This is a genomic window from Ruegeria sp. ABV4_181, assembly GCF_056158465.1.
In genome coordinates, this window is the sequence record NZ_JBSWTI010000002.1 from 3,614,460 (window position 1) to 3,669,579 (window position 55,120).

The 55,120-nt window shown below is 60.5% G+C and carries 60 protein-coding genes and 1 tRNA gene (1 of these 61 running past the window's edge); 34 read left to right on the plus strand and 27 right to left on the minus strand.

Annotation, left to right across the window (positions count from 1 at the left end):
- The first annotated feature begins 74 nt into the window (after positions 1-74).
- Complete coding sequence (locus ACXAC3_RS18065; RefSeq protein WP_475163121.1) at positions 75-302, plus strand: hypothetical protein; 228 nt, start codon at positions 75-77, stop codon at positions 300-302.
- 44 nt (positions 303-346) lie between these two features.
- Here ACXAC3_RS18065 and ACXAC3_RS18070 read toward each other — a convergent pair whose 3' ends face one another.
- Positions 347-1,942: an MFS transporter gene (locus ACXAC3_RS18070; protein ID WP_475163126.1), complete on the minus strand. Its 1,596-nt coding sequence runs from the start codon at positions 1,940-1,942 to the stop codon at positions 347-349.
- Positions 1,943-2,022: 80 nt separating this feature from the next.
- Positions 2,023-2,910, minus strand: coding sequence for an AEC family transporter (locus tag ACXAC3_RS18075; protein WP_475163129.1), 888 nt, complete (start codon positions 2,908-2,910; stop codon positions 2,023-2,025).
- 217 nt (positions 2,911-3,127) lie between these two features.
- Between ACXAC3_RS18075 and ACXAC3_RS18080 the strand changes: the two genes are divergently transcribed.
- Positions 3,128-3,937 carry a division plane positioning ATPase MipZ gene (locus ACXAC3_RS18080; RefSeq protein WP_475163130.1) on the plus strand — a complete coding sequence of 270 codons (810 nt, stop codon included), beginning with the start codon at positions 3,128-3,130 and terminating at the stop codon, positions 3,935-3,937.
- On the opposite strand, the gene ACXAC3_RS18085 is transcribed toward ACXAC3_RS18080, so the two are convergent.
- Positions 3,934-5,169: an adenylate/guanylate cyclase domain-containing protein gene (locus ACXAC3_RS18085; RefSeq protein WP_475163134.1), complete on the minus strand. Its 1,236-nt coding sequence runs from the start codon at positions 5,167-5,169 to the stop codon at positions 3,934-3,936. The genes ACXAC3_RS18080 and ACXAC3_RS18085 overlap by 4 nt on opposite strands.
- A 60-nt stretch (positions 5,170-5,229) precedes the next feature.
- The gene (locus ACXAC3_RS18090) at positions 5,230-5,682 is read right to left on the minus strand and encodes a MarR family winged helix-turn-helix transcriptional regulator (protein WP_475163138.1); all 453 of its coding nucleotides are present in this window, start codon (positions 5,680-5,682) and stop codon (positions 5,230-5,232) included.
- A gap of 57 nt (positions 5,683-5,739) precedes the next feature.
- Here ACXAC3_RS18090 and hmgA point away from each other — a divergent pair, with 57 nt between their 5' ends.
- The 9 genes from hmgA (at position 5,740) to ACXAC3_RS18135 (ending at position 13,113) form a co-directional block, all read left to right on the plus strand.
- Positions 5,740-7,095 (plus strand): homogentisate 1,2-dioxygenase, encoded by a 1,356-nt coding sequence (gene hmgA / locus ACXAC3_RS18095; protein WP_475163141.1) that lies wholly within the window; start codon positions 5,740-5,742, stop codon positions 7,093-7,095.
- Positions 7,095-7,262: a hypothetical protein gene (locus ACXAC3_RS18100; protein WP_475163144.1), complete on the plus strand. Its 168-nt coding sequence runs from the start codon at positions 7,095-7,097 to the stop codon at positions 7,260-7,262. The genes hmgA and ACXAC3_RS18100 overlap by 1 nt, the downstream gene beginning before the upstream one ends.
- A gap of 79 nt (positions 7,263-7,341) precedes the next feature.
- Positions 7,342-8,598: a fumarylacetoacetase gene (gene fahA, locus ACXAC3_RS18105; protein ID WP_475163147.1), complete on the plus strand. Its 1,257-nt coding sequence runs from the start codon at positions 7,342-7,344 to the stop codon at positions 8,596-8,598.
- 3 nt (positions 8,599-8,601) lie between these two features.
- The gene (locus ACXAC3_RS18110; RefSeq protein WP_475163151.1) at positions 8,602-9,138 is read left to right on the plus strand and encodes a dihydrofolate reductase family protein; all 537 of its coding nucleotides are present in this window, start codon (positions 8,602-8,604) and stop codon (positions 9,136-9,138) included.
- A gap of 4 nt (positions 9,139-9,142) precedes the next feature.
- Complete coding sequence (locus ACXAC3_RS18115; protein ID WP_475163153.1) at positions 9,143-10,093, plus strand: MBL fold metallo-hydrolase; 951 nt, start codon at positions 9,143-9,145, stop codon at positions 10,091-10,093.
- Positions 10,094-10,227: 134 nt separating this feature from the next.
- The gene (locus ACXAC3_RS18120; protein ID WP_475163157.1) at positions 10,228-11,838 is read left to right on the plus strand and encodes an FAD-dependent oxidoreductase; all 1,611 of its coding nucleotides are present in this window, start codon (positions 10,228-10,230) and stop codon (positions 11,836-11,838) included.
- A 5-nt stretch (positions 11,839-11,843) separates the two neighbouring features.
- On the plus strand, positions 11,844-12,041 hold the full coding sequence (locus ACXAC3_RS18125) for a DUF2783 domain-containing protein (protein WP_475163161.1): 198 nt from the start codon (positions 11,844-11,846) through the stop codon (positions 12,039-12,041).
- A gap of 4 nt (positions 12,042-12,045) precedes the next feature.
- Positions 12,046-12,684: a maleylacetoacetate isomerase gene (gene maiA / locus ACXAC3_RS18130; RefSeq protein WP_475163163.1), complete on the plus strand. Its 639-nt coding sequence runs from the start codon at positions 12,046-12,048 to the stop codon at positions 12,682-12,684.
- 87 nt (positions 12,685-12,771) lie between these two features.
- A complete protein-coding gene (locus ACXAC3_RS18135) occupies positions 12,772-13,113 on the plus strand; it encodes a DOPA 4,5-dioxygenase family protein (protein ID WP_475163166.1) in 342 nt (113 codons plus the stop codon).
- Here the strand turns inward: ACXAC3_RS18135 and ACXAC3_RS18140 are convergent.
- Positions 13,110-14,738, minus strand: a complete 1,629-nt coding sequence (locus ACXAC3_RS18140) for an acyl-CoA synthetase (RefSeq protein WP_475163169.1) — start codon at positions 14,736-14,738, stop codon at positions 13,110-13,112. The two genes, ACXAC3_RS18135 and ACXAC3_RS18140, sit on opposite strands and share 4 nt — an antisense overlap.
- 222 nt (positions 14,739-14,960) lie before the next feature.
- Between ACXAC3_RS18140 and ACXAC3_RS18145 the strand changes: the two genes are divergently transcribed.
- The gene (locus ACXAC3_RS18145; RefSeq protein ID WP_475163170.1) at positions 14,961-16,352 is read left to right on the plus strand and encodes an aminotransferase family protein; all 1,392 of its coding nucleotides are present in this window, start codon (positions 14,961-14,963) and stop codon (positions 16,350-16,352) included.
- A gap of 202 nt (positions 16,353-16,554) precedes the next feature.
- Positions 16,555-18,114: a hypothetical protein gene (locus tag ACXAC3_RS18150; RefSeq protein ID WP_475163172.1), complete on the plus strand. Its 1,560-nt coding sequence runs from the start codon at positions 16,555-16,557 to the stop codon at positions 18,112-18,114.
- Positions 18,115-18,228: 114 nt separating this feature from the next.
- Here the strand turns inward: ACXAC3_RS18150 and rplT are convergent, their stop codons facing one another.
- The 5 genes from rplT to pyk all read right to left on the minus strand — a co-directional run bounded on the left by rplT (position 18,229) and on the right by pyk (position 22,671).
- Positions 18,229-18,594, minus strand: coding sequence for a 50S ribosomal protein L20 (rplT, locus tag ACXAC3_RS18155; protein ID WP_152457001.1), 366 nt, complete (start codon positions 18,592-18,594; stop codon positions 18,229-18,231).
- A gap of 14 nt (positions 18,595-18,608) precedes the next feature.
- Positions 18,609-18,809, minus strand: coding sequence for a 50S ribosomal protein L35 (rpmI, locus tag ACXAC3_RS18160; RefSeq protein ID WP_010443552.1), 201 nt, complete (start codon positions 18,807-18,809; stop codon positions 18,609-18,611).
- 182 nt (positions 18,810-18,991) lie between these two features.
- On the minus strand, positions 18,992-20,542 hold the full coding sequence (locus ACXAC3_RS18165) for an alanine/glycine:cation symporter family protein (protein ID WP_475163178.1): 1,551 nt from the start codon (positions 20,540-20,542) through the stop codon (positions 18,992-18,994).
- A 12-nt stretch (positions 20,543-20,554) separates the two neighbouring features.
- Entirely contained in the window at positions 20,555-20,992 is a 438-nt protein-coding gene (locus ACXAC3_RS18170; protein ID WP_475163180.1) for a universal stress protein, read from the minus strand.
- 233 nt (positions 20,993-21,225) lie between these two features.
- A complete protein-coding gene (gene pyk / locus ACXAC3_RS18175; RefSeq protein ID WP_475163182.1) occupies positions 21,226-22,671 on the minus strand; it encodes a pyruvate kinase in 1,446 nt (481 codons plus the stop codon).
- A gap of 117 nt (positions 22,672-22,788) precedes the next feature.
- Here pyk and ACXAC3_RS18180 point away from each other — a divergent pair, with 117 nt between their 5' ends.
- The 3 genes from ACXAC3_RS18180 (at position 22,789) to ACXAC3_RS18190 (ending at position 24,268) form a co-directional block, all read left to right on the plus strand.
- Positions 22,789-23,526, plus strand: a complete 738-nt coding sequence (locus ACXAC3_RS18180) for an N-formylglutamate amidohydrolase (protein ID WP_475163185.1) — start codon at positions 22,789-22,791, stop codon at positions 23,524-23,526.
- Between the two features lie 86 nt (positions 23,527-23,612).
- Positions 23,613-23,852 (plus strand): DUF6868 family protein, encoded by a 240-nt coding sequence (locus ACXAC3_RS18185; protein ID WP_475163188.1) that lies wholly within the window; start codon positions 23,613-23,615, stop codon positions 23,850-23,852.
- 101 nt (positions 23,853-23,953) lie between these two features.
- The gene (locus ACXAC3_RS18190) at positions 23,954-24,268 is read left to right on the plus strand and encodes a DUF1244 domain-containing protein (RefSeq protein ID WP_475163192.1); all 315 of its coding nucleotides are present in this window, start codon (positions 23,954-23,956) and stop codon (positions 24,266-24,268) included.
- Between the two features lie 44 nt (positions 24,269-24,312).
- On the opposite strand, the gene ACXAC3_RS18195 is transcribed toward ACXAC3_RS18190, so the two are convergent.
- The 3 genes from ACXAC3_RS18195 to dgcN form a co-directional block, all read right to left on the minus strand.
- The gene (locus ACXAC3_RS18195) at positions 24,313-25,173 is read right to left on the minus strand and encodes a D-amino-acid transaminase (protein WP_475163195.1); all 861 of its coding nucleotides are present in this window, start codon (positions 25,171-25,173) and stop codon (positions 24,313-24,315) included.
- A gap of 11 nt (positions 25,174-25,184) precedes the next feature.
- Entirely contained in the window at positions 25,185-26,150 is a 966-nt protein-coding gene (dgcA, locus tag ACXAC3_RS18200) for an N-acetyl-D-Glu racemase DgcA (protein WP_475163197.1), read from the minus strand.
- A 64-nt stretch (positions 26,151-26,214) separates the two neighbouring features.
- The gene (dgcN, locus tag ACXAC3_RS18205; protein WP_475163200.1) at positions 26,215-27,216 is read right to left on the minus strand and encodes an N-acetyltransferase DgcN; all 1,002 of its coding nucleotides are present in this window, start codon (positions 27,214-27,216) and stop codon (positions 26,215-26,217) included.
- Positions 27,217-27,511: 295 nt separating this feature from the next.
- Here dgcN and ACXAC3_RS18210 point away from each other — a divergent pair, with 295 nt between their 5' ends.
- Positions 27,512-28,474 carry an L-malyl-CoA/beta-methylmalyl-CoA lyase gene (locus tag ACXAC3_RS18210; protein ID WP_475163201.1) on the plus strand — a complete coding sequence of 321 codons (963 nt, stop codon included), beginning with the start codon at positions 27,512-27,514 and terminating at the stop codon, positions 28,472-28,474.
- Between the two features lie 44 nt (positions 28,475-28,518).
- Here ACXAC3_RS18210 and ACXAC3_RS18215 read toward each other — a convergent pair whose 3' ends face one another.
- Both ACXAC3_RS18215 and ACXAC3_RS18220 read right to left on the minus strand, forming a co-directional pair.
- Positions 28,519-29,100, minus strand: coding sequence for a PA14 domain-containing protein (locus ACXAC3_RS18215; RefSeq protein ID WP_475163205.1), 582 nt, complete (start codon positions 29,098-29,100; stop codon positions 28,519-28,521).
- Between the two features lie 117 nt (positions 29,101-29,217).
- Positions 29,218-29,670, minus strand: coding sequence for an Lrp/AsnC family transcriptional regulator (locus tag ACXAC3_RS18220; RefSeq protein ID WP_475163206.1), 453 nt, complete (start codon positions 29,668-29,670; stop codon positions 29,218-29,220).
- Positions 29,671-29,743: 73 nt separating this feature from the next.
- Here ACXAC3_RS18220 and ACXAC3_RS18225 point away from each other — a divergent pair, with 73 nt between their 5' ends.
- Positions 29,744-30,340, plus strand: a complete 597-nt coding sequence (locus ACXAC3_RS18225; protein ID WP_475163208.1) for a LysE family translocator — start codon at positions 29,744-29,746, stop codon at positions 30,338-30,340.
- 1 nt (position 30,341) lies between these two features.
- Here the strand turns inward: ACXAC3_RS18225 and ACXAC3_RS18230 are convergent, their stop codons facing one another.
- Positions 30,342-31,175, minus strand: a complete 834-nt coding sequence (locus tag ACXAC3_RS18230) for an AraC family transcriptional regulator (protein ID WP_475163209.1) — start codon at positions 31,173-31,175, stop codon at positions 30,342-30,344.
- A 121-nt stretch (positions 31,176-31,296) separates the two neighbouring features.
- On the opposite strand from ACXAC3_RS18230, the gene ACXAC3_RS18235 reads away from it, so the two are divergent.
- Complete coding sequence (locus ACXAC3_RS18235) at positions 31,297-32,259, plus strand: acetyl-CoA carboxylase carboxyltransferase subunit alpha (RefSeq protein WP_475163213.1); 963 nt, start codon at positions 31,297-31,299, stop codon at positions 32,257-32,259.
- 4 nt (positions 32,260-32,263) lie between these two features.
- Here the strand turns inward: ACXAC3_RS18235 and ACXAC3_RS18240 are convergent, their stop codons facing one another.
- From ACXAC3_RS18240 to ACXAC3_RS18250, 3 genes are all read right to left on the minus strand, one after another.
- Positions 32,264-33,391 (minus strand): lytic murein transglycosylase, encoded by a 1,128-nt coding sequence (locus tag ACXAC3_RS18240; RefSeq protein WP_475163215.1) that lies wholly within the window; start codon positions 33,389-33,391, stop codon positions 32,264-32,266.
- A gap of 111 nt (positions 33,392-33,502) precedes the next feature.
- Positions 33,503-34,150, minus strand: coding sequence for a GntR family transcriptional regulator (locus ACXAC3_RS18245; protein ID WP_475163216.1), 648 nt, complete (start codon positions 34,148-34,150; stop codon positions 33,503-33,505).
- Positions 34,151-34,180: 30 nt separating this feature from the next.
- On the minus strand, positions 34,181-34,876 hold the full coding sequence (locus ACXAC3_RS18250) for a M48 family metallopeptidase (RefSeq protein WP_475163219.1): 696 nt from the start codon (positions 34,874-34,876) through the stop codon (positions 34,181-34,183).
- A 100-nt stretch (positions 34,877-34,976) separates the two neighbouring features.
- Between ACXAC3_RS18250 and ACXAC3_RS18255 the strand changes: the two genes are divergently transcribed.
- The 4 genes from ACXAC3_RS18255 to ACXAC3_RS18270 all read left to right on the plus strand — a co-directional run bounded on the left by ACXAC3_RS18255 (position 34,977) and on the right by ACXAC3_RS18270 (position 37,078).
- Entirely contained in the window at positions 34,977-35,303 is a 327-nt protein-coding gene (locus ACXAC3_RS18255) for a TIGR02300 family protein (protein ID WP_475163220.1), read from the plus strand.
- Positions 35,304-35,445: 142 nt separating this feature from the next.
- Positions 35,446-35,521, plus strand: a tRNA-Ala gene (locus ACXAC3_RS18260).
- A gap of 166 nt (positions 35,522-35,687) precedes the next feature.
- Positions 35,688-36,245 carry a TetR/AcrR family transcriptional regulator gene (locus tag ACXAC3_RS18265; protein ID WP_475163222.1) on the plus strand — a complete coding sequence of 186 codons (558 nt, stop codon included), beginning with the start codon at positions 35,688-35,690 and terminating at the stop codon, positions 36,243-36,245.
- Positions 36,242-37,078, plus strand: coding sequence for a sterol desaturase family protein (locus ACXAC3_RS18270; protein WP_475163224.1), 837 nt, complete (start codon positions 36,242-36,244; stop codon positions 37,076-37,078). Before ACXAC3_RS18265 ends, ACXAC3_RS18270 begins: the two co-directional genes overlap by 4 nt.
- A 25-nt stretch (positions 37,079-37,103) precedes the next feature.
- Here ACXAC3_RS18270 and ACXAC3_RS18275 read toward each other — a convergent pair whose 3' ends face one another.
- Entirely contained in the window at positions 37,104-37,796 is a 693-nt protein-coding gene (locus tag ACXAC3_RS18275; RefSeq protein ID WP_475163225.1) for a Crp/Fnr family transcriptional regulator, read from the minus strand.
- 176 nt (positions 37,797-37,972) lie between these two features.
- Here ACXAC3_RS18275 and hemA point away from each other — a divergent pair, with 176 nt between their 5' ends.
- Complete coding sequence (gene hemA, locus ACXAC3_RS18280) at positions 37,973-39,196, plus strand: 5-aminolevulinate synthase (protein WP_475163226.1); 1,224 nt, start codon at positions 37,973-37,975, stop codon at positions 39,194-39,196.
- Between the two features lie 55 nt (positions 39,197-39,251).
- Here the strand turns inward: hemA and ACXAC3_RS18285 are convergent, their stop codons facing one another.
- The 7 genes from ACXAC3_RS18285 to ACXAC3_RS18315 form a co-directional block, all read right to left on the minus strand.
- Positions 39,252-39,500 carry a cytochrome C oxidase subunit IV family protein gene (locus tag ACXAC3_RS18285; protein WP_475163228.1) on the minus strand — a complete coding sequence of 83 codons (249 nt, stop codon included), beginning with the start codon at positions 39,498-39,500 and terminating at the stop codon, positions 39,252-39,254.
- 5 nt (positions 39,501-39,505) lie between these two features.
- Positions 39,506-40,054, minus strand: coding sequence for a cytochrome c oxidase subunit 3 (locus ACXAC3_RS18290; protein WP_475163230.1), 549 nt, complete (start codon positions 40,052-40,054; stop codon positions 39,506-39,508).
- A complete protein-coding gene (locus tag ACXAC3_RS18295) occupies positions 40,051-41,973 on the minus strand; it encodes a nitric oxide reductase activation protein NorD (protein WP_475163233.1) in 1,923 nt (640 codons plus the stop codon). Before ACXAC3_RS18295 ends, ACXAC3_RS18290 begins: the two co-directional genes overlap by 4 nt.
- 9 nt (positions 41,974-41,982) lie before the next feature.
- Complete coding sequence (locus ACXAC3_RS18300; RefSeq protein WP_475163236.1) at positions 41,983-42,792, minus strand: AAA family ATPase; 810 nt, start codon at positions 42,790-42,792, stop codon at positions 41,983-41,985.
- Positions 42,793-42,797: 5 nt separating this feature from the next.
- Entirely contained in the window at positions 42,798-44,165 is a 1,368-nt protein-coding gene (locus ACXAC3_RS18305; protein ID WP_475163238.1) for a cbb3-type cytochrome c oxidase subunit I, read from the minus strand.
- A gap of 15 nt (positions 44,166-44,180) precedes the next feature.
- Positions 44,181-44,630 carry a c-type cytochrome gene (locus ACXAC3_RS18310; protein WP_475163240.1) on the minus strand — a complete coding sequence of 150 codons (450 nt, stop codon included), beginning with the start codon at positions 44,628-44,630 and terminating at the stop codon, positions 44,181-44,183.
- Between the two features lie 98 nt (positions 44,631-44,728).
- On the minus strand, positions 44,729-45,910 hold the full coding sequence (locus ACXAC3_RS18315; RefSeq protein WP_475163242.1) for an NnrS family protein: 1,182 nt from the start codon (positions 45,908-45,910) through the stop codon (positions 44,729-44,731).
- Positions 45,911-46,144: 234 nt separating this feature from the next.
- On the opposite strand from ACXAC3_RS18315, the gene ACXAC3_RS18320 reads away from it, so the two are divergent.
- The 10 genes from ACXAC3_RS18320 to nirJ form a co-directional block, all read left to right on the plus strand.
- A complete protein-coding gene (locus ACXAC3_RS18320) occupies positions 46,145-47,821 on the plus strand; it encodes a cytochrome D1 domain-containing protein (protein WP_475163247.1) in 1,677 nt (558 codons plus the stop codon).
- Between the two features lie 123 nt (positions 47,822-47,944).
- The gene (locus ACXAC3_RS18325; RefSeq protein WP_475163249.1) at positions 47,945-49,732 is read left to right on the plus strand and encodes a NapC/NirT family cytochrome c; all 1,788 of its coding nucleotides are present in this window, start codon (positions 47,945-47,947) and stop codon (positions 49,730-49,732) included.
- 54 nt (positions 49,733-49,786) lie between these two features.
- Positions 49,787-50,188, plus strand: a complete 402-nt coding sequence (locus ACXAC3_RS18330; RefSeq protein WP_475163250.1) for a cupredoxin domain-containing protein — start codon at positions 49,787-49,789, stop codon at positions 50,186-50,188.
- 201 nt (positions 50,189-50,389) lie between these two features.
- Complete coding sequence (cobA, locus tag ACXAC3_RS18335) at positions 50,390-51,151, plus strand: uroporphyrinogen-III C-methyltransferase (protein ID WP_475163252.1); 762 nt, start codon at positions 50,390-50,392, stop codon at positions 51,149-51,151.
- A complete protein-coding gene (locus ACXAC3_RS18340; RefSeq protein ID WP_475163254.1) occupies positions 51,144-51,494 on the plus strand; it encodes a c-type cytochrome in 351 nt (116 codons plus the stop codon). The genes cobA and ACXAC3_RS18340 overlap by 8 nt, the downstream gene beginning before the upstream one ends.
- Positions 51,491-52,636: a cytochrome D1 domain-containing protein gene (locus tag ACXAC3_RS18345; RefSeq protein WP_475163255.1), complete on the plus strand. Its 1,146-nt coding sequence runs from the start codon at positions 51,491-51,493 to the stop codon at positions 52,634-52,636. The genes ACXAC3_RS18340 and ACXAC3_RS18345 overlap by 4 nt, the downstream gene beginning before the upstream one ends.
- 3 nt (positions 52,637-52,639) lie before the next feature.
- A complete protein-coding gene (gene ahbB, locus ACXAC3_RS18350; RefSeq protein ID WP_475163259.1) occupies positions 52,640-53,629 on the plus strand; it encodes a siroheme decarboxylase subunit beta in 990 nt (329 codons plus the stop codon).
- The gene (locus ACXAC3_RS18355) at positions 53,626-54,075 is read left to right on the plus strand and encodes an Lrp/AsnC family transcriptional regulator (RefSeq protein ID WP_475163262.1); all 450 of its coding nucleotides are present in this window, start codon (positions 53,626-53,628) and stop codon (positions 54,073-54,075) included. Before ahbB (ACXAC3_RS18350) ends, ACXAC3_RS18355 begins: the two co-directional genes overlap by 4 nt.
- Entirely contained in the window at positions 54,072-54,554 is a 483-nt protein-coding gene (gene ahbB / locus ACXAC3_RS18360; RefSeq protein ID WP_475163264.1) for a siroheme decarboxylase subunit beta, read from the plus strand. The genes ACXAC3_RS18355 and ahbB (ACXAC3_RS18360) overlap by 4 nt, the downstream gene beginning before the upstream one ends.
- 4 nt (positions 54,555-54,558) lie before the next feature.
- Positions 54,559-55,120, plus strand: partial view of a heme d1 biosynthesis radical SAM protein NirJ gene (gene nirJ / locus ACXAC3_RS18365; RefSeq protein WP_475163266.1) — the beginning only. The gene runs 653 nt beyond the window's last position; 562 of the gene's 1,215 nt are visible here — the first part of the coding sequence; the start codon lies at positions 54,559-54,561; the stop codon falls past the right edge of the window.

Below are 55,120 nucleotides of genomic sequence, written 5' to 3' on the forward strand. Positions count from 1 at the left end.
GGCGATTTCGTCCAGGATCGGTAAGTGGTACACTTAGCCGCAACATACTCTCAGATTCTGCGGAGACCTCGTAAATGCCCCAGTACAACGATATGTTCGAGCTTTCGGTCGAGGATTTGGATCTGATCGAAACGGCATTGCGCGGCTCGGCTGCTTCATTGTCGCAGGCCACATTGGATGAGACGGTGGACAGCAAGGCGGACCGTGAGGATACCTTGCGCCGGGTACACGATCTTCTCGGCAAGTTGCACGATCAGAAGGTTTTTTATCGCCCCAAAGACGGCGTGTATCTGGGCGGGTAGGTCCATCCAGGCCGACCCTGACGGCACCCAAAGATCCGGCACATTCACCGGGGCGCGCGCGTCAGTTCCGCCGCGCTGTGCAAGGGTGGCACCGGTCCCCTCAGCAACAGCAGCGCCAGCGCCATTCCCAACAATGCAGCGATCGCAGCGATGACCATGGTGCTGTCAAAGGCGTTGTCCTGCACGTCCCGCAGCGCTTTGGCCAGTGCGGTCCCTGCGTCGGGCTTCATTCCAGCGATCAGCTGCTGGATCTGGCTGGGCGTGCCGTGGGTCAGCGCATGGGCCAAATCCGCGCGCTGGGTCGATCCGGCGGGTAGCGCAGCGATCACCTCGGACAGACCCCGGCGGGTTGTGACCGCCTCGGCCAGACCGCCAACGACCGCGCCAAGGGTGGCACCGAAATACAGGCAGGCGTTGATCACACCGGACCCCTGCCCCACATGCTCCTCGGGCAGCAGGCGCAGGCCGAGACGTGGCAACAGGGAAAAACAGATGCCCAATCCGATCCCGACGATCAGAAGCTTCCACCAGATTTCGGCATATTGCGTGGTATTCGTTGTCGTCATCAACAACAGGAACCCGCACGCCATCGCACCCAGCCCAATCGCAATCGGCCATTGAAAGCTGTAGGGCGCCAGAAACCGAGGCGCCGTGACCGAAATGACGAACATGCTGAGGCTGAGCGGCATGATCGCCAGCCCCGCGCCGATGGGGGTATAGCCAAAGGCGTCCGGCGACTGGACGAAGGTGTTGAAATACACAAAAAAGCAAAACAGCGTAAAGCCGGTAAAGAACATGCCAGCCGCGGCCATGAAGTACCGGGGATGGCGGAAATAGCGCAGCTCGATCAGCGGGTCGGGGCTGCGGCGGGACACAATCACCAGAACCAGCGTCGCTACGGCCGCCACACCCAGCGGCACAAGTGTCAAAGTCGTACCCCACCCGCCGCTTTCACCATTGCTGAGCGCAAAGGACAGCGGCCCCAGAAACAGCAACACCGCAAATGCGCCGGGGTAATCGAACCGTGCTCCGGCAAGGCGGGTATCGGGCACGTAGTTCCGTTTGCTGACGCGCAGCCCGATGACAAAGGCGATGGCCAGCAGCAGCAGATCGGTTGCGAACACTCCGCGCCAACTCAGGTAATGCGCAAAGGCGCCGCCCACAATCGGTCCGACGCCGATAGCAAGCCCCACTATGGCCCCCCAGGCCCCGGTGACACTGGCACGCTGCTCCTCGGGCGTGGCTGCGGTCAGCAGGGACAATGAGGTGCCGAACAGCGCCGCCGCCCCGGCCCCTTGCGCGCCGCGGCCAAACAACAGCATCGGCGCGTCCTGCGCAAAAAGAACCGATGCGGACCCGAGGGCAAAAACGATCATGCCAAAGAAAAACACGCCCATCTTGCCGGTGATATCGCCCATGCGGCTGACGATTGTGACAAGCGTGGCACTGGCAACCGTGTAGGTCGCCATCACCCATTGCAGCCCCGACGGGGTCAGGTCGAACTCGGCCTTCAGGTTGGGCAACACGGTCGCAACGGCGGTCGTGTTAAAGCCAACGACCATCATGCAGATGGCCGTCATCGCCAGTACAACGCGGGCGCTCGCCTTTGGGGATGGGTCCGGGGAGGTCTCGCCGCTCATCAACTTGTCCTGAAACTGTGGCTCTTTAATGCAATTTATCAGCAGTTTAGCGATTTTTATCGCTGCGCATAGGGTGCGCGTCAGATCCAGTAGGACAGCGCAACCGGCAGCACGACAATCGTGGTCAGTGTTGAGACCAGAATGAACCCCGCCACATCCGGCCCGTATTCCGGCACATGCTGGTCGATGAAAAGATAGGTCGCTACTGAAGAGGGCATCAGGCAACACAGGATCACAGCGCCGCGCTCGGCCCCGGTAAAGCCAAATGCCCAGACCAGCGCCAAGGCGATCACCACGGCCATCACCAGATGCAACAGGGTCAGGATCACCGCCCGACCCAGGCTTTTGATCCGCAGGGTCGCCAGCGTGTGGCCCAGCGTCAGCAGCATCAGCGGGATCGACAGACCGCCGAGGATATCGAAGGATTTGGCCACCGGCTGCGGCAGGCTGTACCCAGTGGCCATCAGGATCAGCGAGACGACCACAGCGTAGATGATCGGGGAAGTGGCGATTTTCCTGGGTGAGAATTCTCCGGCCGGAATCCACATGCCGACCGTGAATATGCTGATCAGCACGACAACCACAAATCCCATCGTATAGGCCATCCCGGCGTCGCCCAGCGCCAGCAAGGTGATCGGCAGGCCAATATTGCCGACATTGCCATGCATCAGCGGCGTCAGAAAGGCGCGTATCGGCAGGCGCATCGCCCTGAGCGCAACGGCACCCAACACACCGAAGCCCGCTATTGCCAATGCTGCGGCGACCATCACGTCCAGAAATGTGCCAACGGCGATCTTGGTTGCAGAGAGATGCGAAATGATCAGTGTCGGGTAGCCCACACGCGACACGATCCCCCCAATAATCTTATTGTCGAACGGCGCCTTGATCAGCGCCAGACAATACCCGATCCCGGCGCAGATCAGTACCGGCAGAACCACGTTCAGAACGTTCAGAAACAGATGGTCCAACCAGTGCCCCTGTTGCAAATGACTGTCCGGGACTGTGAAACAGGGTGGCTGCTTTGGCAAGCGCGCGCCCTAACCTGCCCCGCTGCCTTGGTTTTCCAAATTAGAGCCTGTTATCGCCCTGCAACAACGCTTGGGGTTCTTCCCTTCCAAGCTTCCACAACATATAGTGGCTGACAACAACGTGTGGGTAAGCACGGCGGGACATGGGAATACAGGCATGGCACATATCATCGTAGTGGGGAACGAGAAGGGCGGCGCGGGTAAATCGACCGTGTCGATGCATGTGGCCACGGCGCTGGCGCGACTGGGGCACAAAGTCAGTTCGCTGGATCTGGACCTTCGGCAGCGCAGTCTGGGGCGCTACTTTGAAAACCGCGGAAAGTTTTTGAACGGGTCCGAGACGACCCTGCCCACCCCACGGCATCACGACCTGCCCGAGATTGACGCCTCTTCGTTGAAACCCGGTGAGAACATCTATGACCATCGCCTGTCTGCCGCCGTGGCCGAACTGGAAAGCGACAGTGATTTCATCCTGATCGACTGCCCCGGCTCGCATACGCGGCTCAGCCAGGTGGCGCATTCGCTGGCGGACACGCTGATTACACCGCTCAATGACAGTTTCATCGATTTTGACCTGTTGGCCCGGATTGACTCGAAGGGTGAGAAAATCCTCGGGCCGTCGGTCTATTCCGAGATGGTTTGGAACGCGCGGCAATTGCGGGCGCAGGCCGGGTTGAAACCCATCGACTGGGTCGTCGTGCGCAACCGCGTCGGGACCCAGCGCATGGTCAACAAGGAAAAGATGCAGCGCGCGATCGAAATGCTGTCGCAGCGCATCGGCTTCCGGGTCGCATCAGGCTTTTCCGAACGCGTTATCTTCCGTGAACTGTTTCCGCGTGGTCTGACGCTGCTGGACCTCAAGGATATCGGGGTCAAGCAGCTGAACATCTCGAACATTGCCGCGCGGCAGGAATTGCGTGACATGATGAAAGAGCTGAACCTGCCCGGCGTTGAAATCGACTTTTAGGCCAACGGCGCGTAAACGGTGAACAGCTCTTTGGGTTCGGTCACGCCGCGCAGCATATACCGCCCGACCGAGATCAGGTCCTGCGCGCAGGGCTGCGCCGCGCGGGCAACGTCATCCGAGATCAGAATACGCTGACCCAGCGAACGGTGCATTCCGGCGATCCGGGCAGCCTGATTGACGGCCGGGCCGATCACGGTGAAGTCCAGCCGGGTTTCCGACCCGATGTTGCCATACAGGATTTCGCCCGAATGCAGCGCCAGCGTAAACTTGGCAACAGGCAAGCCTGCGGCTTGCCGACTGGCGTTCAGCTCATCCATCCGTTCCTGCAACAGGGGCACGGCTTTCAGCGCCGCGCGCGCGTCTTCGTCTATTTCGCCCACATCGAACATCGCCATCAGGCCGTCACCCATGAATTTCAGGATATTCCCGCCGCTGTCATGGACGACGCTGACCGCGACGGCCAGATAATCGTTCAGCATGTCGATGATCTCATTGCCCGGCAGTTCCTCGGACATGCCGGTGAACCCTTCCAGATCAAAATTCCAGATCACGGCATCGATCTGCTGAAGCGAGCCGCGCCGGATTTCGCCCGACAAGACGCGGCGGCCTGCATCACGTCCCAGATAGACACGCATCAGATCCTTGGACACCCGCGCGCTAGCCGCGGATTTCAGTGCCAGCCCCAGATGCGGCATCACCGTGTTGATCAGCGAAAGGTCGTCGTCGTGAAACCCGTCCGGTGCGTTGGACGTCCAGGACATCAGAACGCCATCAACAGCCTTCTTGGCGTCTTTCGGACCGTTATGCGTTGGCACGTCAAAGGTGACGCCCGTTGCGTAGTAATCGGTGGCGCCAACTTCGCGCAGGTCGTTGAGCAGGGGGAAGCGGCTGGCCTCGTTCTGATCGACAAGCCGTTCATGGATCACGTCCACTTCGTCGTTCAGAATGGCAAAGAGCGGGCTTTGCATCCACTGTTCGCTGGGTTCCTCGGTATATTCGTAGGTTTCGGATTCGCCACCCTGTCCCTGGTACCAGCTGAACCCCGTACCCCCGTAAACCGGATGCAGCGCGGATTGCGCGGCATGAAAACGCATCAGCGGAACACCCAGGTCGACCAGCCTGTTGCAATAGCCGTCCAGCAGTTCTTCTTTCTCGGCGCCTTCCAGTCCTCGTGAGACGAGCCAGTTGATCAGATCGGTTGATTTTGCCGCGTTGGGGTCCGGGGCTGTCATTTCACATTCCTGTTATCATTTGCGCTTGATCTGGTGTCGCCGGCCCCTGATTTCCAGTCCTCAGCCCATATGAGCCAGCCGTCGCAGCATTTTGCGCAAAAGCGCGGCCTCATCGGCCGTGAACATGCCCGCCAGCGTGGCATCATATTGCGCGGCAACGGTGCTGAGTTCGCGATATACAGACAGCCCCATGGGCGTCAGGGTCAACTGTTCGACCCGCCGGTCGGTTTCGCTGCGCTCACGTTTCAGATATCTGCGCCCTTCCAGCCGATGCACTGCGCGACTGATCTTGGTCTTATGAATCTTGGCGCGCGCGCCGATCTGCTTGGCTGTCATCTGGCCATAGTTGCCCAGATGAAACAGCACCCGCCATTCGGTACGCAGCATGCCATAGCGGTCCTTGTAAACCTTCTGGAATTCCAGGGCGCTTTCCTCGGCCGCGCGATTCAGCAGGTAGGGCAGAAAATCCTGCAGATCAAACTCATCATTTTTGGCTGATTTTTCCTGACTCATGCTTGTTAGTTACAAAATCAACTATTATCGGACAAGAAGCAAATGGAGGAACACAGGATGAACCATCCGACTGATCCGCACAAAATGACCCAGGCCAGCACGCCGGTTGGCACCCATGCGGGGTACATGCCCGGCTTTGGCAATGACTTCGAAACAGAGGCCCTGCCCGGCGCGTTGCCGCAGGGCATGAACAGCCCGCAGCGCTGCAATTACGGACTTTACGGCGAACAGCTTAGCGGTACGGCATTTACGGCGAACCCGCCCGAACGGACGTGGTGCTATCGCATCCGCCCGTCGGTAAAGCATTCGTATCGCTACGAAAAAATCGACCTTCCCCATTGGAAATCCGCACCCTTTGTTGATCCGGACGTGATCAGCCTGGGCCAGTACCGGTGGGACGCCATACCCCATTCGGATGAAGGGCTGACCTGGCTGACCGGCATGCGGACGATGACCACCGCCGGGGACGTCAACACTCAGGTCGGAATGGCCAGCCACATCTATCTGGTCACCGAATCCATGGTGGACGACTATTTTTTCTCGGCCGATTCCGAATTGCTGGTGGTGCCGCAGGAAGGCCGTCTGCGCTTTGCCACCGAATTGGGGATCATCGACCTTGAACCCAAAGAGATCGCCATCATCCCGCGCGGTCTGCTGTACCGGGTCGAAGTTCTGGAAGGCCCGGCGCGCGGCTTTGTCTGCGAAAACTATGGTCAGAAGTTCGAACTGCCGGGTCGCGGCCCGATCGGTGCGAACTGCATGGCCAATCCGCGCGACTTCAAGGCCCCGGTTGCGGCGTTTGAAGACCGCGAGGTGCCTTCGACCGTGACCGTCAAATGGTGCGGCCAGTTCCACACCACCAGGATCGGGCAAAGCCCGCTGGACGTCGTGGCGTGGCATGGAAATTACGCGCCCTATAAGTACGACCTGCGCACCTATTGCCCGGTCGGCGCGATCCTGTTCGATCACCCCGACCCATCGATTTTCACCGTCCTGACCGCGCCTTCGGGTCAGCCGGGCACGGCCAATATCGACTTTGTCCTGTTCCGCGAACGCTGGATGGTGGCCGAAGACACGTTCCGCCCGCCCTGGTATCACAAGAACATCATGTCTGAACTGATGGGCAACATCTACGGCCAGTACGATGCCAAACCGCAGGGCTTTGTTCCCGGCGGCATGAGCCTGCACAACATGATGCTGCCCCACGGGCCGGACAAGGAAGCGTTTGAAAAAGCGTCGAATTCCAATCTGGGCCCGGACAAGCTGGACAATACGATGTCCTTCATGTTCGAAACCCGCTTCCCTCAGCATCTGACGCCGTTTGCCGCCAACGAGGCGCCTTTGCAGGACGACTATATTGACTGCTGGACGTCGCTTGAGAAAAAGTTCGACGGAAGCCCGGGCAAGAAGTGATGGATGCTGGCTACTTGGTCATTGCCGTGTTCCTGGGCTTTATTGGGATGTCGATATGGGCACTGCGAGGACGCTGGAACGGCAAGCGCGACCACTATAAGCACAATCCAATGCCCGGCCATCGCCAGGAAGGCTCTTCCGGCGGGGCCGAACCCGGCGGCGATTGAAAGATGAAAACAGAATAATGCGGCACGCCCGTTCCCGGTGCCACTTTCGAAACGACGACAAAGACGACAAGGATCACAGATGCCTTTGATGAAATCCTGGGTGGCGTCGGCCAATGATGCAGACCACCCTTTCCCGCTGAACAACCTGCCATATGGCGTGTTTTCGACCGATGGGTCCGACCTTCGCTGCGGTGTGGCAATCGGGGATATGATCCTCGATGTCACCGCCGCCGAAGAGCAGGGGCTGATCGCACTGGCGGACGAGCCGCTGTTCGATTTGCCGTTCTGGAACCCGTTGATGGAACAGGGGCCTGCCGTTTGGGCGGCGCTGCGCAACCGGCTGACCGAGATGCTGGCCGAAGAGACAGAGGAACGTGAGCAGGTCGAACCCCTGCTCGTGGCGCAAGGCGACGCCGAGCTGCACATGCCCTTCGCGGTCAGCGAATATACCGATTTCTACGCTGGCCGGCACCACGCCCAGAATGTGGGGACGATGTTCCGCGGCGCTGAAAACGCGCTGCCGCCGAACTGGCTGCACATCCCCATCGGGTATAACGGGCGCGCGTCGTCGGTTGTTGTCTCGGGCACCGATATCCGCCGCCCCTGGGGTCAGTTGAAATCACCGGATCAAGAGAAACCCGCCTTCCTGCCCAGCCGCCGGTTTGACATCGAGCTTGAGATGGGCGCAATCGTCGGTACGCCGTCGGACGGCCCGATTTCCGTGCAGGAGGCCGACGACAACATATTCGGCTATGTCCTGCTGAACGACTGGTCAGCGCGCGATATTCAGGCTTGGGAGTATCAGCCGCTCGGGCCTTTTCAGGCCAAGGCCACCGCCACATCGATCAGCCCGTGGATCGTGACCAAAGCCGCGCTGGAGCCATTCCGGTGCGATACGCCGCCGCGCGAGTTCGAGTTGCTGGACCATCTGAAGGACTGCGGCCCGATGTTGTATGATATCGAGCTTGAGGTGACGATGGCTCCCGCTGGCAAAGACGCGACAACCATCGCGGCGACGAACTATAAAGAGATGTACTATTCCGCCGCGCAGCAACTGGCCCATCACAGCACGTCGGGCTGCCCGATGAATACCGGAGACCTGCTGGGGTCCGGCACGATCTCGGGGCCGACCAAGCCCGAGCGCGGCTCGCTTCTGGAACTCAGCTGGGGCGGGAAAGAGCCGCTGACGCTGAACGGTGGCGAGACGCGCAGCTTCATCGAAGACGGCGACACACTTAAGCTGAAGGGTGCGGCAAAGGGTGACGGATACAGCATTGGCTTCGGCGATTGCACCGGCACAGTGCTGCCCGCGCTATCCGATCCCTACGGCCGCTGATCCATGACCGCAAACACCAGATATGTCGGCTATATCGCGATGAGCCTGGACGGTTTCATCGCGGATGAAAACGGCAGCGTGGATTGGCTGAACCCTTTCAACGAAGCCTTGTCCACCGATGGGGGCGACGGCGGCTATGGTGTGTTCATTGAACAGATCGACGCGCTGATCATGGGACGCCCGACCTATGAGCAGGTGCTTGGCTGGGGCTGGCCCTATGGCGAGCGCCCCGGTTACGTGCTGACGCATCAGGCAGATTTTCAGGGCGAGCATGTGGCGGTGTCGGGCAGCATTCAGGTGTTGCGTGACGCGATTGCCCGGGCCGGGCACTCGAAAGTCTGGATCATGGGCGGAGGCAAAACCCAGCGCGCCGCAATGGATGCAGGCATGTTCGATACGCTTCGGGTTTTCATCATGCCCACACTTCTTGGCCGGGGGCTGCCCTGTTTTGCAGCGGGAAAACAGATTGGCCTGACATTGGCCTCCGTCTCGGAACAGCCGGGCGGGATTTTACAGATCGACTATGACATCAAGGACTGATCCAATGGCCAAAGCCTTCGCCTCGCAGGCAGACATGACGGAAAAGAAGATCTCGTTCACCGAGATCGGCGAAGGGCTCTATGCCTTTACCGCCGAAGGCGACCCGAACTCGGGCGTGATCATTGGCGATGACAGCGTGATGATTGTCGAGGCGCAGGCCACGCCGCGCCTGGCCAACAAGGTGATCGAGTGCGTTCGCTCGGTCACTGACAAACCGATCACCCACGTTGCGCTGACCCATTACCACGCTGTTCGTGTACTGGGCGCCAGCGCGTTTGGCACGCAGCAGGTCATCATGTCTGATATGGCGCGCGCGATGGTCGTGGAACGGGGGCAGGAAGACTGGGACAGCGAATTCCAACGCTTCCCCCGCCTGTTCGAAGGGCATGAAAGCATTCCCGGCCTGACCTGGCCCACGACCACCTTCAGCGATACAATGACCGTCTATCTGGGCAACCGCCGGATCGACCTGATGCATCTGGGCCGCGCCCATACCGCAGGCGATATCGTCATCCATGTGCCGGATCAAAACGTGATGTTTACGGGCGACATCGTCGAATATCACTCGGCCTGCTATTGCGGTGACGGTCATTTCGCGGACTGGGGTGATACACTGGATGCAATCAGATGGTTCGATGTCGATGCCATCGCCCCCGGACGGGGTGACGCCCTGATCGGCAAGGAAATGGTGAACGCGGCCATCAAAAGCACCCGCGATTTCGTCGACAGCACCTATCGGCCGGTGGCGAAGGTCGCGGCGCGCGGCGGTTCCCTGAAAGAAGCCTGGGACGCGGTACGCGCCGAATGCGACCCGAAATTTGCCGATTACGCGATCTACGAACACTGCCTGCCGTTCAATGTCGCCCGCGCCTATGACGAGGCCCGCGGCATCGACACGCCGCGCATCTGGACAGCCCAGCGCGACCTTGAGATGTGGGAGGCTCTGCAGGGCTGAGGACATAGCGTCGCATTTGATCCAGATCGTTTTGCCCCGGAACCATCGGTGAGAGCATCAGGCAAGACCCCGGTGCGGTCGCACCGGGGAACAGGACCTTGGCGCCCAGGCGCATCAGCATCGGGGGAGAGCCCATGAACAAGATCTTCGAAGTCCCGCTTTATGCCTACATCCGCAGCCCGGATCAGGACGCGACAAGGCCGGTACGCCACAAGGTCATCGTGATCGGCGCCGGGCCTGTGGGTCTGGCCACAGCCATCGACCTGGCCCAGCAAGGGATCAGCGTTGTCGTTCTGGACGACAATGACAAGGTCAGCTTTGGCAGCCGGGCGATCTGCTTTTCTCAGCGCACGCTGGACATTGCCGACCGTCTGGGCGCCGGACGCCGGATGGTGGACAAGGGCGTGCTGTGGAATGTCGGCAAGGTCTACTTCGACAACCGCCAGGTCTATGATTTCAACCTGCAACCGGACGAAGGATATGCGAACCCGGCCTTCATCAACCTGCAGCAATATTACTTTGAAAACGCCCTGGTTGACCGCGTGCGGGAATTGCAGGCCGACGGCGCGCCGATCGAAATCCGTGGGCGCAACAAGGTCGAAGCCATCGGCACCCATGACGATCATGTCAAACTCGAAGTCGAAACGCCGGAAGGCCCCTATAACGTCGAGGCCGACTGGCTGATCGCCTGCGACGGGGCCAATTCGCCGACCCGCCGGATGCTGGGGCTGGATTTCGAAGGGCGCGTGTTCGAGGACAACTTCCTGATCGCTGACGTGGTGATGCAGGCCGATTTCCCGACGGAACGGTGGTTCTGGTTCGATCCGCCGTTCAATCGCGGGCAATCCGCGCTGCTGCACAAGCAGCCGGACAATGTCTGGCGCATCGACCTGCAACTGGGTTGGGATATCGACAAGGAACGCGAAAAGCGGCCCGAAAACGTCATCCCGCGCCTGAAGGCGATGCTGGGTGACGATGTCGAGTTCGAGCTGGAATGGGTGTCGATCTACACCTTCCAGTGCCGCAGGATGGAACGGTTCCGCCATGGCCGCGTGCTGTTTGCAGGCGACAGCGCGCATCAGGTCAGCCCGTTTGGCGCGCGCGGAGCCAACTCGGGCATGCAGGACGCGGATAACCTGTGCTGGAAGCTGAAGCTGGTTATCGACGGAACCGCACCCGACCTTCTGCTGGACAGCTACAGCCGCGAACGGGTCCAGGCCGCCGATGAGAACATCCGCATGTCCACCAGCTCGACCGAGTTCATCACGCCGAAATCCGAACAGTCGCATCTGTTCCGGGACGCGGTTCTGGACCTGAGCGAACATTACGAATTCGCAAGACCACTGGTCAATTCCGGCCGGCTGAGCACACCCTGCACCTATGAGCGAAGTTCGCTGAGCTCAGCGGATGCACTGAACGGCCCCGATCTGACACGTCCGGGGTCGGCCTGCCCGGATGCGCCGCTCGGGGACGATTTTCTGTTGCCAAAACTGGCCGGCAAATTCACTTTGTTGACCATAGATGCCGATGCGCCGGACCGGATCGAGGAAGGTGGGGTCGAAGTCACCCGGCTGGCCCTGTCGGTCAAGGACGACCTGACGCTGGAACTCAAGCGCCGGTATCTGGGCGATGCCACCAGCGCGGTCTACCTGATCCGGCCGGACCAGCACGTGGCCGCGCGCCGCGACAATTACGAAGAAAACGCGTTCCGGCAGGCGATCCGCCGGGCGACCGGTAAGGAGTAAGCGACATGACCGATCTGATCCTCACCCCGAATATCGACGATGCCGATGCCTTTTACGCCGGTCTTCTGGCCACGCATGAGGGTCTGGACAAAGCCGAAAGCGACGCCCTGAACGCGCGGCTGGTGCTGGTGCTGGCTAACCATATCGGAAAATCCGATGTGCTGGCCCAGGCCCTGGATGCCGCCGCGTTCAAAGGTCACTGACCGCATGAGCGAGGTGGTGCTGTATGACTACTGGCGGTCTTCGGCCAGTTATCGGGTTCGGATTGCGCTGAACCTTGCCGGGGTCGCCTATCACGCCGTTTCAGTGGATCTGAGGGCCGGGGAACAGACCACGGACAGCCATCTGGAACGCAATCCACAAGGGCTGGTTCCGGTGCTGGAGATTGACGGGCTGCGGCTGACGCAATCGCTGGCCATCATCGACTATCTGGATCAGACGCGGGGGCTGGGTCTTTTGCCGGCGGACCCCGCGCACCGAGCGGCGGTGATTGCGCTTGCGCATTCGCTCGCTGTGGATGTGCATCCGGTGTGCAACCTGTCGGTTGCGCAATACGCAACGCGCCTCAGCGGACAGTCCGAAGGGATGCCCGGCGACTGGATGCAACACTTTGTCCGCCCCGGCCTGCTGGCATTTGAGACGCTGCTGAGCGGTTTCGAACAGGCCCCTTATTGTAGCGGCAACCGGCCCGGACTGGCGGACCTGTGCCTGGTCCCGCAATTGTACAATGCGCGCCGCTGGCAGGTCGACCTTTCGGGCTTGCCGCGCACTCTGGGTGTCGAGGCCGCCTGTGGGGAACATCCCGCATTCGTGGCCGCCCACCCGGACGCTCACGCCCCCACCTGAGACGATGCACAGGGTCTGTGTTCTGGCGCGGATAGGAATTGCCGAGCGGCAATCCTACCCTCGGTGAGACCTATGAAGGAGCCCGCGATGCCTGAAATCACCGGCTATCACGCCCATGTCTATTTTGATGCCGATACGCAGGACATCGCACAACAGGTTTGTGAAGAGGCAGCGCGTTTGCTGCCCGTTCGGATGGGTCGGATGCTGACCCGCAACGTCGGCCCGCACCCGCGCTGGAGCTGTCAGCTGGGTTTTGACGCCGCAGATTTTGACCGGGTGTTTCCCTGGCTGATCCTGAACCGCCGCGGGCTGACCATCCTGACCCACCCCGAAACCGGTGACCACCTGGCCGATCACCGGGACCGCAGTGTCTGGATGGGTGAAATGCTCGACCTGGACCTGTCGATCTTTGACAGGACGGGCGCCTAAGCCAGCGCCCGCGCCTGGTCCCGCAGCTTGAATTTCTGGATCTTGCCCGTCGAGGTTTTCGGCAACGGCCCGAACACCACCGTTTTGGGGGCCTTGAAATGGGCCATGTTGTCCCGGCAGAAAGTGATGATGTCTGCCTCGGTCGCCTGCGCCCCGGGCTTGAGTTCGACGAATGCGCAGGGGGTTTCGCCCCATTTGTCATCCGGGCGCGCAACCACTGCGGCCTCCATCACCGCCGGGTGTTTATAAAGAATATCCTCCACTTCGACCGACGAGATATTCTCGCCACCCGAGATGATGATGTCCTTGGACCGGTCCTTCAGCGCGATATACCCGTCCGGATGCATCACCCCCAGATCGCCTGACGCAAACCAGCCGCCCCGGAACGCCTTGTCCGTTGCCTCGGCATTTTTCAGATACCCTTTCATGACGACGTTGCCCTGCATGAATATCTCACCCAAGGTTTCGCCATCGGCGGGCACCGGGTTCAGCGTGTCCGGATCAGCCACCATCAGCCCGGACAGGGCGGTATAGCGGACCCCCTGCCGCACCTTGAGCGCGGCGCGTTCCTCGGGTTCTTTGCTGTTCCATTCGTCCTTCCAGGCGCAGACGACCGAGGGGCCATAGGTCTCGGTCAGGCCATAGACATGGGTTACCTCGACACCCATGTTCTCCATGTTTGCGATGACGGCAGCCGGTGGTGGTGCTCCGGCGGTCATCACCTTGATCTGATGATCGAAATCCTTGAGGTGATCGGGCGCGTTGGCCAGCATGTTCAGAACGATCGGGGCGCCGCAGAAATGGGTGACCTTCTCGTCCCGGAAAGCCGCGTAGATCGGTTCGTCCCGGACCGCGCGCAGACAGACCGAAACACCGGCATTGGCCGCCATCGCCCAGGGAAAACACCAGCCGTTACAGTGGAACATCGGCAGGGTCCAAAGATAGACCGAATGTTTCGGCATATCCCAGTCCAGCAGGTCCGACTGCGCATTCAGGGCCGCGCCCCGGTGGTGATAGACCACGCCTTTGGGATTGCCCGTCGTACCAGAGGTATAGTTCAGCGTGATCGCATCCCATTCGTCATCCGGCAATGACCAGGCGAACTCGGGATCACCCTCGGCCAGCAGCGCGTCATAGGTCTGGCTTCCCAGCTTTTCACCGCCGTCATAACTTGGGTCTTCGATATCAATGACCAGAATATCGTGATCGACCTGATCCAGCGCCTGTTTCACCACACCCGAAAACTCGGGATCGACCAGCAGCACCCTGGATTCGGCGTGATTCAGGATGAAGGCAATGATCGGCGCGTCCAGCCGGGTGTTGATCGCGTTCAGCACGGCGCCCGTCATCGGAACGGCGAAATGGGCCTCATACATCTCGGGGATGTTGGCCGCAATGATCGACACGGTGTCGCCCTTGCCGATTCCACGTGCGGCCAGCGCACCTGCCAGACAACGGCAGCGCGCATAGGTCTCACCCCATGAATAGCGGCGGTCCTGATAGACCACCGAAGGGTAATCCGGGTAGATCAGCGCCGTCCGTTCGATAAAGCTGAGCGGGGACAGGGGCGTGTAATTCGCCCGGCACTTGTCCAGATGACGCTCGTATATGTTGGCCTCTGTCATTGGCTGACCCTCCCACGTCAAAACCTGCGCGACTTGAACACAAACTTGGACGTCTGACAAACCCGTAGAAATACGCCGAAGGCATGGACTGGCGCTACGGGATGATGCAATCTGGCCCTATCTACCGATGGCCATTCGCGGTGATCTGAGCCATCGAAAACACAAGCCGGGGCGGCATCGTTCCCGCACCCAGAGCACCCAATTTTTCTGAAAGGACATGTCATGGACGGCACGTTCAACGAAAACGATCTTTCCCGCGTGGTCGAGGCTGACCGCGCCCATATCTGGCACCACCTGATCCAGCATAAGCCCTTTGAAACCAACGATCCGCGCATCATTGTCGAAGGCAAGGGCATGCGCGTCTGGGACCAGAACGGCAAAGAGCATCTGGATGCCGTCTCAGGCGGCGTCTGGACGGTGAATGTCGGCTATGGCCGCGAATCGATCTGCAAGGCGGTTTATGACCAGTTGATGAAACTGTGCTATTTCGCCAATTCGGCAGGTTCGATCCCGGGATCGATCTTTGCCGAAAAGCTGATCAGCAAAATGCCGGGCATGAGCCGCGTCTATTACACCAACTCGGGGTCCGAGGCGAACGAGAAGGCGTTCAAGATGGTGCGCCAGATCGCGCATAAGCGCTATGGCGGCAAAAAGACCAAAATCCTGTACCGCGACCGCGACTATCACGGCTCGACCCTCGCGGCGATGTCAGCGGGTGGTCAGGACGAGCGCAACGCGCAGTATGGCCCCTTTGCCCCTGACTTTGTTCGCGTGCCCCACTGCATGGAATACCGCAAGCATGAACTGAACGGCGCACCCGAGGAGAACTTTGGCGAATGGGCGGCGGATCAGATCGAAGAAGTGATCCTGCGCGAAGGCCCTGAAACCGTCGGCGCGCTGTGCCTTGAGCCGGTCACAGCCGGCGGCGGCGTCATCGAAGCCCCCGAGGGTTACTGGCAGCGCGTTCAGGAGATCTGCAAGAAGTACGACATCCTGCTGCATATCGACGAGGTCGTCTGCGGCGTCGGTCGGACCGGCACCTGGTTCGGTTACCAGCAATATGGCATCAAGCCCGATTTCGTGACCATGGCCAAGGGCGTTGCCTCGGGCTATGCGGCGATTGCCTGCCTTGTGACCACCGAAGACGTCTTTGACATGTTCAAGGATGACGCGGCGGACCCGATGAACTATTTCCGCGACATCTCGACCTTTGGCGGCTGCACCGCCGGTCCGGCTGCGGCGATCGAAAACATGCGGATCATCGAAGATGAGAACCTGCTGGGCAATTGCTCGGATATGGGCAACCGCATGATGGGCAACCTGCAGGCGCTGATGGAAAAGCACAAGGTCGTGGGCGACGTGCGCGGCAAGGGCCTGTTCCTGGGCGCCGAACTGGTGGCTGACCGGTCGACCCGCGAACCGGTGGACGAAAAGCTGGCGCAGGCTGTCGTGGCCGACTGTATGGCGCAAGGTGTGATCATCGGCGTCACCAACCGCTCGGTCCCCGGCAGGAACAACACGCTGTGCTTCTCGCCCGCGCTGATCGCCACGGCGGATGACATCGACCAGATCACTGACGCGGTCGATGGCGCGCTTGGGCGGGTATTTGGCTAACGCCTGACACGGCACGCCGCTTGCCGTAAAGGCGGGGCGGTACAAAAACAGAAGCCGGCGCATCCCAGCGCCGGTTTTTCTTTGGGGACAGACAGGTCCACCGCGCACTTTCAGTGTCCCGGGACGGAATGGCATGTCCCAGCCGCGATCCACCTGAACGAACTGCTGGCGTCTGGCCAAGCCTTTGCCTAAGGTCCGGAACATGTTGACCGGTCAGAGAATTTGCCAGGAACGAGGCTTTGCCTTCCCGTCGGTTTTTCTTCATCAATTTGTCCTGTCGCAGGCGCCCGTTCCGGACCTGACCGATTGGGAAACCCCTGATCCGGCGCAGGGTTGGTTTCTGAGCCACTGCCCCAAACTGGATCGTCAGAACATTCTGGATGCATCCGGGCAGTCTGTCGGATGGCTATTGGGGGTTGCGGTATCGGGCGCGGGCGAGGTTCAAAGCAAAAGTCCGCTAATGCTGGATGCGGCGGCTTCTGACACCGATTTCTGGACCAATGTTGAAGACAACATATGCCGGATGGCCGGTAAATTTGTGGCCATCATTCTGTGCCAGGCTGGCCAGCGGGCCTATTTCGACCCGGTTGTGGATATGCCGGCTGTGTACAATGCAAAGGACGGTCTTGTTGCCACCTCGCCGCTGTTGGCCTCACGTGGCGAACTAAAGGTGAACCCGCACATTGACTATAATCTGATCCTGTCGCGTGGCGGAAATTTCGGGATGCAGCAAACCTGTCACCCGGATGTTCTGCGCGCCATGGCCAATCACTATCTGGATTTGAGCTCGTTCAGGCTGATCCGACACTGGCCTACTGAAACAACAAATCTGGCCGAGATTGATGACATCGACTCTGCCGCGCAAACCATGACGTCGCGTTTGCAACAGACGATTTCCGCCATTATCGGCAGCTATTCCTGTGCCTTGCCCCTGTCGGGCGGCAATGACAGCCGAATTCTGGCCTATCTGGCGCGGGATCAGATTGACGACGTGAAATTCTGTTTCACCCACAGGATCAACTGGATAAGCAAGGTCGACTGCTTCGTCGGTGCGCAGATCGCAGCGGATCTGGGCCGGACGCTGACCCTGATCGACGGACGCCGGGCCATTCAGGAAGGGCATGTGTCACGGGTACAGATCCGGCAGTTGAAGCGGATGTTCAGGATGCGCACCGGCTTTCACAAAGAGGGGTCCGAGGACGTGCTTGTCGCCGCCGCCCTTGTGCCCGATTGCGAGCTGGTCCTACGCGGGAACGTTCTGGACATTGCCGGGGCAAATCAATGGCCGCGCAGGAATTTCGCGTTTTCCGTTGATCATGCGATTGCAAAACTGGTCCTTGGCGGTCGTCCGGCCGAGGAAAACACCTCGTATTGGGGCGACCGCTATAGTGCCTGGATGGCGACGTTGCCGGAATGCGCCCGGCATCGCACATACGATCTGGCGTTTACGGAGCTTTTGCTGCCCAACACTCTGGGCGCGAACCTGATCGGGCTGGGCAACCCGAACTACGTCAACCCGTTCAATGACCGGGACCTGATTGCGTTGTGCACGCGAATCTCGCCCGTCGCGCGCGCGCAGGGCAGGCTCTATTCCCTGTTGCACCACCACGCCGGCGCGTCTTCGATCCCGGCCACTTCGGATGTCAGGCAGAGCGACGACAGCAAACAGGCTATGAACAGGTTCTTCGACGATCTGGCTGAGGGGCCAGTTGTGGCTGAAATTGATGGTCGCAAGCACCCTGACCTTGTCCGATCGCCCTGACCGCCTGTTTTCAGTTCAAAGCACTGGGTTCTGTTGTCCTAATCTGTCGCGAAAACAAAAAAGGGCCGCTCCGGTTCGGAACGACCCTTTCATTCACTGTCTCTCGAAAGAGGATCAGGCGGTCAGAGCGGCCTGAGCTTTGGCGACGATCGCGCCGAACGCTTCCGGTTCGTGCACGGCCAGGTCGGCCAGAACTTTGCGGTCCACTTCGATACCGGCCAGGTTCAGGCCGTTGATGAAGCGGGAATAGGTCAGAGCCTCGTCATGCGAACGCACAGCAGCGTTGATACGCTGGATCCACAGCGCGCGGAAGTTGCGCTTGCGGTTCTTACGGTCGCGGGTTGCATACTGGTTGGCCTTGTCGACGGCCTGACGGGCAACCTTGAAGGTGCTCTTGCGGCGGCCATAGTAACCTTTGGCGGCCTTGATGACCTTCTTGTGACGGGCGTGAGTTACGGTTCCACCTTTAACGCGGGACATCTCTTAATCTCCTCTTAGCGGTCGTAGGGCATGTAGCCCTTGACGATCTTGGCGTCGGGGGCGGACAGGGTGGTGTTGCCACGGGCGTCGCGGATGAATTTCTTGGTCCGCTTGATCATGCCGTGCCGTTTGCCGGCCTGGCCAGCAAGGACCTTACCGGTCGCAGTCACCTTAAAGCGCTTTTTGGCACTCGACTTTGTCTTCATCTTAGGCATTTCCGTCTCCTTTCGGGGTTCGGTTTCAAACGCGACTCGGCATGCCATCTCGGCCGGTCACGCGATCAGAAGCGCCGTTTACGCAAGTTCGCTCATACTGGCAAGGGGGTTTGGACCAGAATCTGCGCTTTTTGCGATCCCGGGGGACACCGGGGCGACGTATGCCGCCCCGGTGTCAGGTTTTAGTGGCCGAACTTGCGGATTTCTCCGGTTCTCAGCCGTTCGGCGTATGACGCCAGTTCCTGACGCACCACTTTCATCAGGAAGTAGAGCGCAAAGACGTTCACAACCGCCATCGCAAAGATCGCCGCGTCCGAGAAGTCGATGACCGGGCCAAGATTGGCTGCGGCACCGATGACGACGAAGATGCAGAAGATGATCTTGAACACCAGTTCTTTGGTGTGACCTTCACCGAACAGATAGGTCCAGGCCTTAAGGCCATAATAGGACCAGCTGATCATAGTCGAGAAGGCAAACAGAACCACCGCGATGGCCAGCACATAGGGGAACCAGCCAAAGGCGCTGGCAAAGGCCGCCGAGGTCAGGCTGACGCCCGAGTTACCGTCTACCGTCGCAATCGCGCTGCCGTCTTCGGTCAGCATGTAAAGGCCGGTTTGCGGATCGACGATCAGTTGCTGGGTGATGATGATCACCAGCGCGGTCATGGTACAGATCACAACGGTATCGATGAACGGCTCAAGAAGGGATACAAAACCTTCGGTTATCGGCTCCTTGGTCCGCACGGCCGAGTGCGCAATCGCCGCGGAACCCACGCCCGCCTCGTTCGAAAACGCCGCGCGACGGAAGCCCTGGATCAATGCGCCGACCATGCCGCCTGCCACACCGAGACCGGTGAAGGCGCCTGCAAAGATCTGACCGAATGCCCAGCCGATCTGATCGGCATGCATGATGATGATGACCAGTGCGGCGGCCACATACATGACGCCCATGAACGGCACCACTTTTTCGGTCACGCGCGCGATGGATTTGAGGCCACCCACGATCACAAGGAAAACGATAGCCGCGAAAACCAGACCGGTGATCCACCCGGGGTAATCCCCTACGATGCCCGCGATCTGCTGATGCGCCTGGTTGGCCTGGAACATGTTGCCCCCGCCCAGCGCACCAAGGATACAGAAGATCGAGAACAGGATGGCCAAAATCTTGCCGCCGGGCAGACCCAGTTCGGCAAAACCCTTGGACATATAGTACATCGGACCACCCGAAACGGTGCCGTCATCGTATTCATTGCGGTATTTCACACCCAGCGTACATTCGGTGAATTTCGACGCCATGCCCAACAGGCCGGCCATGATCATCCAGAACGTCGCCCCGGGCCCGCCGATTCCGACAGCAACCGCCACACCGGCGATGTTTCCAAGACCGACCGTACCGGACAGAGCCGTGGCCAGAGCCTGAAAGTGGCTGACCTCACCCGCGTCGTTGGGATCGGAATAGTCGCCTTTCACAAGGCTGATCGCGTGGCTAAAGAACCGAAGCTGCACAAATGCGAAATACAGCGTGAAAACCGTCGCCGCGACTACCAGCCACCCCACGATCCACGGGAAGCCCGTTCCCGGAAACGGTGCGAAGATAAAGCTGACAAACGGCCCGGTAAAATCGGCAAAGGCCTGATTGATCTTGTCGTCCAGACCTACTGCCTCTTGCGCCGCTGCGGGGCTGGCAATCAGGGTGGTGATCGCGGCAAGACCCAAATGTTTCAAATTAGTCATCTCGTCCCTCCCTCAATTCACAACGGTGACCGGAACATCGGCATGCATGACCAGATTCTGGGTCGAGCTGCCGAACAGGCGTTTCTTGAACCCGTCCGCCGAGGCGCGGCCGACGATGATCTGCGAGCCGCCATTTTCAACTGTGATCGTGTTCAGCGTCTCGGCCACGTCGCCATGGCGCACAATGCCGTGCGCGGAAAAGCCCGCGCCGTTCAACGCGTCGACCGCCGGTGTGACGATGCGTGTCGTTGCCAGATCCACCTCTTCCTCGCGCCGTTTGTGACGCAGGGCGTTTTCCTCTGGTGTCTGAAAGGTAAATGGGGACCATTCGATGACATAGACCACAAGCAATTCGCATGTCCCGATCCGCTCGGCCAGGTCTTTGGCAAAGGCGATCGCGCGCTCTCCGGTTTCTGTCCCGTCCAGTCCTATGACAATTTTCGTTGTCATGACGTTCCTCCGTTATCGTTGATTGAACCGGGGCCCGTGCCCCCGGCGGAGCAGCCGGAACCTGGAACTTATGAATAGACTGCCCCTGAGAACGAGTATCCGGGAAAATCACCGAAAAATAGAGAGGATTTTGCCGGGCTCAACCAAGAACCCGGCAAACGTATGTAATTATTATACTTTTTTCGCCTAAAAAACAGGCATTTCCGCGCCATGAGCGAAAATGCCAGCTCGGATCAACCCGGATCGGTGTTGTAGATCAGGCGTTCATCACAAGGCGCGATGCGCAAAATATTGGTTGTTCCGGGCACGTTAAAGGGAACGCCGGCAGTGACCACGATCTGATCGGACTCGGACGCGAACCCACCTGCGCGGGCGGCGCGGGCTGCGTTGACGACCGCGCTCTTGAACCGCTCCAACTCGGGCGTCATCACGCAATGACAGCCCCAGCTCAGGCACAGGCGGCGCGCGGTGCCGGTGGTTGGTGTCATCGCGATGATTGGAACCTCGGGGCGTTCCCGGGCGGTCAGCAGGGCCGTTGTACCGCTTTGAGTAAAGCAGCAGATGGCCTTGATATCGGTCTTTTCCGCGATTTCGCGCGCGGCGGCCACGATACCGTCGGCAATCGTTGTACCCTGCGCCGTACGCGATGCCGCGATGATCTGCATATAGGTCGGGTCGGCCTCAACCTCGATCGCGACCTTGTTCATGGTCTGTACGGCCTCAACCGGATAGGACCCGGCCGCGGATTCCGCGCTGAGCATGATGGCGTCCGTGCCTTCGTAGATGGCCGTCGCCACATCCGAAACCTCAGCCCGCGTTGGCATCGGGCTTTCGATCATGCTTTCCAGCATCTGGGTTGCAACGATCACCGGCTTGGCTGCGCCGCGGCACTTGCGCACCAGGCGCTTTTGAATCGGCGGCACTGCGGAGACCGGCAGCTCCACCCCAAGATCGCCCCGCGCGACCATGATCCCGTCCGATGCATCGAGGATATCGTCAAACGCCTCGACAGCGGCGGGCTTTTCGATCTTGGACAGGATCGAGGCTCGGCCATCGGCCAGCGCCCGCGCTTCGAACACATCCTTGGCGCGCTGCACAAAACTCAGCGCCAGCCAGTCGACCCCCAGCTGGCAGACAAATTCCAGATCATCGCGATCCTTGGCCGACAGCGCGGCCAGTGGCAGCAGGACATCCGGAACATTCACACCCTTGCGGTTCGATATGGTTCCGCCGACTTCGACCGTACAATTTGCGTAGTCCTGGCCGCAATCCTGCACGATCAGACGAATCTTGCCGTCATTGACCAGCAGGCGCGCGCCGGTTTCCAGCGCAGCAAAAATTTCGGGGTGCGGCAGGCAGACGCGACCGGCATCACCGGGCGCAGGATCCAGGTCCAGCCGGAACGTGGCGCCCTCCTCCAGCTCTTCGGCATCATTGGCAAACACGCCGACGCGCAGCTTTGGCCCCTGGAGGTCCGCCAGAATCGCAATCGGGCTGTCCAGGTCCTTTTCCACCTGCCGGATGATGCGGTGGCGTTCGCGGATCTCGTCATGGCTGCCATGGCTCATGTTCAGGCGGAACACATCGGCCCCGGCCTCGTGCAGGGCGCGGATGGTGTCATAGTTGTTGGACGCCGGCCCCAGCGTCGCCACGATCTTTACACTTCTCAGGCGTCGCATTGGTCTTGCTCTCCTCACGTCGTCGATGTTACCGCAAACATTGCTTGAGCCGCTTATTGCGCAATTCCCTTTCCGAAGCAACTGCCCTACACCTGCGGCAAACTAGATGACAGGCTTATGACGTATTCTCCGTTTTTTATCCATGGCGCGGATCGCCCGGCGCGCTGGCTAATCACCTGCGACCACGCAACCAATACCGTGCCACCGGAAATCAACGGCGGTGACCTTGGCCTTCCGCGCGAGGACATGGAACGTCATATCGCCTATGACGTCGGCGCTTATGAGGTGTCGAAGCATCTGGGAGAGATCCTGAATGCGCCGGTGATTGCGGCAAATTTCTCGCGTCTGGTGATCGACCCGAACCGGGGCGAGGACGACCCGACCCTGCTGATGAAGCTTTACGACGGCTCGATCATCCCCGGAAATCGCCATGCGGATGCGGCCGAGCGCGAACGGCGCCTGGACATGTGCTATCGCCCTTACCATCAGGCGCTGGGACAACTGTCGGCGCTGCCGCACGCGATCATCGTGTCGATGCATTCCTTCACCCGGCAACTGCGGGGACGCGCACCGCGCCCGTGGCATGTGGGTGTGCTGCACACTCCGGACGAACGGTTCGCGCGCCCGCTGATCGACCGCCTGAACGCAGAGGATGACCTTTGTGTAGGCGTAAACGAGCCGTATACCGGCGTCCTGCCCGGTGACGCCATTGACCGGCACTGTACAGCCCATGGCCGCCCGAACGCCCTGATCGAGCTGCGAAACGACCTGATCGCCGATCACGCCGGACAGCGCGCCTGGGCGGAACGTCTTGCCGCCGTTCTGGAAGATGCACTGTCCAATAGTGACCTTTGAAACAGACACTTACGACAATTTGTCCTGTCCTGCATTCTTGCGAGAACCGGCCCTGACCCCCATATTCCAAGGGAAAGGAGGTCCTGATGACCCAGGAGTTTCTGACGGCCGTTTTCGGCTGGATGACCGTACTGAATTTCGCGGTTTTGCTGTTCACCACGCTGATGATCGTGCTGATGCAGGACCGGATTTCTGGCATTCACGCCAGGATGTTTCAGATGGAGCGCCCGGAAGTGAAGCGCGCGTATTTCCGGTATCTTGCGAACTATAAGATCCTGACGCTTATCTTTTGCCTGATGCCGTGGCTGGCACTGAAACTGGCTTAATGCGCGGTCGCATGTATTTGCCAGCCTGCCGTTTGTTGTAACACCGCGGCCAGGTTGTTAGGTCAGAGCCAGCATTTATGAAACCCACCCGGAGCCAGACTATGGACAAGCAGACCGAAATCGAACTTCAGGCCGCCGCGTTCCGCCGGTTGCAGAAACATCTTATGGAAGACCGCACCGACGTTCAGAATATCGATATGATGAATCTGGCCGGGTTCTGCCGCAACTGCCTGTCGCGCTGGTATCAGGAAGCCGCCAATGAAAAGGGCATCGAGATGGGCAAGGATGAAGCCCGCCAGATTTTCTACGGCATGACGATGGATGAATGGAAAGCCAATTATCAGACCGAGGCCAGCCCAGAGAAACAGGCGGCTTTCGAGGTCGCGTTCGAGGAAAACGTCGGCAAAAAGAGCTGACGCGCTGATAAAAGAAAGGCCCGCCGTTCCGGCGGGCCATTTTGTCAGATCGCGGCCTTGCGGCTTTCGTCCAGATAAATCTCGCGCAGACGCTTGGCGATCGGGCCGGGCGTCCCGTCGCCCAGTGCCACGCCATCAATCTCGACCACCGGCATCACAAACGCGCTGGCCGAGGTTGTGAAGGCCTCATCCGCCTCTTTCGCCTCATCAATGGTGAAGAGGCGTTCTTCGACTTCCATCTGCGCCTCGGCCGCCATACGCAGCACCGCCTTGCGGGTGATCCCGTGCAGGATGTCGTTGGACAGCGGACGGGTGACAATCTTGCCGTTTTTGACGAAATAGGCGTTGTTGCTTGTGCCTTCGGTCACATAGCCGTCTTCAACCAGCCACGCATCGTCGCAACCTGCTTTCTTGGCCATCATCTTGCCCATCGACGGATACAGCAACTGCACGGTCTTGATGTCGCGACGACCCCAGCGAATATCCTCGATCGAGATGACCTTGGCCCCTTTCCGGGCTGCCGGGCTGTCGGCCAGCCCCGGCTTGTTCTGGGTAAACAGCACGATGCTGGGCTTGGTATCCGCCGAAGGGAATACGAAATCCCGGTCGCCATCCGATCCACGGCTGACCTGCAGATAAATGAGACCCTCTTCGATGCCGTTCAGTTCGACCAGCTTGCGGTGAATTTCCAGCAGGTCCGCTTTGCTGCAGGGCGCGGCCATGTCCAGTTCGTCCAATGACCGTTTGAGACGCAGGGCATGGCCTTCGAAATCAATCAGCTTGCTGTCCAGAACGCTGGTGACTTCGTACACCGCGTCAGCGAACAGAAACCCTCGGTCAAAGATGGATATCTTGGCGTCGGTCTCGGGCAGGTAATTGCCATTCACGTAAACGGTGCGGGTCATGTCTTGTCTCCTCAGCCCCAGAGCGCCGCCGCAGGCGGGTGCACTCCGGCGTCATCAAAATTCAGCGGGTTGTCGCGGTCTTCGGCCAACAGAAGCGGCCCGTCAAGGTCCGTTACCATCGCACCCTGCGCCAGCAGTGTCGCAGGTGCCATAGCCAGTGAACTGCCAACCATGCAGCCGACCATGATCTTGTAGCCTTCGGCCAGCGCCTGTTCGCGCAGCGCCAGTGCCTCGGTGAGACCTCCGGTCTTGTCGAGCTTTATGTTGACCACATCATATTTGCCTTTCAGCGCTGGCAGGCTGGATCGGTCATGGCAGGATTCATCAGCGCAAACCGGCACCGGTCGCTCCATCCCGATCAGCGCGTCGTCGCTACCCGCCGGCAATGGTTGTTCCACCAACGCCACACCCAGCCGCACCAGATGCGGCGCGAGGTCGGCATAAACTTCGGCTGACCAGCCTTCATTGGCGTCAACGATGATCGTTGAATTGGGCGCGCCCGCGCGAACGGCCTCCAGCCGGGGCATGTCATCCGGCGTGCCCAGCTTGATCTTCAGCAAGGGGCGGTGCGCGTTGGCCGCTGCCTGGGCCTTCATTTTCTCAGGCGTGTCCAGGGACAAAGTATATGCGGTAATCTCAGGCCTCGGCACGGGCAGCCCGGCCAGTTCCCAGACGCGTTTGCCCGCACGCTTGGCCTCAAGATCCCACAGCGCGCAATCCACGGCATTGCGGGCCGCGCCGGCAGGCAGCAGGTCCATCAATTGAGTGCGATCAAACGCATCCGGCAAACCGGCTATCTCGGCCGTGACCGAGTCCAGCGTCTCGTCATATCGGGCATAGGGCACGCATTCGCCCAACCCCTGATGGCCTGCATCGGAGACACGAACCGTCAGCACCTTTGCCTCGGTCCGCGACCCGCGCGAGATCGTGAAAACCTGCGCCAATCGGAAGACATCACGAGAGACCTCAATCTGCACGCGCCCGCTCCTTTATCTATTCGAAAATTTCCCGCCGAAAGTATCCTCCGGCGGGGTCTTTTGATCACATTGCGGCCAGCGCGTCGACCAGCTTGCCCGACCCGAAGCGGAACGGGTCGGTTGCAGGCAGACCCATGTCCGCCTCCAGCTTGGCCAGATAGGCGGTCGCGTCGGACTCGCTCATGTGCTGGGTGTTGACCGAGATGCCCACGACCTGACATTCCGGGTTTGCGACCTTGGTCAGCGCAAGTGCGGTATCGCGCAGGGTTTCCAGCGACGGCAAGGTATAGGTCGGCAGGCCGCGCATATGTTCGCGGGTCGGCTCATGGCACAGGATCAGCGCATCCGGTTGGCCGCCATGGATCAGAGCCATGGTCACGCCCGAAAACGACACGTGGAACAAAGACCCCTGCCCTTCGATCAGATCCCAATGGTCGTCATCATTGTCCGGCGTCAGCCATTCGACAGACCCCGCCATAAAATCCGCGATCACGGCATCCAGTGGAACGCCGTCACCGGTGATCAGGATCCCGGTCTGGCCGGTGGCGCGAAAGGTCGATTTCATGCCCCGCTCGCGCATCTCGGCATCCATCGCCATCGCCGTGTACATCTTACCGACTGAACAATCGGTCCCCACGGCCAGACAACGTTTGCCCTTGCGCTTGATCCCGTTGGCGATCGGGTATTCGACCTCGGGCACGCGCACATCGTGCAGTTTGCGGCCGGTGGCTTCGGCGACGGCGACCAGATCCGGCTCGTCCCGCAGCAGATTATGCAGGCCGGACGCCAGATCGAACCCTTCCTCCAGCGCCGTCACCAGAACCTTTTTCCAGTCCTGGCTGATCACGCCGCCACGGTTGGCAACGCCGATCACCAAGGTCTTGGCGCCGGCCTCTTTGGCTTCGGTCAGGGACATATCGGTCAGCCCCAGATCCGCCTTGCAACCGTCCATCCTGTATTGGCCGACGGCATTTTCCGGGCGCCAGTCGCGGATTCCGATTGCGACCTTGGCCGCCAATTGGTCGGGCGCGTCGCCCAAAAACAGCAGATACGGTGTCTCGATCATTGCCGTGCACTCCTTTGATTCCGACGCAGGCTATGGGACGGGCCAGACGAGTGTTTCGCGTTTTCGACCGCCAACGCCCCGCCGTGCGGGAAAATTTTGCGTCAGTTTTTAAATCCGCGCACGAATCTTTCAGGTTTTCAAAGCGATTAAACTTTAATCACCTCATATTTCCCGCAATCCGGCAAATGCTGCGGATGCATTGCCGCGACTGCACAAAGACGCTTGCGCATGCTTGCGCAATTTAATACCCCATGAGGCAAGAAAATCGCAATTTCCTTTCTCGCACGAGGTCCAGATGAGCTTTCGCATTCAACCCGCCGCACCCGCGCGCCCCAATCGCTGCCAGTTGTTCGGGCCGGGATCGAACACCAAGCTGTTCCCGAAAATGGCCGCGTCGGCCGCGGATGTTATCAACCTCGACCTCGAAGATTCGGTGGCTCCGTCGGACAAGGATGCTGCCCGGGCCAACGTCATCGACGCGCTGAACACAATCGACTGGGGCGGCAAATACATGTCGGTCCGTATCAACGGTCTGGACACGCCTTATTGGTACCGCGATGTGGTTGACCTGCTGGAACAGGCGGGCGACCGGCTGGACCAGATCATGATCCCCAAGGTGGGCTGCGCGGCAGACGTCTATGCCGTCGACGCGCTGGTCACTGCCATCGAACGCGCCAGGGGTCGGACAAAACCGGTCAGTTTCGAGGTTATTATCGAGTCCGCCGCTGGTATCGCGCATGTCGAGGAAATCGCCGCCGCATCCCCCCGCATGCAGGCGATGAGCCTGGGTGCTGCGGATTTTGCCGCCTCGATGGGCATGCAGACCACAGGGATCGGCGGCACGCAGGAAAACTATTACATGCTGCGTGAGGGTGAAAAACACTGGTCAGACCCGTGGCACTGGGCTCAGGCCGCCATCGTTGCCGCCTGCCGGACCCACGGCGTTCTGCCGGTCGACGGACCGTTCGGCGATTTCTCGGATGATGAGGGGTACATCGCACAGGCCAAACGCTCGGCCACGCTGGGCATGGTGGGCAAATGGGCCATTCACCCCAAGCAGATCGCGCTGGCCAACCAGGTCTTCACCCCGTCGGACGAGGCCGTCTCGGAGGCGCGCGAGATTCTGTCAGCGATGGAACAGGCCAAAGCCAATGGCGAAGGTGCGACCGTCTATAAGGGGCGTCTGGTCGATATCGCTTCGATCAAACAGGCCGAGGTGATCGTGGCGCAGGCCGAACTGATTGCGGCAGGCAGCTAAGTCACAAGAAAGGGGCGCTCAATCGAGCGCCCTATATTATTGTTTCAACGACCAAAAACCTCATTGGGCGTCCATGTGAAGCGTTCACCCTTTTTTCCTGACTTCATCATCAGGCATGAAGTTCCCAGTTTTTGAAAATATTCAATCTTCAGTGAATACCAGCCCGCTTTGGGTACTTCTACTTCCGTGCGTTGATTGGCTTCACAGCCTTGGCTGACGGATGGGGAGAGACCAATTTGTTGGCCACCAACCCAAGCCTCGATTCCGTCATTCGACCACGTTTCCAACTCGTAAACCCCCGGCGAGTCGAACCGCATATAACCCGTCACCTCGGCAGCAACATTGTAAGCCTGGTCGAACGTCATGACATCCTCACCCTTATTGGTGTCTCTGTAATCCAATCCCCGCAACGGTTTTCCGGGCTTCGCTTGAGACAACAGGCTTTTTGCCTGGCTCAGATCTCGGATCTTCTTGTGCTGATTGCCTGTACCAAAGTATTTCACATTCAACCCGGCCTTCGGGCTGGGTTGCGGGTTGGCAGGTTGCAGCTTCAACGGTGCGGATAAAGCCGCCCCAGCGATCAACGCCAAGGCTGCGGCAAACGCTCCGGTCCGGACGAAAGTCATGGTCATCTCCCTGAGTTTGGCCCCGTTGAGGTTTATCCCCTTTTGTATGGCCATTTCGATGACATTACGACCTGAGGATTTGCCCTGCAAGACGGTTCAAGATCACTTTACCGGCGTTCAAGCACGCATGTCCTTGGGCGATCCCATCACCACGTATGAGGTGATGGACGTCACATGCGGCAGGGTGCCCAGCACCTCGGTATGGAAGGTTTTGTAGGACGGAAGATCGGCACACTCGACTCGCAGCAGGTATTCGATGGTGCCTGTGATGTTGTGGCATTCCACCACTTCCGGCGCGCGCTGCAACGCACGTTCGAACCCTTCCTGTGCGGCCTTAGTGTGCTCGCCCAGCCCGACGCCGATATAGGCGACAAAGCCGACGCCCATCGCCACGGGGTTCAACACCGCACGATAGCCCGTGATCACACCAGCCCGTTCCAGATCCTGCACCCGGCGCAGGCAGGCCGAGGGCGACAACCCGACGCGATCGGCCAGTTCCAGATTGCTGATGCGGCCATCGCGCGACAATTCACGCAATATCTTTCGGTTTATCTGATCAATCTTCGCCATTAATTGCAAAATTAACGCACATGCGCATCATAACGCAATTTCATTTGGCAGATTTGCCGCAAATATCCGCGCCATGACCTATGACATCCTGCTGGCGCTGATCACCTTTGCTTTCGTCTCGTCCATAACGCCGGGGCCAAACAATCTGATGTTGATGGCATCCGGGGCCAATTTCGGGTTCCGTCGAACGGTTCCGCACATGCTGGGGATCGGGTTGGGTTTTACCTTCATGGTGCTGTTGGTTGGGGCCGGTCTGGTTCAGCTGTTCGACCGTTACCCTGTCAGCTACACGGTGCTGAAGCTCGGCTCGGTGGCCTATCTGCTGTATCTGGCCTGGAAAATCGCACACGCCGCCCCTGCTGGCACAGGCGCCACATCGGGTTCGCCGATGACATTTCTGCAAGCGGCCGCGTTTCAATGGGTCAACCCCAAGGCGTGGGCCATGGCGCTGACGGCCACGACCGCCTATGCGCCGGATCATACACTGACCGCCATCGTGATCGTGGCGCTGATCTTTGGCGCCGTGAACCTGCCTTCGGTCAGCACTTGGACGGTTCTGGGACAGCAGATGGCGCGTATCCTGACGAATCCGCGCCGTTTGGTTGTGTTCAACTGGACCATGGCCGCCCTGCTGGTGGCATCACTCTACCCGGTCCTGTGGCCGACCTGAGCTACTTCAGCGGCAGGCAGATTTCGGTCAACAGCTCCTCCGGGGCCGTATCGCGCGGATTGTTCAGGTAGATCTCATAGCAAGGCCGATCCGCCGGTTCCTCGCCCGATTCCGGCAGCCAGTTGCCGAACAGGGTGTGATAGGCGGCGGCCAGGCCCGAATACGGGCCTTTGAAGGTCAGAACCGCGGTCTTGCCGCCGGGGATCTCCATGCCTTCCATGCCTTCGGGCGTCGCATCGCCGCGGAATTCAGCCCCGGCAAAGCTGCGCAGCTGATCCTCGGGCACGTCATCGGGACTGTCGAGGTACAGCCCGATGGCCGGTCCAAGCTGGGGCCAAAGCTGACGGGATTCGCACAGGGCGCCGAAGGCTTCAAAGCTCTTGCCGATCTCGGCATAGGCGCCTTTGTGCGGCAGGGCGATGACCCGGCGCGCGGGTTCGGTTCGGGTGGTCACGGGATGCATGGGATATCCTCCGGTTCTGAAATGTGGATGGGCGGGCAGAAACTGCCCGGCCCGGCGAAAGGCAGCGGGGCTGCTGCCATAGGCCTCGGAAAAGGCGCGCGCAAAAGAATTCAGGTTGGGATAACCGATATCGGTCGCGACCTGCGCCATCGGCCAGTCCGACTGTACCAGCCAGCAGGCGGCGCGGTGCAGCCTGATCCGGCGAACGGCCTGCGCGCAGGTTTCACCGGTGATGGCCCGAAACACACGATGCCAGTGAAACCGCGACATGGCGGCGACATCTGCCAGCGCGTCCAGCGACAAGTCGCCGGCGGGCTGGTCGTGGATATAGGCCAAAACGCGCAGAACGCGATCCTCGTAGCTGGTTGCCATCGGCATCCTTCCTTCTCTTTGCATTTCCCAAGTCGCATATTCCGTATCCACAAATCTTGCTGAGTTGCATCCGGGGCGACGTCAGGTCATATAGCAGGGAACTTCCGCGTTGAGAGGCGTCATGACCCAGTATCTGGATTTCGAAAAACCCCTGGCCGAAATTGAAGGCAAGGCCGAGGAATTGCGCGCCCTGGCCCGCGCCAACGAAGAGATGGACGTGGCTGAAGAGGCCGCCGCTCTGGACGCCAAGGCCGCCAAGCTGCTGGACGAGTTGTATGGTGATCTGACCCCGTGGCGGAAATGTCAGGTGGCCCGCCACCCCGAACGCCCCCATTGCAAGGATTATGTCGAGGCGCTGTTCACCGAATTCACGCCGCTGGCGGGCGACCGGAACTTTGCCGACGATCTGGCCGTGATTGGCGGTTTGGCGCGGTTCAATGACCAGCCCGTGATGGTGATCGGCCACGAAAAGGGATCGGACACCAAATCGCGGATCGAGCGGAATTTCGGCATGGCCCGCCCCGAGGGCTATCGCAAGGCCGTGCGTCTTATGGAAATGGCGGGCCGGTTCGGTTTGCCGGTGATTACCCTGATCGACACGGCGGGTGCCTATCCCGGCAAAGGGGCCGAAGAGCGCGGGCAATCCGAGGCTATCGCGCGTTCGACCGAGATGTGCCTGAAAATTGGCGTGCCGCTGGTATCGGTGATCATCGGCGAAGGCGGCTCGGGCGGGGCCGTGGCTTTTGCGACGGCGAACCGTGTCGCGATGCTGGAACATTCGGTTTATTCGGTAATCTCGCCGGAAGGATGCGCTTCGATTCTGTGGAAGGATTCGGAAAAGATGCGCGAAGCCGCCGAGGCGCTGCGGCTGACGGCACAGGACCTTCATAAACTGGGCGTTTGCGACCACATCATTTCGGAGCCCAAGGGTGGAGCCCATCGGGATCGTCCTGCCACCGTGGAAGCCGTGCGTGCCGCGATTGCTGCCATGCTGAATGAGCTGGACGGCAAGGACGCGGCGGCTCTGATCAAGGACCGCCGCCAGAAATTCCTGGATATCGGATCGAAAGGGCTGGCCGCGTAACCCGTCAGCCGCCCAGCCTACGCAGCAACGCAAGTGACGGCTCACCGGTCGCCGACAGACCATTGGCGCGTTGATAGGCACTGATGGCGGATTTGGTGTTGTTGCCGATCACCCCGTCAGCGCCCTGCGTGTCATAACCCGCAGATGTCAGGCGGCGCTGCAAGTCCTTCCTGTCCTCCAGCGTCAGACCGGTTGCATCCGGCCCAAACGACGCCTGAAACGGCGCGCCGCCCGCAATCCGGTCGGACAGATGCCCGACGCCGATCGCATAGCTGTCGGAGTTGTTGTAGCGCTTGATGACCTGAAAATTGCGGAACACCGCGATGCGCGGCCCCGGCTTCTGCGGCTGCAACACGGCGACCGGAGTGCCCGACACCGTACCGACCTCACCACCCCATGGCTGCCCGCGAACCCATCCGGCGCGGGCCAGATAGGCCGCAGTTGAGGCCAGCGAATCCGTTGGATCGTCAGACCAGATGTCCCGCCGTCCGTCGCCGGTGAAGTCCACCGCATAGGCCAGATAAGAGGTTGGGATGAACTGCGTGTGGCCCATCGCACCCGCCCAGCTTCCGGTCATGTTGGCCGGCGACGTGTCGCCCTCCTGAATAATTTTCAGGGCGGCAACCAGCTGCTTTTCGAAAAACGCGCCGCGTCGCCCGTCATAGGCCAGCGTCGACACTGCCGAAACCACCGGCACATCCCCGCGCCGGGCGCCATAGCGGCTTTCCAGCCCCCAGACGGCGACGACGATTTCCTTATCGACCCCATATTGCGCCTCGATCTGCGACAGAGTGCCGGCGTGCCGCACCATCATCTGCTGGCCGGTGCTGATCCGCTCGTCCGAGGCCGCGATGGCGAGGTAATCCTCAAGCGACCGTTTGAATTCGACCTGATTGCGGTCCCGTTCGATCACCCCCGGCAGATACCCCGCACCCTGAAACGCCCGGTCGAGCGTGGACTGCGAAATTCCCTGCGACGCGGCGCGCCCTTTGAAGCCCGCAACCCAGGCGTTCCATCCCGCATTGGGAACCGCCCGCATCCGCGACGCGGGCGCGCTGGTGGGGGACCCGGTGGAACAGGCGGTCAGCAAGGCCGACCCAAGCCCAATTGAAAACATCCGTCGATTGATCATGGCTGAAATCTGCTCTTGTTGTGATTTGGGTCAGGATATCGCAGACCCGGCGCGCAAGCCAGAACGACCATGCCGGACCTGCGTCTCCCGGCGGCCTCGGCGACATGCCGCCTAGCTGACCAGCATCCGCAGACCCTGGGTCACATCTGAACGAACCGCCAGACGCAAACCGGGCTCGTCCCCCGCCTTCAGCGCGGCGATTATCAGCTTGTGGTAATGCGGCGGTTCGGTCCGCCGCAGCCGCCCGTAAAGCGCCCGCATGGTCGGCCCCAGTTGCAGCCAGACCGTTTCCGCAATCGCCAGCATCGCCGGGGCCTGCGCCCGCAGGTACAGCGTGCGGTGAAATTCCAGATTGGTGCGGATATACCCGACCGCATCGCGTTTCGTCACCATCTCGGCAACCGTCATGTTGATGCTCTGAAGCCGGTCGATCAGCGCGATATGCGCCCGCGGCAACGCGCGGCTGGCCAGTTCCACCTCAAGCAGCGCGCGCAGCGCCGCCAGTTCTTCGATCCGGTCATTGGTCAGCTCCGGCGTCGAGACCCGGCCCGAAGTTGACAGAAACAACGCCCCTTCGGCTGCCAGACGGCGCACTGCTTCGCGCGCGGGCGTCATAGACACGTCGAACTCCTTGCCGATTCCGCGCAGCGTCAACGCCTGACCCGGCGCGATTTCACCATGCATGATCCGCGATCGCAGGGCGCGATAGACCCGATCATGCGTTGCGGTCTGAGAGTTTGAGGAACGTGCGGTCAACATGGCCCCATGTGATCACATCCTGCCCCGGGGTCAACTCGGGTTGGTGTCGAATTTGTACTGGTGCAACTGCGCCCCGTTGTCGCGCAGCCAGCGCCTCTGATTCCGGTAGTCGCCGAAAATCCGTTCGACCTGAGCCCAGAACGCAGGCGAATGGTTCATTTCGACCAGATGCGCCACCTCATGCGCGGCCACATAATGCAGGATCTCGCTGGGCGCGAGGATCAGCCGCCAGGAAAACATCAGCCCACCCGCCGAACTGCATGACCCCCAGCGCGAGCGTGTATCGCGGATGGTCATGCTGGTATAGGAGCACCCCAGCATCGCCGCGTAATCGTCGCAGGCCCCGGTCAGACGATCGCGCGCCAGCTCTTTCAGGAAACGGGCCAGACGTCGCGCCTCGGCGCCCCGGGGCACCGCAATTTCGCCCCCCCGCAACTGAACCCGGCGACCGCTTGCCGGGACGATTCGCCGCTCAATCCCCTCAACGGGGATGGTCTGCCCGAACTGAATGGTCGCGGGGTCGGGACGGTCCAATAAATGCTGGCGTATCCACTCTTCCTTCGTGCGCGCGAAATTCAGCGCTTCGGCCTCGGGGACGCCCTGCGGATAGGTCAGTGTAACCCGCCCGTCCAGCTGAGAAATTCGCAGGCTGATGCGCCGCGCGCGTGCCGATCTGCGCAGCTTCAGTGGCACCGGAGGCTTGCCGGGCAGTGCGTGATCTCCCATATGCCTGTTTCTCCTGCTCAAAGGCTTTGACAGTGCCCGCCGCATGTGGCACGTGACCTGAATCGTTATTACGACTCACCTGATATCAAGGGGATTTGACATGCCCAAGGAAGAATGGGGCGTTAAGCGCGTTTGCCCGACAACCGGCAAGCGGTTTTACGACCTGAACAAGGACCCGATCATCAGCCCCTACACTGGCGAGATCGTGGAGCTTGAAACCGGCAAAAGCCGGATGATCGCCGCAGATGCGGAGGACGCCGCCTCGGCCAAAGCGCGTAAAGACGCTTCGGATGAGGATCTGGTTCTGGACGATGACGACAACGTCGATGTCGATCTGGATGATGATCTGTTGGACGATGACGCCGACGACAATGACAATGTCTCGCTGGACGACATCACCGATATGTCGTCGGAAGACGAGAGCTGATACCGGTCAGAGGCGGCCCTGCGCCGCCTCGAACCACCTTCGGACCGGGGCGGGAAAGTTTTTGGCGATTTCCATTTTTTGGACTTGCACTTGCCGCCGCCGTCTCATAAACGTCCGTCCACTGCTTCGGCAGTCCCTGGATGGGGCCTTAGCTCAGTTGGGAGAGCGCTTGCATGGCATGCAAGAGGTCAGGGGTTCGACTCCCCTAGGCTCCACCAAATCCCTAATCGTCGACTTTGCTTAAGTTTATGTCTGTGTTTGCAAAATACGGCTATTGACCAGTCGTAAGCAGGCGTCGGAACGGTCATTTGCTGTCATCTGCTGGCCGAAAGAAATTCTACACGACTACTTGAATAGATGTCTCAAACGAGACATCTATGTCTCATGTCAAGAATTCGACCAGATACCCGTGACGCCATCGTGGAAGCCGCGTTCGAGGTTTTCTCGGAACGTCCGACCGCCTCGCTGAGCGATGTCGCAGACCGCGCGGGCGTGGGGCGGGCGACGTTGCACAGGTATTTTCCGGGCCGTCCTGAGTTGATGCGCGCGCTGGCTTCAATAGCGCTTGCCGAGCTGGAGGAGGCGGTCCGCATCGCAACGTCGGGGGCACAAAGCTATGCCGAAGGATTTCGGCTGTCCCTGTTCGCCATTGTCCCGCTGGCAAACCGTCAGTGGTTTCTTGCCAACGAAGGGCAAGAGGCGGATCCGGACATCGCGGCGGCCTATGCAGAAAGCCGCGCCCAGCTATTGCAGGACATAGAACAGGCCAAGGCCGAAGGCGCTTTCGACGCGCATGTCCCGACCCTCTGGATCGCCGAGGCTTATGAAAACCTCATCTATGCGGCCTGGTCCATGGTGCGATCAGGCGATGCCACCCCGAAACAAGCAGCAGAACTTGCCTGGCGGACGTTGTCGTCCGGTCTGAACGGAGGCCCCTCATGAATCTTGAAGGTCTGACATCACAAATAGACGACGCCTTTTTTCTGATCGGCGCTGCGATCCTGCTGGTTGAAATAGCCGAAATGGCGTTCAAGCGCGAATTCCGGGCGCGCACCTTTGGCGAGATGCTGGTCAGCGCATCCACGCAGATACCCTATGTATTAATCGAAACCTTTATCTTGACCGGCGCATATGGCCTGTACTGGATCGTTGCGCAAATCCTGCCATGGTCCATCCCGGTCACGTGGTGGAGCCTGGCGCTGGTCGTGCTGCTGGCTGACATTACCTATTACTGGGAACACCGCATTGCCCATGAGGTCAGGATTTTGTGGACGCAACACGCGGTTCACCATTCATCACGGGATATGAACATCGTCACCGGAATCCGGTTTGGCCCGCTGGAAGGGGTCTGGTCCCTGATCGCCCATTTGCCGCTTGCCTTTCTGGGTTTTGCACCCGAGGCGATCATTTTCGGCGTCGTTGCCGTGTTGGCGTACCAAACCTGGCTGCACACCGAACTGATCGGCAAACTTGGACCGCTGGAATGGGTGCTGAACACACCGTCGCATCACCGGGTCCATCACGGCAGCGACGACAAATATCTCGACCGGAATTACGGCGGCATCCTGATCGTCTGGGACCGGCTGTGGCACACATTCCAGGCCGAGGAAGAAACGCCGCGCTACGGGCTGACGCGGGACTTCGACAGCCGCAACCCAGTCAAGGTCTGGTTTTCGGAATGGCCGCAGCTTTTCCGCGATATCAAATCGGCGAAATCACCCGGCGAGGCCTTGGGCTATCTCTTCAAACCGCCCGGATGGGAGCCGAAACGCTGACAGCCACAAGGTGCACGCAACGGTATCACTTTTCCGACGGGTCGCTTTCGGCGTAATCGCGCAGCCCCTCGACATCCGAGATCTCGGCGTGGTTTCGGTCGATCCTCACGCCGACCGACTTCAGCCGGGAAAAGGCCCGGCTCAGGCTTTCCGGTTTCATGCCCAGACGTCCGGCGATCAGCATCTTGTCATAGGGCAGTTCCACCTCGCAGCCATCGGTTTCCGTGTCGCACAGGTTCAGCAGGAACTCAGCGACCCGCTGCGCCCCGGTCTGGGCCTTGAGCTGTTCGAGCTGGGCAACCAGAGAGTGCAGATGCGTGAAGGTCGCCGCAAGGATGGACACGCCGATCTCCGGGTCGCGCCGCATCAGCGACAGCAAAACCGGGCTGGGAATATGCATCAGGTCACAGGCTGAAACGGCCTCGGCCGACACCGGATAAGGGACGTTGCGCAACGCCACCGCTTCGCCAAAGCTTTCGCCGCGGGTAAAGACGCTGACCACGGCTTCGGCTCCGGTCGGCGACATGCGGAACAGCTTGACCCACCCGGACAGAACCACGTGGACGGCCTTGGCTTCTTCCTCTTGCAGGAAAATCGTTTCCCCGCGGTCGTATTGCCGCCAGATGGCATGGCTCAGCAATTCTTCGACATGCTGTTCGGGCAAGCTCTTGAGCAACAGCGACTGTCGGGCAATCGCTTTTTGTGCCTCATGCGCCATTCAGGTCCCCTCTTCCCCGGTCCATGTTCTGACCGGTACATCCTTCGGGCCCAGCCTATGCCAAAGCTGCCTTCGCTGCACCAGCCTTTTCCTGCCCCAACTTGACAATAGTCATGTCCCCGGCCCGCCCACGCGCCTAATCTCTGCCAAAGCCAGTAATCCGGGGAGCCAGAAAGATGGACTACGAGCGATTTTTCACCCAGAGCCTGGACGCATTGAAGGACGAGGGAAATTACCGCGTTTTCATCGACCTGCAACGGCGCTGCGGATCATTCCCGAACGCATGTCAGACCGACGGGCCGGTGCAGCGCGATGTCCGGATCTGGTGTTCCAACGACTATCTGGGCATGGGGCAGCACCCCGCCGTAATCTCTGCCATGCATGACGCGCTGGATCGTTGCGGCGCCGGCGCGGGCGGTACCCGCAACATCTCGGGCACCACCCATGACCATGTTCTGCTTGAGGGTGAACTGGCGGATCTGCACGGCAAAGAGGCCGCGTTGCTGTTCACCTCCGGCTATGTTTCGAACTGGGCGGCGCTGGGAACGCTGGCCGCGAAAATCCCCGGCCTGATCGTGTTTTCGGACGCGCTGAACCATGCGTCGATGATCGAAGGCATCCGGCATTCGCGGGCGCAAAAGGTGATCTGGAAGCATAATGATCTGGCGGATCTGGAGGCGAAACTGGCCGCGGCCGACCCCGATGCCCCTAAGATGATCGCCTTTGAATCGGTCTATTCGATGGATGGCGATATCGCCCCGATCAAGGAAATCTGCGATCTGGCGGACAAATATGGCGCCATGACCTATCTGGATGAGGTCCACGCCGTTGGCCTTTATGGCCCGCGTGGCGGCGGGATTGCCGAACGCGAAGGGCTGATGGACCGGCTGACCGTCATCGAAGGCACGCTGGGTAAGGCCTTTGGCGTCGTCGGCGGATATATCGCAGCGTCCGCCGCGCTGTGCGATTTCGTGCGCAGCTTTGCCAGCGGCTTCATCTTTACCACGGCGCTGCCGCCCTCGATCGCGGCAGGGGCCGCCGCCTCGATCCGGCATCTGAAACAGTCGAAAACCGAGCGTGATCTGCAAAAGACCCGTGTGGCACAGGTACGTGCCCGACTGGACGCCGAAGGCATCCCGCATCTGCCCAACCCCAGCCACATCATCCCGGTGATGGTGGGCGACCCGGTGAAATGCAAATTCATCTCGGACACGCTGCTTGAGGAATTCGGCATCTACATCCAGCCGATCAACTACCCCACGGTTCCGAAAGGGACCGAGCGTCTGCGCATCACGCCCTCACCGGTCCACACAGCCGAAGACATCGACCATCTGGTCGGCGCGCTGTCGACGCTATGGCAACGGTGTCAGATCGCCCGGATGCCGATGGCTGCGCAATAAGGCGAAGGTCCCAGGTAGGAAAAATACGGCCGCCCTTCGGGGCGGTTTTTCTTTGTCAGATCAGGTAGAGCCCATAAATCACCGCTGCAAAGGCGGTCAGAACCATGGTGAACCCCCGCAGCCACGACGGGCTGCGGCTCAGGTCCAGATAATGTGCCAGGATCAACCGGGTCTTGAACAGCGCCAGCAACAGGATACCTGCGCCCAACACCGCGTGGGGCAGATGCAGAAGCGTCAGCGCCGCCGATCCGAGGCTGAGGCCCAGAAGGGCAAGCCAGGCCCGGGTCAATATGCCAGCATGCATTACCTTCACCCCAGCAGGTAGATCACGGGAAACAGCATGATCCAGACCAGATCGACCATGTGCCAGAACTGCGCGCCGGCCTCGATATTTCGGGGGTCGTCGCGCCACGCGACCAGCAGCAGAATAAACACGCCGGCCAGAACATGCGCGGCATGAAAACCCGTCAGTAGATAGTAGAACAGGAAAAACGGGTGCGTTTCATAGCTGATCCCCTGAGCTGCCTTGTCGGCATATTCCACGCCCTTGATGATCAGAAACACCACACCCAGCGCGGCCGCCGCGATCAGCGCCAGACGCGCCGCGCCCACACGGGCCGCCTGCCGCCAGCGCAACGCCTGTGCGGCCAGATAGCCCGATGAGACGAGAACCGCGGTGTTCAGCGCAGCGCCGGTACGGTGCAGATGTGACTGCGCCTCGGCAAAACCCGCCGGGTCGGTCAGACGCACGCCCATGAAAGCGACCATCCCGGCGCCGAAGACCAGAAGCTCCGAGATGATCAGAACCCACATCAACAACTCGCCGGGAAGCTCGTCAATCAGGGACGCGTCGCTCATCCGCCGACCAGTTGGCGATATATCTGCGGCAGGGCCATGGTCAGGCGGTGCGGATCGGGGATGACGGCGAACCCGCCCTGACCGAACATGCGGGGAAACCAGCTTTTGCCGGTTTTATCGACGGTGACGCCAAAAACCGATTGCCCGGCCCGGCGTGCCTCGCGCACCGCTTGCCTTGTGTCTTCGATACCGTGGCGACCTTCGTAATGGTCCAGATCGTTGGGCTTGCCATCTGTGATAACCAGCAGCAGGCGACGCTTGCGCGACTGCGCCGCCAGATCGGCCGAGCAATGCCGGATGGCCGCCCCCAACCGTGTGTAGTGGCCGGGCCGCAACGAGGCGATGCGCTGTTCGACTGTGGTGCCCATCGGCTCATCAAACCGTTTGCAGCGCTGCACATAGACGCGCTGGCGTTTCAGCGAACTGAACGCGTGGATGGCAAAATCGTCGCCGCAGGCATTCAGACCCCAGGCAAGCGCGGCAAGCGCCTCACGCTCAATGTCAATCACCGCGCGACCTGTCACGGCGCTTTCGGTCGAGCGGCTGACATCCAGCAGGATCGACACCGCCAGATCGCGTGCCTCGGGCCGGGATTGCTGCCAGATGCGTTCGTTGCCTTCGCCACAGGCACGACGTTCGGTTTCGGCGCGGACGGCGGCCTCGATGTCCAGTTGATCACCGTCCAGATGGCCTCGGGTCATCACGCGCCCAGGGCGCAGCGCCTCGAACTGCCGTTTGACGGCGCGGATGCGGCGGGCGGTGGCCGGGTCTTTGCCGAACGCGGCGGCATCCTCGCGAAGGTCGGCATCTGACAACAGAACATTGACGTGGTCTGGCAGGTACCGACCAGTCCGCACGTCCCATTCAGGATAGAGGATACGGCCGGACAAACGCTCGCGGTTCACATCCTCGGGCGCAAGGTCCAGATGCAGTTTCAGCTTGGTCGGCGGTGCCTTGGAGATCTGCCCCAACCCGATCTCGTCCTGATCGTCGGCGGCCTTTTTCGCATTGTCGGGATCGTCATCGTCGATGCGCCGATTGATATTCAGGAACTCGGCCCAGCTTAGGATCGCCTCGAATTTATGCAGGATGAAACTGTCACTGCGCGTGGCCTGATCCGATTTTCGGCGGCGGGCGCGGTGAGTCTTCTCTCCGGATTCTTCAGGTGGACCTTCGGTATCGGGGTTTTCGACTTCGTTATGTTCGGAAAATCCGACTGCTCGCAGTTCGGGCCACAGCGGCACCGGACGGAATGGCTGGTAACCGCGCGGTGCAGAAAGGGGCGCGTCCATCGCGCGCATCTCTTCGGCTCTTGGCGACAGGGGGGCGGGATCGCCCAGCACATGGCGGATCAGATCCTCTACCGCGGCCTCGGCGGGTGGCAGGCCGGGAATGTCGCGCTGATGCAACACGCCTTTGCAAAGCTCTGTATAAAGCGGGCGCAGGCCGGGGGCATTGTCGAGCGTCGCGGCCACCATCTTTTGTGCCGCGTTCAGCGCCCGCAGATCAGCGCGCAACGGATCGGATTCATCAATTCGGGTTCCGGCATGGGCCGCAACAGCCGCCAGCCAGACATAAAGCGCGGCGTTGGCCTCACGCGCGGGAAAGACCGCAAGCCGATCGGGCAGGCGCAGCACCTCGCCGTCAAAGGACGCGCGCGGCATCAGTTCCGCTTCGGTCCCCAGCCGCCGGCGCCAGCTTAGGCGGTGGTGTGAAACCTCGGGTGAGACCGGGCGCAATTCAACGCCCGGACTACCCCCAAGTCCCCGAAAGAGGACGGCCAGCCGCCCCGCGACCTGCGAGAGGTCGACCGCGGCTCCATCGTGCACCTGAGGTGCATCGAGGCGGCTGGCAAGGGTGTGCCACAGTTTCCCGATCGTTTCTTCGGGTTCCCATGGCTCAAAATCGATCCTGACCATTGGCTGGCCTCACCCAAAGACAGCCGTGACAAGATCGAGGAGCCCGCGTTTGATATCCTCGTCATCGGTCAGAGGTTCGATCATCGCGGCAAGGATGGCGCGGTCGGTGGACATGCCCTGTGCGATCAGCGTCGCGGCATAGACGACCAGACGGGTGGAAACGCCTTCCTCAAGATCCTGACCCTTGAGCCCGCGCAGCTTGTTCGCCAACCGGATCAGCGGCTTACAACGCTCCAGCGCCAACCCGCTTTCCTGCGCGACGACTTCTGCCTCCATCTCGGGCGACGGGAAGTCGAATTCCAGCGAGATAAAGCGCTGACGGGTCGAGGGTTTCAGGGTTTTCAGGATATTCTGGTATCCGGGGTTATAGGAGGCGACCAGCATGAAGCCGGGGGCGGCCTCAAGCTCTTCGCCGGTGCGGTCGATCGGCAGGATGCGCCGGTCGTCGGTCAGCGGGTGCAGCACGACGGTGACGTCCTTGCGGGCTTCGACCACCTCATCGAGATAGCAGATGGCGCCCTCGCGGACTGCGCGGGTCAGCGGCCCGTCGACCCAGACGGTCTCGCCGCCTTTCAGCAGGTAACGCCCGATCAGGTCAGCGGCCGCCAGATCGTCTTGGCAGGCCACGGTGTAAAGCGGCCGACCGAGGCTGGCGGCCATATGGGCCACAAAGCGGGTCTTGCCGCAGCCTGTCGGCCCTTTCAGCAGGACCGGCAGGTTGTTGGTATAAGCGGCGGCGAACACGTCGCATTCGTCGCCCTGAGGCAGGTAGAAGGGGGCGCTTGCCGCCCCCGTTCCCAGTTGTAAAGAGCCGTCCATTTCCATCACTCCGCGGGGGTTTCAGCTGCGCCCGGTTCGATGATCTCTTTCCGGGGTACCCAGATCGAGTAGATGAACAGCAGCGCACCGATGACCACAACCAGACCAGAGCCGAAGCGCATCCAGTAGAAGATAGCGATCTGGTCCTGCACATCCATGAAGTAGTCACCGACCACACGTTGCATATGCGTCTGCACGGTGCCGCCGAAGGTCAGCACGAAGGTCATGAAGACCATGCCGCTGGTCATCAGCCAGAACGACCCCATGTTCAGAACCTGATTATACGGGTCACGGTTTTTCAGGATCGGCATGGCATAGGTGAAGATCGCCAGGTTGAGGCAGACATAGGCACCGTAGAAAGCCAGGTGGCCGTGGGCTGCCGTGATCTGCGTGCCGTGGGTATAGTAGTTTACCCCGTGCAGCGTATGCAGGAAGCCCCAGACACCGGCACCGAAGAAGGCCAGTGTGGCACAGCCCAGCGACCACAGCAGCGCCGCTTTGTTGGGGTGGTCCCGGCGGCCCTTCCAGACCATGACGAAGGCAAAGGCCATCATCGCAAAGAACGGGATCACCTCAAGGCTTGAGAAGATCGAACCGATCCACTGCCAGTACGCAGGCGTACCGATCCAGTAATAGTGGTGACCGGTGCCAAGGATGCCTGAGAACAGCGCGGCGGCGACGATGACATAAAGCCACTTCTCGACGACCTCACGGTCTACACCTGTCAGCTTCAGCATGAGGTAGGCCAGGATCGAGGCCATGATCAATTCCCAAACGCCTTCGACCCACAGGTGGACGACATACCACCAGTATTGCTTGTCCAAAGACAGGTTGCCCGGGTTGTAGAAGGCGAACAGGAACAGCAATGCCAGACCCCACAGACCCAACAGCAGGATGTTGGTGATGGCGGTTTTCTTACCCTTCAGAACGGTCATCGACACGTTGTAAAGGAAGATCAGCGCGGCCACGACGATGCCCGCCTTGACCCATTTCGGCTGCTCAAGAAACTCGCGCCCCTCCTTGCCCAGCAACCAGTTCCCTTCGAACAGGTTGAACGTATAGGTCAGCACCACGCCCAGCGTACCGACCACGAGAATGATCAGCTGCAGATAGGCCAGCTTGGTCGAGTGGATCTCGCGCTCGGCCTCTTCCGGGATCAGGAAGTACGCGGCGCCGAAGAAGCCAAGGATCAGCCAGACGATCAGCGCATTGGTGTGCAGCATCCGCACGATGTTGAACGGCAGCAGTTCGCTGACGAAATTGGGGGACACATAAATCCAGCCTGCCAGCAGACCGCCCAGCACCTGGATCGCGAACAGCGCCATAGCTACCGCAAAGTAGGCATAGGCGATTTTTTGGGATTCGTATTTCATTGCTCCGTTCCCTTCTCAGCCCGCCTCGTTGGGCGGCCAGTCCTGAGCGTCGATATTGTCCGTCCAGATCAGAAAGTTGGTCAGGTCGCGGATTTCTTCGTCGCTGAGGTTGAAATTGGGCATCTGCCGGCGACCGGGAATGCCGGTCGGTTGCGCCTCCATCCAGCCCTTGAGGGCTTCGAAGGCCGATTCCGGGTCGTCCAGCACGCCCCAACGGGTCATCACGTTGCCCACTTCGGGAGCGAAGTATGCGCCTTCACCCAGAATCGTGTGGCAGTTGATACAGGCGTGTTTTTCCCAGACGTGTTTGCCCCGCACCACGCTGTCATCGAGTTTCGCCGCATTTTCGGAGTTCACGATATACAGGTGGGAATGGGCCGACAGGGCCAGGAATATGAGGATAAAGAACAGTGACCCGCCATAAAAAATGTTGCGAGCCATGCTCTTGGTCATGACTTCTCGCATTGCGCTCTCCTTTGCGCAGATTAGCTTGCCGGGTCAGCATGGCGGCCGCTGCGCGGCACTGCCTTAACGAAAGTCAAGACGGGCCAAGCGAAGTCATTTCACCCGGCGCGGGGCGCCCGCGGTCCGGTCAGCGCGGGCCACATGGCGATCAGATAGAGGGCAAAGGCGCCAATCCACAGCCCATCCGACACCAGCATCGCCACCAGATAGCCCGCGTTCAGGTCCGCGCCGATCCAGCGCGACAGGGCAGCAATGGCCATCAGCCCATAAGCCACGACCATCGGCCCCGGCGCCACCAGCGCGCGGCCACTGTGGCCGAGCGCGGCGCGGCTCATGACCGCAAGGGTCATACCGCCCACGCAGCCAATACCCAGGACATGCAGGGCGGCGACTTCGTTGCCAAAGCCGACCACCGCCAGCCCCCACAGAACCAGGCCCAGCGCCAGCATGCCCAGACCCAGATGCAGCGCGAGCAGGATCGGCTGCCGCAACGTCCAGCGCGCACGCCAGCGGGCCATGCGCAGAACCTGCAGAATGCCCAGTACCAGCGCCGCCATCCCGGCGGCCGGGTGCATGCCCAGAACCAGTATGATCAGCGGCAGGGCCAGGGCCAGAACCATGCCCGCCTTGTCCAGCGCGGCCACTGAGACAGGCCAATCCGCCTCGGGCGCTCCGGCGCGCTTCATGGCATTGCGGGTAAAGGCCGGCGTGATCCGCCCGCCCAGAATGGCGATCATCGCACAAAGCGTCAGCAGCCCGGCGCGCAGCCCCGTCTGCAATGTGTCATCCGTGACCCCCATCCATTCCAAATGGGTCAGCAGGTCGGCAACCCAGATGAAAGTCAGGAGCAACAGGAAAATCATGTTCTGAGGTTTCGGGCGGCGGATCAGTTGAGTGGCGATCTTGGCGGCCAGAATTGGCACAAAGGCAAGATCGATCACAGCCACCAGAAGCGGCGGCAACATTCCCGAAAACCACATCGCCATCCGCCCCGCCAGCCACAGACCGGCGGCCAGAGTTATGAATCGCGCGCGCGCGTCCGGCGCGCCGGTCCAGTTCGGTACGGCGGTCAGAAAGAACCCGCCCAGCGCGGCGGTGGCATACCCAAAGATCATCTCATGCGCATGCCACATGGGCGGTGCCATGCCATAATCCGGGGTCATGTAGGGCACCGTCAGCCACAGCCCCCAGACCAGCCCGACAAACAGGCCGTAAAGTCCTGCGGAGAGGAAGAAAACACGAAACCCCTCACCAAAAATCCGGGTGATGACTGCGGCCATGGCTGCTCTCCTTATCGTTTCCTCTGCCCTAGCAACCCGGATGCGCCCGCGACTTAACCAAAATCAAACCGACCGGAAAATATGACCCTGAAACACAGATTTTCTGTCCGGTTTTTCAGCGTTTTTTCCCGCCCGCGCCACGATTTGCACCCCCTGTGTTGACTTTGGTCAAGGAGTGTACCGCGGCGATGTCTCACCCTCGCAAATGCCTCACCACGCAAATGGAGAGTGATCATGTCACTTGGAATCAGCTACAACAAAACCGGCCGCGCCTTTGGGGTCGGTTTGGCGATGTTGCTGGGCAGCGTCGCCGCACCAGCCCTCGCCGAAGAGCCAACCCTCAGCAAGGAAGCCTTTGAATTGTCCAAACAACTGTACTTTGAACGCTGCGCCGGCTGTCACGGTGTGCTGCGCAAAGGGGCGACCGGTAAAAGCCTTGAACCCTTGGTGGAAACCAAGAATGCCGATGGAACCGTAACCGAGTCCGGCACCCTGAAACTGGGACAGGAACGGCTTGAAAAAATTATCGCCTGGGGGACCGAAGGCGGGATGAACAACTTCTCGGACGTGATGTCCGAGGACGAGATCCGCGATATGGCGACCTACATCCAGATGGAACCGCCGAAACCGCCGGAAATGTCGCTTGAGCAGATGATGGCGACCCGCAAGGTCTATGTCGAACCTGAAGATTACCCGACCGAGCCGCTGCATGGCCGCAACTGGGAAAATTTCTTCGTGGTTATCGAGCGTGACGTGGGCAAGGTGGCTGTGATCGACGGCGACACCAAGGAGGTGCTGGCGCATATCCCGACAGGCTACGCTGTGCACGTTCTGAAAGCGTCCGAGCACCACAAGCTGGAAGAGCCGGAAAACCCGGGCCGCTTCTGGTACACCATGGGCCGCGACGGCAAGATGACCAAGATCGACCTGTGGCAGGACCCCGAGAACATGCTGGTTGCCGAGGTCACCATTGGCTATGACGCCCGCGACGTGGCCGTATCGGGTGACGGCAAATACGTGATCGGCGGGGCCTATTGGCCGCCGCATTTCGCCATCGTCGACGCCGAAACCATGGAGCCGAAAAAGGTCGTTTCGACCCGCGGCTACAATGTGGACGGGGACTATGTGGAAGAGGCCCGCGTGGCCGCCATCTACACGACCCCGAACGAGCCCACATGGATCGTGGCTGTCAAGGAACTCGGTCAGCTCTGGCAGGTGGATTACTCCGACCTGGACAACCTGCGGATCGACAAGATCGACAGCGCCAAATTCCTGCATGACGGGTTCTTCGATCCAACCGGCCGCTACTTCCAGATCGCCGCAAACGCGTCGAACAAGATGGTCGTGGTCGATACCGAGACCCATAAGCTGGAAGCTCTGATCGACACTGCGCCGCTGCCGCACCCCGGCCCGGGCGCCAACTGGGATGACCCGAATTGCGGCCCGGTTGCCGGTACAACCCACCTGGGTGAAGGCACGGTCACCGTTTGGGGCAACGACCCCGAAGGTCGCCCGGACGACGCCTGGAAGGTCTGCTTTGAGGTTGAAACCGACGGACCCGGTCTGTTCATCCGGACACACCCGGAATCGGATTACATCTGGGCCGACCAGACCAAGCACCCCGAGCCTGAGATCCAGCAATCGGTGCAGGTCATCGACAAGGCAACCGGTGAGATCGTGAAAACGATCCAGATCACCGAAGAGGAAGGCAACGTCGCCGTCCACTTCGAGTTCAACCAGGACGGTTCCGAGGTCTGGGTTTCCAAGTGGAACCGCTCGACCTCGAAAGAGGCGAATGGTGAGATCGTGATCTTCGACGCCAAGACGCTGGAAGAGATCGGCCGCGTGAAGGGTCTGTTTGCCCCGACCGGCAAGTTCAACGTCTACAACCGTTCGAACCACGTCACCTGACGCAAGTTGCGCCAACTTCGGAAAGGGCGGGCCCCTCGCCCGCCCTTTCCCCGTTTTCCCCATCAGCCAAACGCGCCGGCCTGACAAGCCGCGCCAGTCAAGACAGCCAAACGGAGCCCGGATATGACCTCCGAACCGGATAAAAAACCACCAATCTGGCGCCGGTATTTCCTGTGGGGAATGCCCGTGGCCGGCATCGCCGCGGCCTTTGCAGGCGGCATCATCTTCTGGGGCGGGTTCAACACCGCCATGGAAGCCACCAACACCAAGGAATTCTGCGTCTCGTGCCACGAGATGCGCGATTTCGTCTTCGAGGAATACACCGGCACGATCCACGACGTGAACCGGTCCGGCGTGGGCGCGGTATGTTCCGATTGCCACGTGCCCAAGGACTGGACCCACAAGATGATCCGCAAGATCAAGGCGTCCAAAGAGCTCTATGGCAAAATGGTCGGATCCATCAACACGCGTGAGAAATTCGAAGCCAAGCGCGTGCATCTGGCCATGAATGAGTGGGAACGGATGAAAGCCACCGACTCGCGCGAATGCCGCAACTGCCACGATTTCGAATCGATGATGCCCGAGTTTCAGAAACCCCGCGCGCGCCAGCAGCACCTGAACGCGATGACGGTTGGCCAAACCTGTATTGACTGCCACAAGGGGATTGCACACTCGGATGCGCGTGACCGGGCCGACGAAGAGTATCTGGAAAAGCTAGAAGCACCGAACCCGGCCTTTATCCGTGAAATTCCGGCCGAATACATGGCCAGCCTTGAACGGATCGAAGCCAAGGAAGCCGCCGAGGCCGAAACTGAGAAAGCCGCCCGCGCGGCTCAGCAAGAGGCCGTGCAGGCCCAGATCGCAGCCGCTGTTGACGCCGCCGTTGCTGAAGAACGTGCCAAGGCCGCCGGCGAAGAAGCCGCCGCACCTGCGGGTGGCGGAGGCAGCGATGTCGGAGCGGATATCGATTGGAACGCCGTTGCCAGCGCCGATCTGAAACTGTTCTACCCCGGGCAGGCTTCGTTTGAGTGGGTCCAGAACGGTAAATTGCATGGCGGGGCCCGTCCGCTGACCAAGGGTGGTGACCAATGCACCACCTGCCATGCCAAGGAACTTGACACGATCGGCAACAAGATCGTTGCGGGTGGTGATCTTGAGCCCACGCCGATCCCCGGCAAACGCGGTGTCATCGACGCAACCGTTCAGGCGGCGCATGATGACGAGAACCTGTACATCCGTCTGCAATGGCCGGATGCGGGCCATAACCCTGCCCCGTTTGTTGATGGTGGCAAGATGGACCCCGACAACCAGATCAAGGTTGCCATGATGATCACCGGCACCGGGATCGAGATGGGTGATCAGGTGGGCTGCTGGGCCTCGTGCCACGCCGACAACAGCTACATGCCCTTTGATCCGGGCGCCGACGCGATCGCCGCAAATGGCGATTTCACTGGCCGCATGGCAGCTCAGGACACGGTGACCAAGTACATCAGCGAAAGCCGTACTGAGATTGAAACCCGCGGTCGCCGCGGTAAGCCGCTGGGTGGCTGGGACAAGTTGCAGGCTGCCGAACAGATTGAGCAGTACCTGGCCGACGGCACCTATCTGGACCTGATGCGCGTCTATGCCGATGGCAGCGCCACCAACGGCTATCTGCTGGAACAGCGCGTGGTGAATGACGGTGAAATCGCCGCCTCGGCCAGCCTGTCCGGCGGTATGTGGACCGTGGTCTTTACCCGGCCACTGAACTCCGGCGCGCCCGGTGATGTGCCGCTGGAGCCGGGTCAGACCTACACCGTCGGCTTCGCCATCCACGACGACTTTGCCGCCGCGCGGTTCCACCATGTGACGCTGGACACCAGCCTGGCGCTGGATGACGACGCGGCCTTTATCAACGTGGTGAAACAGTAACGGAGGGGGCCGGATGATCCGGCCCTCACCCTTTTCGGAACGGAGATTTAGACGATGAAACCCCACCGCCTTCTTCCTGTCCTGCTATTACTGGCGGCCCCGGCATGGGCAGATGATGCCGCCGAGATTTGCGCCGAAGCCGAGGCGCGTTACGTCGAGCTGTTCGGTCAGCCATCCTCGGCCGTAGAGGACGCCGAAGTGGTGCTCATGTACAAATACAACTTCTGCCCGTTCGAGCTGACCGTGAAGGCCGGCACTACGGTCCGCTGGGTAAATGTCGACAAACGCACCAGCCATTCGGTCCTGCTGAAAGACGGCAGCGAACCCGAAAGCGACCGGCTGTTCCCCGAAGAAACGGTTGATCTGACCTTCCTTACACCCGGTCCGCAGGACTATCTGTGCGGGCCGCATTGGGAAACGCAGAACATGATCGGAATGATCACTGTCGAACCCTGAGCCGGGGCAGGACATACAGGCAGGACAAAGGGGCGCGGGGCAAATCCCGCGCTCCTTAACTTATGTCAAGGAGGTTGATTTGCGATTGCGCCAACCTGCCCCCATGACACGCCCGGTTCACCCAGCAACGTCCTGTAATCGCGCCGGATTTATACTGCGGGCCCGGGTTCCGAAAGCATTCAGAACAAGCGAGTTTGCAAGATGAGCGGTAAGGTTTTCCTGATTGGTGCCGGCCCCGGCGACCCCGAGCTGATGACCCTGCGCGCCCTGCGCATGCTGCAGGAAGCCGATGTGGTGGTTTATGACCGGCTGGTCTCGGATGACATCCTCGCCATGCACGCGGAAAACGCGCGGCTAATCCCGGTTGGCAAGGCTCCGAAATGCCACACCGTTCCGCAGGACCGGATCAACGAGATTTTGCTGGAGGAGGCCCGCGCCGGTCACACCGTGGCGCGTCTTAAAGGTGGCGATCCGATGATCTTTGGCCGCGGCTCGGAAGAAGCCGCCTATCTGACGGATCGGGGAATCGCTGTCGAATACGCGCCGGGGATCACCGCCGCGCAAGGCGCATCCTGTTCCACCGGCGTGCCGCTGACCCATCGCGGACTCGCGACATCGGTCCAATATGTCACCGGCCATCGTCAGGCCGACAAGGTTCTGGATCTGGACTGGAAGCGTCTGGCCGACCCGGAATTGACCCTCGTGGTCTATATGGGCGTCGCCAATATCGGCCAGATCGCGATGGGGCTGATGACCGAGAACCTGCCCGGCGCGACGCCGGTACTGGCGGTCGGAAACGCCACCACACCGGACGAGCGACGGGTTGTCTCGCGGCTCGACCAACTGGCGGCCGATGTGCGCGAGGCCGGGTTGAAGGCGCCCACATTATTCATCATCGGGCAGGTCGTCTCGCTCTACGCAGAACGGCCTGTTGCAGAACTTTTGGAGCAGGCGCATGGCTAGCGTCACGCACACATACAGCGGGCGGCCGGGCTGGACCGCGCATGCGGTTCTGACAACCGCCGTGTTGGTGGCCACGTCGGCCTTTGCCGCAGACGCCATCGACCCCGGTGCCCTGAAACGCCTTGTGCATCAGGACTGCGGTTCCTGCCACGGGCTCTCGCTGAAAGGTGGGCTTGGCCCGGATCTGCGTTCCCAATCCCTGCAGCATTACGACCCCGACATCCTGACCGGTGTGATCCTCGACGGCATTCCCGACACGGCGATGCCCCCGTGGCGACCGCTGATCAGCGAAGAAGAGGCCGAGTGGATCGCCCGTTACCTGCTGGAACAGGAGGCAAAATGAAACAGATCGTTCTTGGCCTTGCGGCCGCATTGATGATGACAACGGCTAGCGCTGAACCTACCGCAACCGGGGATCTGGGGCTGGTGATCGAACGGGCCACGGGCTCGGTCCTGCTGGTCGACCAGTCTGACCGGGCGGCACTGGCGCGGATCGAAGGGCTGGGCGATCTGTCCCATGCCTCGTTGGTCTATTCGCCGGATGAACGTTTTGCCTATGTGTTCGGGCGCGACGGCGGGCTGACCAAGGTAGACATCGTCACCCGCCAGATCGCGGGGCGCGTGGTGCAGGCCGGTAACGCCATCGGTGGCGCGATTTCGGACGATGGTAAGCTGGTTGCGGTGTCAAATTACGAACCCGGCGGCGTGCGGGTCTTTGATGCGGATACGCTTGAGATGGTCGCAGACATCCCCACGGGCGGAAAAACCATCGGTCTGGTCGACGCGCCCGGCCGCAGGTTCGTGTTCACCATGTGGGACTCGGGTGAAACCTGGATTGCCGATTTCGCCGCGGGCGCGCCCGAGATCACGAAAATTCCGGACATGGGCAAAAACCCCTATGACGCGCTGATCACCGCCAATGGCCGCACCTATATCACCGGGTTGTTTGGCGAGGACGGTCTGACCGCGCTGGACCTGTGGTCCGACAGCCCTGAACCGATCCGGGTGCTGCCCGATTACGGCCGCGGGCAAGACGAAATGCCCGTCTACAAAATGCCTCACCTTGAAGGCTGGGCGCTGACCGGGCGCGAGTTTGTCCTGCCCGCCGTCGGCCATCACGAGGTTCTGTGGATCGACGCCGACACGCTGCACGAAACCGGGCGCACCAAGACCCACGGCCAGCCGGTCTTTGCCATGGCCCGACCCGATGGGCGGCAGGTCTGGGTGAATTTCGCCCATCCGCTGAACGACACGATTCAGGTGATCGATTCAGTGACCAAACAGGTCATCCACGAATTTAAACCCGGCCCCGCCGTTCTGCATATGGAGTTCACGCCCCGCGGGCATGAGGTCTGGATCAGCGTGCGCGATGCCGGAAAGGTTATGATTTACGACACGCAAACATTTGAAAAATTGCGCGAAATCGAAGCGGACAGCCCATCCGGCATCTTCTTTACCGCTCGGGCGCACAGAACGGGGCTGTAACAGATGGACCATATTACCGATCCGATTGACCGCCGGTTGCTGGATGAATTCCAGCGCGACTTTCCTGTCATCGAACGCCCCTTTCAATCGCTGGCCGACGCGCTGGGTCTTGACGAGGCCGAAGTCCTCGACCGCCTGAACCGGATGCGGGCCACGGGTCGCATCACCCGGGTCGGCGCGACAATTGCACCCGGCGCGGTTTCGGCCAGCACTCTGGCCGCAGTCGCCGCCCCGGATGCGCGTGTGGAAGAGGTCGCGGCCCTGATCGACGCCGAACCGGGTGTGAACCACAATTATCAGCGCGAGGACAACTGGAACCTCTGGTTCGTTGCCACCGGCCCCGACCGTGCGCATGTGGACGACACTCTGGCCCGGATCGGACAGCGGACGGGCCTTCAGGTTCTGGACCTGCGCCTTGTGCGCCCGTTCAACGTTGATCTGGGTTTTCGCATGTCTGGCCAGGCCCACAATATACCCAAGCCGCGCCGGATCGACCGTTCCGCAATGCAGGACGGTGACCGCGCGTTGCTGCAGGCGCTCAGTTCGGGCCTGCATCTGGTTGCGGATCCCTATGCTGCGCTCGCCCGGTCTCTGGACCGCGACCCGCAGGATGTGATGGTGCGGATTCAGGTCCTGCACGGCGCTGGCATCATCTCGCGTCTGGGGGTCATCGTGCGGCACCGCGCGCTTGGTTGGTCCGCCAACGCGATGGTGGTCTGGGACATGCCGCCCGAGCAGGTGGACCGGGCCGGGCCCGCGCTGGCTGCCTATCCCGGCGTTACGCTGTGCTATGAACGCCGTCCGATCGCGGATATCTGGCCCTATCGCCTGTATTCGATGATACACGCACGTTCGCGCAACGAGGCGCGGCAGGTACTTGCCGGCGCTGCAGCCCTGCCCGAATTGTTCGGCGCACAGCACAAGGTGTTGTTCTCGACCCGTTGTTTCAAACAGACCGGTGCGCTGATCCAGCCAAAGGAGGCCGCCGCATGACACCGGATGCAACCGACCGCGCAATCCTGAACCGGATGCAGGATGATCTGCCGCTGACCCCCCATCCTTATGGAGCTGTTGCTGATGAGCTTGGCATCTCAGAAAGCGAGTTGCTGCATCGTCTGACCCGGATGAAAGACAGCCGTGTCATCACGCGCTTTGGCCCGTTTTTCGACGCCGCCGCCATGGGGGGCGCCTTCTGCCTGTGCGCCATGGCGGTTCCGGCCGGGAAATTCGAAACCGTCCTGACCAAAGTCAATGCGCACCCCGAGGTTGCCCACAATTATGAGCGTACGCACCGGCTGAACATGTGGTTCGTGCTGGCCACCGAAACGCCCGAGGGGATCGAGGCCACCGCCGATGCCATCGAACGGGAAACGGGGATCGCAGTTCTCCGTTTCCCCAAATTACAGGAATTTTTTATCGGTTTCCGGGTGGCGGCATGATCGACAACACTGACAGACAGATCATTGAGGCGCTTCAGGGCGGATTACCGCTTGTGCCAGCGCCTTATGCGCAGGTTGCCGAATCCCTGGGCATGGATCAGGACACATTGTTGCACCGCCTTGCCGGGTTGAAATCGCGGGGTGTGATCCGCCGCATCGCTGCTGCGCCAAACCATTACAAGCTGGGCATGACTGCCAACGGCATGACTGTCTGGGATGTCGATGACGACCGCATCGCCGAACTGGGCGCACAAATCGGGGCACTGCCTTTTGTGACGCATTGCTATGAGCGTCCCCGCGCCCTGCCCGACTGGCCCTATAACCTGTTCGCCATGGTCCACGGCTCGGACCGGGTTGAGGTCGAGGAAAAGCGCGCCGAAATCACGGCCATTCTGGGCGACGCCTGTCGGGCCAAAGACATCCTTTATTCCACGCGCATTCTGAAAAAGACCGGGCTGCGCCTGAAAGCGAAAGGCTGAGACCATGTTCCGCCTGACCGAATATATGCACCAACTGGTCAATCCAACTCCGGTGCGCAAACGCCGCCCCGGCCCTGTAAAGCCGGTGGTGATCTGGAACCTGACGCGGCGCTGCAATCTGAAATGCCGCCATTGCTACACCGTCTCGGCGGATGTTGCGTTCCCGGGTGAGCTCAGTCACGAGCAAGCCATGGTAACCCTTGAGGATCTGGGCCAATTTCGCGTCCCGGCCCTGATCCTCTCGGGTGGGGAACCGCTGGACCGGTTCGATTTCTTTGATATTGCCAAGCGGGCCCGCGATCTGGTGCCGATGCTGGCGCTGTCGACCAACGGCACACGGATTTACGACGAAACCGCCGACATGATCGCCGATGTAGGGTTCAGCTATGTTGGTATCTCGCTGGACGGGATCGGTGCCACGAATGACTGGTTCCGGGGTGTCGAAGGTGCCTTTGCCGATGCCCTGCGCGGCGTGAGAGAATGCAAGAAACGCGGTATCAAGGTCGGTCTGCGTTTCTGCCTGACCGAGGGCACGCAGCACCATCTGCCTGATCTGTTGCAGCTGT

Coding starts and splice junctions, on each gene's coding strand:
- ACXAC3_RS18065 (WP_475163121.1), top strand. CDS start 75: ATGCCCCAGTACAACGATATGTTCGAGCTTTCGGTCGAGGATTTGGAT.
- ACXAC3_RS18070 (WP_475163126.1), bottom strand. CDS start 1,942: ATGAGCGGCGAGACCTCCCCGGACCCATCCCCAAAGGCGAGCGCCCGC.
- ACXAC3_RS18080 (WP_475163130.1), top strand. CDS start 3,128: ATGGCACATATCATCGTAGTGGGGAACGAGAAGGGCGGCGCGGGTAAA.
- ACXAC3_RS18085 (WP_475163134.1), bottom strand. CDS start 5,169: ATGACAGCCCCGGACCCCAACGCGGCAAAATCAACCGATCTGATCAAC.
- ACXAC3_RS18090 (WP_475163138.1), bottom strand. CDS start 5,682: ATGAGTCAGGAAAAATCAGCCAAAAATGATGAGTTTGATCTGCAGGAT.
- hmgA (WP_475163141.1), top strand. CDS start 5,740: ATGAACCATCCGACTGATCCGCACAAAATGACCCAGGCCAGCACGCCG.
- ACXAC3_RS18100 (WP_475163144.1), top strand. CDS start 7,095: ATGGATGCTGGCTACTTGGTCATTGCCGTGTTCCTGGGCTTTATTGGG.
- fahA (WP_475163147.1), top strand. CDS start 7,342: ATGCCTTTGATGAAATCCTGGGTGGCGTCGGCCAATGATGCAGACCAC.
- ACXAC3_RS18110 (WP_475163151.1), top strand. CDS start 8,602: ATGACCGCAAACACCAGATATGTCGGCTATATCGCGATGAGCCTGGAC.
- ACXAC3_RS18115 (WP_475163153.1), top strand. CDS start 9,143: ATGGCCAAAGCCTTCGCCTCGCAGGCAGACATGACGGAAAAGAAGATC.
- ACXAC3_RS18120 (WP_475163157.1), top strand. CDS start 10,228: ATGAACAAGATCTTCGAAGTCCCGCTTTATGCCTACATCCGCAGCCCG.
- ACXAC3_RS18125 (WP_475163161.1), top strand. CDS start 11,844: ATGACCGATCTGATCCTCACCCCGAATATCGACGATGCCGATGCCTTT.
- maiA (WP_475163163.1), top strand. CDS start 12,046: ATGAGCGAGGTGGTGCTGTATGACTACTGGCGGTCTTCGGCCAGTTAT.
- ACXAC3_RS18135 (WP_475163166.1), top strand. CDS start 12,772: ATGCCTGAAATCACCGGCTATCACGCCCATGTCTATTTTGATGCCGAT.
- ACXAC3_RS18140 (WP_475163169.1), bottom strand. CDS start 14,738: ATGACAGAGGCCAACATATACGAGCGTCATCTGGACAAGTGCCGGGCG.
- ACXAC3_RS18145 (WP_475163170.1), top strand. CDS start 14,961: ATGGACGGCACGTTCAACGAAAACGATCTTTCCCGCGTGGTCGAGGCT.
- ACXAC3_RS18150 (WP_475163172.1), top strand. CDS start 16,555: ATGTTGACCGGTCAGAGAATTTGCCAGGAACGAGGCTTTGCCTTCCCG.
- rplT (WP_152457001.1), bottom strand. CDS start 18,594: ATGTCCCGCGTTAAAGGTGGAACCGTAACTCACGCCCGTCACAAGAAG.
- rpmI (WP_010443552.1), bottom strand. CDS start 18,809: ATGCCTAAGATGAAGACAAAGTCGAGTGCCAAAAAGCGCTTTAAGGTG.
- ACXAC3_RS18165 (WP_475163178.1), bottom strand. CDS start 20,542: ATGACTAATTTGAAACATTTGGGTCTTGCCGCGATCACCACCCTGATT.
- ACXAC3_RS18170 (WP_475163180.1), bottom strand. CDS start 20,992: ATGACAACGAAAATTGTCATAGGACTGGACGGGACAGAAACCGGAGAG.
- pyk (WP_475163182.1), bottom strand. CDS start 22,671: ATGCGACGCCTGAGAAGTGTAAAGATCGTGGCGACGCTGGGGCCGGCG.
- ACXAC3_RS18180 (WP_475163185.1), top strand. CDS start 22,789: ATGACGTATTCTCCGTTTTTTATCCATGGCGCGGATCGCCCGGCGCGC.
- ACXAC3_RS18185 (WP_475163188.1), top strand. CDS start 23,613: ATGACCCAGGAGTTTCTGACGGCCGTTTTCGGCTGGATGACCGTACTG.
- ACXAC3_RS18190 (WP_475163192.1), top strand. CDS start 23,954: ATGGACAAGCAGACCGAAATCGAACTTCAGGCCGCCGCGTTCCGCCGG.
- ACXAC3_RS18195 (WP_475163195.1), bottom strand. CDS start 25,173: ATGACCCGCACCGTTTACGTGAATGGCAATTACCTGCCCGAGACCGAC.
- dgcN (WP_475163200.1), bottom strand. CDS start 27,216: ATGATCGAGACACCGTATCTGCTGTTTTTGGGCGACGCGCCCGACCAA.
- ACXAC3_RS18210 (WP_475163201.1), top strand. CDS start 27,512: ATGAGCTTTCGCATTCAACCCGCCGCACCCGCGCGCCCCAATCGCTGC.
- ACXAC3_RS18215 (WP_475163205.1), bottom strand. CDS start 29,100: ATGACTTTCGTCCGGACCGGAGCGTTTGCCGCAGCCTTGGCGTTGATC.
- ACXAC3_RS18220 (WP_475163206.1), bottom strand. CDS start 29,670: ATGGCGAAGATTGATCAGATAAACCGAAAGATATTGCGTGAATTGTCG.
- ACXAC3_RS18225 (WP_475163208.1), top strand. CDS start 29,744: ATGACCTATGACATCCTGCTGGCGCTGATCACCTTTGCTTTCGTCTCG.
- ACXAC3_RS18230 (WP_475163209.1), bottom strand. CDS start 31,175: ATGGCAACCAGCTACGAGGATCGCGTTCTGCGCGTTTTGGCCTATATC.
- ACXAC3_RS18235 (WP_475163213.1), top strand. CDS start 31,297: ATGACCCAGTATCTGGATTTCGAAAAACCCCTGGCCGAAATTGAAGGC.
- ACXAC3_RS18240 (WP_475163215.1), bottom strand. CDS start 33,391: ATGATCAATCGACGGATGTTTTCAATTGGGCTTGGGTCGGCCTTGCTG.
- ACXAC3_RS18245 (WP_475163216.1), bottom strand. CDS start 34,150: ATGTTGACCGCACGTTCCTCAAACTCTCAGACCGCAACGCATGATCGG.
- ACXAC3_RS18250 (WP_475163219.1), bottom strand. CDS start 34,876: ATGGGAGATCACGCACTGCCCGGCAAGCCTCCGGTGCCACTGAAGCTG.
- ACXAC3_RS18255 (WP_475163220.1), top strand. CDS start 34,977: ATGCCCAAGGAAGAATGGGGCGTTAAGCGCGTTTGCCCGACAACCGGC.
- ACXAC3_RS18265 (WP_475163222.1), top strand. CDS start 35,688: ATGTCAAGAATTCGACCAGATACCCGTGACGCCATCGTGGAAGCCGCG.
- ACXAC3_RS18270 (WP_475163224.1), top strand. CDS start 36,242: ATGAATCTTGAAGGTCTGACATCACAAATAGACGACGCCTTTTTTCTG.
- ACXAC3_RS18275 (WP_475163225.1), bottom strand. CDS start 37,796: ATGGCGCATGAGGCACAAAAAGCGATTGCCCGACAGTCGCTGTTGCTC.
- hemA (WP_475163226.1), top strand. CDS start 37,973: ATGGACTACGAGCGATTTTTCACCCAGAGCCTGGACGCATTGAAGGAC.
- ACXAC3_RS18285 (WP_475163228.1), bottom strand. CDS start 39,500: ATGCATGCTGGCATATTGACCCGGGCCTGGCTTGCCCTTCTGGGCCTC.
- ACXAC3_RS18290 (WP_475163230.1), bottom strand. CDS start 40,054: ATGAGCGACGCGTCCCTGATTGACGAGCTTCCCGGCGAGTTGTTGATG.
- ACXAC3_RS18295 (WP_475163233.1), bottom strand. CDS start 41,973: ATGGTCAGGATCGATTTTGAGCCATGGGAACCCGAAGAAACGATCGGG.
- ACXAC3_RS18300 (WP_475163236.1), bottom strand. CDS start 42,792: ATGGACGGCTCTTTACAACTGGGAACGGGGGCGGCAAGCGCCCCCTTC.
- ACXAC3_RS18305 (WP_475163238.1), bottom strand. CDS start 44,165: ATGAAATACGAATCCCAAAAAATCGCCTATGCCTACTTTGCGGTAGCT.
- ACXAC3_RS18310 (WP_475163240.1), bottom strand. CDS start 44,630: ATGCGAGAAGTCATGACCAAGAGCATGGCTCGCAACATTTTTTATGGC.
- ACXAC3_RS18315 (WP_475163242.1), bottom strand. CDS start 45,910: ATGGCCGCAGTCATCACCCGGATTTTTGGTGAGGGGTTTCGTGTTTTC.
- ACXAC3_RS18320 (WP_475163247.1), top strand. CDS start 46,145: ATGTCACTTGGAATCAGCTACAACAAAACCGGCCGCGCCTTTGGGGTC.
- ACXAC3_RS18325 (WP_475163249.1), top strand. CDS start 47,945: ATGACCTCCGAACCGGATAAAAAACCACCAATCTGGCGCCGGTATTTC.
- ACXAC3_RS18330 (WP_475163250.1), top strand. CDS start 49,787: ATGAAACCCCACCGCCTTCTTCCTGTCCTGCTATTACTGGCGGCCCCG.
- cobA (WP_475163252.1), top strand. CDS start 50,390: ATGAGCGGTAAGGTTTTCCTGATTGGTGCCGGCCCCGGCGACCCCGAG.
- ACXAC3_RS18340 (WP_475163254.1), top strand. CDS start 51,144: ATGGCTAGCGTCACGCACACATACAGCGGGCGGCCGGGCTGGACCGCG.
- ACXAC3_RS18345 (WP_475163255.1), top strand. CDS start 51,491: ATGAAACAGATCGTTCTTGGCCTTGCGGCCGCATTGATGATGACAACG.
- ahbB (WP_475163259.1), top strand. CDS start 52,640: ATGGACCATATTACCGATCCGATTGACCGCCGGTTGCTGGATGAATTC.
- ACXAC3_RS18355 (WP_475163262.1), top strand. CDS start 53,626: ATGACACCGGATGCAACCGACCGCGCAATCCTGAACCGGATGCAGGAT.
- ahbB (WP_475163264.1), top strand. CDS start 54,072: ATGATCGACAACACTGACAGACAGATCATTGAGGCGCTTCAGGGCGGA.